Here is a 56,308-nt window from a genome sequence, read left to right as displayed (position 1 = left end):
GATTGGAGTGGGGCCTTCATCGCCTGGGCCAGCATCTGCGCGCGCGTCAGCGGGTCGTAGTCGTCGCCGAGCGACTGGGGCAGGCCCGCCGTGTGGGTGAGGAGCTGGTGCAGGGTGATGCTCTTCTTGTCCTCGGGTACGAGCCCGAGATGCATGCCGATCGGGTCGCTGACCTGGAGCTTGCCGTTCATCTCCAGCTTCAGGATCGCCGCGGCGGTGAACTGCTTCGTGATCGACATGACGTCGTACACGGTGTCGCAGGACGCGGGGGTCTTCGCGGCATGATCGGACAGTCCGCGCCCCGCACAGTGCGTGAGCTCGTCCCCTCGGGCGGTGGCCACGGTGATGCCGGGCCCCTTGGGAAGCGCCTCATCGAGGAAGCGTTCGACGGCCGGGTCGATCGGATCCCGCGCCGAGGCCGCTGCCTCTTTCCCGCCGCCGGCCCCTGTTCCGGCCACGGTGTGGACATCCGAGCACCCGACGAGGGCGAGCACGAGCAACAGCACGAGGGAACCGGGACGAGCCACGCATGCCTCCAAGACAACGACGACGACAGATGTGAGGCCGAGGCTGACCGCCGCTCCCGCGCCCCTTCAACACAAGGGCTGTGCGAGCTTGTGCGAGTTCCTGTACGCGCAGGTCAGTGTCGCCCACCCAATCGGAGGGACACCCTTATGACGCCCCCGCCCGTGCCGACCCCCACCGCCGGAGAGGCCGCGTTCATGGCCGAGTTGCGCCGACTCAAGGCCTGGTCGGGCCTCAGCTACCGGGAGTTGGAGCGCGCGGCGGACGCGGAGGGCGAGGTACTCCCGTACTCGACGGCGGCGACCATGCTCCGTCGGGATCGCCTCCCCCGTGAGGCCGTTCTCGTCGCCTTCCTCATCGCCTGCGGCCTCGACGCCGAAGACACCCGGCAATGGGTGGCCGCCCGCCGCGAACTCGTAATGGGCGCACGGCCTTTCCCCACACCGGCCCCGCAACCGCCCGTACGGCGACGCCGCCCGCGCTTGCTGCTCGCGGTCGCCGCAACGGCCGTCGCGTTCCTGGCCGGTGTGAGCGCGGCGGCGAGCGGCACGGTGACTGTGCAGGAGGAGCAGACGGTGGAGCACATAAGGCAGCCCTGAAGACCACTTGCGATGCGTGCCTTATGTGGCATCGAACGGGACTAGCCGTCAGCGATGGCCTTCCTTCCTCTGACTCAGCTCACGAACACCCTCTCCGCGAAAACGCCGGGTCAGCGCGGCATGCAAGGTACCGATCGAAAATCTCCTGACTGTCAGGAGTGAAGGTCCACCGCTGCAGAGTCCGCCGCAGCTCGGACTCGGTCAGCCACCCGTGCCAGGCCACCTCTCCCGGGTCGGGGGCGCCGATCTCCGGAAGCACGGCATCGCACACCCCGAGCCAGTGAGGGCTGAGCCCGCCCCGGTTGAGGAACTTGAACCGAGGGCACACTGTCGCCCGCGCCCCCAGCTCCTCACTGAGCTCGCGGGCAGCCGCCTGCTCATAGGACTCGCCGACTCCCGCGGCGCCCCCGACACCGAGTTCGTAGTGCCCTGGGAAACGGGACAGGTGCTCGGCACGCCGATGGACGAGAAAGCGACCTTGCCCATCGCGGCACACCACCACGCCGACCCGGTGCAGCCAGCCCTCCCGGACAGCCTCCCTCCGGCTGACCACTCCCAGCACTCGGTCCTGAGCATCGACGCGTTCCACGAGTTCATCCACGACGCACACCGTCCCAGACACCACTGACACCCGACCGAAATGCCCGGAGGGCCAGGTCATGCTCCTGTCGGGTGGCCTTCCGGCCAACTTCAGCCGGCCTACTGCCGTACGGCCTGTGGCTGATGGACAGGTGACGGTCTTCTGTGCGCAAACTTCCGCCCGCAGGATCTGCATGTCCATGGCACTCTCGACGGTAAGGAAGCGCCCGTGAGAACGACGCACCGCACCGCACGAAGAGCGGCGGCCATCGCCGCGCTGGCCACCCTCCTCGCAGCGTCCCCCGTAACTGCGGCGGACCTGCCGACGGTGACCGCCACGAGCGAGACCGCCGCACTCTACGACGACGAGGCCGGCGGCAACTCCGATGCCGACGACCCCGCGATCTGGCGCAACCCCACACACCCCGGACGCAGCCTCGTCGTGGCCACCGCCAAGGAAGGCGGCCTGCGGGTCTACGACCTGGACGCCCGCCTCGTGCAGTCGCTGCCCGCCCCCAAGCCGCCCACCGAGGACGACGCCCCGGGCCGCTTCAACAACGTCGACCTCGTCTCCGGCCTGCGCACCTCGACCGGGCGGGCCGACGTGGCGGTCGTGAGTGATCGCGGCAACGACCGCCTGCGGATCTACCGCATCGACCCCTCCCGCGCCGGCGGCCCCCTGACCGACATCACCGACCCGGCCGCCGCGCCCGTCTTCTCCGCCGACCAGGCCGAGATCAACGACCAGCGCACCGCGTACGGCCTGGCCACCTGGAAGGACGCGACCACGGGACGGTCGTACGCCCTGGCCAGCCGGCGCGAACGCACCCGCCTGGCGCTGCTCGAACTCGTCCCGGCCCCAGGCGGCACCGTCGGCTACCGCAAGGTCCGCACCCTCGATCTCCCGTCCTCCTTCCGTCTCCCGAACGGCACCTCCTGGACCCCCTGCCTTGAGCCCGGCGAACTCCCGCAGATCGAGGGCATGGTCGTCGACCCGGCCACCGGCACGCTCTACGCCGGCCAGGAGGACGTGGGCATCTGGCGGCTGCGCGCGGACCTCACCGGCAGGCCGGTCCTGGTGGACAAGGTCAAGGAGTACGGCGTGCCGGGGACGTACGACGAGGAGAGCGAGGAGTGCACGCCGGGCGCCGACCCCGGATACGGCGGCACACGCCTTTCGGCCGACGTCGAGGGATTGACGCTCTATCAAGAATCCGACGGAGACGGCTACTTGCTTGCCTCCGGTCAAGGCGACAACACCTTCGCCCTGTACGACCGCGAGGTGAGCGAAGCCAACGAGTACGAGGGCGGCTTCCGGATCGCCGCGGCCTCGCCGACCCTCGACAGCGTGGAGGAGTGCGACGGAGCGGCCGTCCTGAACGCCCCACTGGGCGACCGCTATCCGCACGGCCTCCTCGTCGTCCAAGACGGTCAGGAGACACCCGAGGTGCCGGACGGCGAGGGCGGCACGCGTACGGCGACCGGCTTCAAGTTCGTCGACCTCGGTGCGGTCGTGGACGCCACCGACATGTGATCCCCTACGGCCGCCGGGCGCGGTCCCGGCGGCCGTGGCCACTGCTTGGGCCGGGTCCGGCATCAAGAGCGCGTAAAGACTGCCGAATCACGGCAATGAAGCGAGCCGTCAGCCCGTGTGAGGATCTCGTCAAGCCGGAGATCAGCGACGGGTGAGAGGGGGACGGCACACATGGCCTGGTTTCTCGGACTCGGCATCACGGGGGTAGTGCTGCTCGCCCTGTCGCTGGTCTTCGACGGCGTACTGGACAGCCCGGGAACGACCTCGTCGGTACATCGGGCAATGTGGTCACAGCCATCCCGGTGGACGGTTACGGCGAGGTCCTGCTCCAACTCGCCGGTCAGCCCATCAAGTTCGCCGCCCGCAGCGCGGGCCCGGTGACGCGGGGCGTCGAGGTGTGGGTGGAGGGGCCGCTGTCCGCCACGTCGGTCGCGGTCCGTCCGGTGGACCGCTGATTCTTCCATCAAGGCGAATCTGGACGGCGTCGCGATCGTCAAGGTCGGTGGCACCGAGGACTCCATCCGGGCCGCCGCACAGCGCTTCTTGATGCAGCAGGACGGCATCGTCGGCTTCACTCAGGAAGTGCTGTCGGGTGCGCTGCGCGCCATCGTGGGGCGGATGTCGGTGGAGGACGTCATCCGTGACCGGGCGGCCTTCGCCGGACAGGTCGCGGAAGAGGCGGAGGCGAGCCTGTCCGGGCAGGGCCTGGTGCTGGACGCCTTCCAGATACAGGACATCACCACCGAGGGCTCCTACCTGGAGGACCTCGGTCGGCCGGAGGCCGCCCGTGCCAAGCAGGAGGCGGACATCGCCGAGGCCGTGGCCCGGCGGGCCGCCGAGCAGGCCCGGCTGAAGGCCGAGGAGGAGATCGCGGTTGCCCAGCGCACCTTCTACCTCAAGCAGGCCGAGATCAAGGCCGAGACCGACGAGGCCGCGGGGCCGCTGGCCGAGGCGGCCCGGGAGCAGGAGATCCTCGCCGAGCAGGAGAAGGTCGCCGTGACACCGGCGAGCTGCTGGAGCTGGGCCTTGCGGAACAGGCGCTGCTCCAGCAGGTGTTCCCGCAGGGCAGCCAGGTCATCGATCGGCAGAATCGTCGCGCGGTCGCCGGTGATCTGTTGGTTCACCACTTCACCCCTTGGGTCGGGCGGGAGAGCGGGCTGGATGGGCGGTGGTCAGACGGCCTCGCTTTGGCAGGGGACGCACTACCGCGTGTAGGGCAGGATTTCCAGGCGCTCGACCGCTATGGCCGTGGAGCAGCCCCGGCAGATGCCGTAACTGCCGTCCTGGACACGGGTGAAGGCGGCCTCGACCTCCTTGAGTACCCGCGTGATGGTGTCCTTCTGCGCCGACAGCAACGGTTCCGTCGCGGCCTGGCCGGCCTCGTCGATGGCCTGCAGCTGTGTCAGCCGGGTGCTCCGCTCGTTCTCGAGGCGTTGGCGTGCCTCGTGCGCTGTCAGACGCTCAAGCCAGGGTTCGGTCCGGCGAGTGTCGAGCGACATGCCAGGTCCTTCCTTCGGCGAGAGGGGTGGCCTATGGAACTGGGCCTGCCGGGGGGGCAGGCCCAGCCCTGAGTGGCCCGGCGGACACGGGGTTGGGCCACACCTTCACCGTGGCCGATGCGCCGCCCGAAACCCATCGGGCGCGACACCCATCTGCGGTCACCCGGGGCCTCACGACGGCGTGGTCGGAGCGCAAGGCGGAAATGGGTATCGGAGCCCATCGACGAAACGGCCGAGCCTGGGCAAGCTGGCGACAAGACGGTCCAGAGCAATGGCTGCAACGCATGCCGAGTACGCGGCGACCGATACGAGAGACCAAGCCGTGTCACGGAGAGGAAGGCGTCATCGCGGTGTCGCTGTTCTGGCGGATCTTCGCTTTCAATGCCGTGGTGCTGGGGGCCGCGACCGCATTGCTGCTGTGGGCTCCGGTGACCGTTTCCGTTCCGGTCCTGCTGACCGAAGCGGTGATCCTGGTGGCCGGCCTGGTGGTCATGCTGATCGCCGAAGCGGCCCTGCTGCGGATCGGACTTGCCCCCTGGACCGGCTCACCCGGCTGATGACCACCGTCGACCTACTGCACCCGGGGTAACGGCTGCCGGAACACGGCCGCGGTGGGATCGCCGAGTTGATCCGTACCTTCAACGCCATGCTGGAGAGGCTGGAACTCGAACGGGCTGCCTCCAGCGCCCGCGCGCTGCTCGCGCAGGAGGCCGAGCGACGCCGTATCGCCCAGGAGCTCCACGACGAGGTCGGTCAGAGCATGACGGCGATCCTGCTGGGGCTGAAGCGGGCCGCGGACGAGGCGGAGGGGCCCTTGCCACCCGCGAGCTGCTCGCGCTCAAGCCGGACCTGCGCGTGCTGATGCTGACCATGCACGACAACGAGCAGTACTTCTTCCAGGCCCTGAAGGCCGGCGCCAGCGGATACGTACTGAAGTCGGTGGCCGACCGCGACCTGGTCGCCGCCTGCCGGGCCGCCATGCACGACGAGCCCTTCCTCTACCCGGGCGGGGTCAGCGCCCTCATCCGCACCTACCTCGACCGCGTCCGCCACGGCGACAAACCACCCGAGCAGAACCTCACCCCCCGGGAAGAGGAGGTGCTCAAGGTCGTCGCCGAGGGCTACTCCTCCAAGGAGATCGCTGAGATGCTTGTCATCAGCATCGAGACCGTCCACCGTCACCGGGCGAACCTGCTGCACGAACTCGGCATGCGCGACCTGATCGACCCCTGACCCCGGGCAGCCCCGTTCACGACCAGCCACCACCGACACGACGAAAGGGGACGGCGCATGGCACGCACCTTGCGCACCGTCCCCCGCACGGGCGGCCTGGGACCGGCATCGGTCATCATCGCTGTCCTGCTCGTCGTTCTCACCGCCTGGCTCCACCCGCTGTCGTACGGCAGCCCGCACCTGCACGCGCCGAACAGCGCCGCGCCGGTCTCCGGAGCTGTGCAGGTGGACGGCCCGAAGGCGGATGACGGCCACTCCGCCGTCTGCACCACCCCGGTCCGCAGCGCTCGCGATATCCCTGCCGACCGGCTGGCGGCGCCCCTCAGCGCGGTCCTGGCCGACCACAGTCGGCCCTGCGGCCCGCCATGGTCCGCCTGTGGCGACGCGCGGGCGGTGCGCCTGCCCTGCCACCCGCACCTGCTGGACCGGCATCAGGACCGGGCACCACCCCCACTCCCAGGCATCTGAACCCCTCTCTTCCTTTCCGATGACCGCAGCCGGTCTCCCTGGCCGCGGTATGCCTGCCGGAGGCCCCTGTTGACCCGCGCCCTGCGCATACGAGGGCTGCTCGCCCTCGCCGCTGTCGCCCTGTCGCTGTTCGTCGCTCTCACCGTGCCCGTCCACCTCGGACTTGATCTACGCGGAGGTACGCAGATCGTCCTGGAAACCCGCCCGACCGCCGCCGCTGACGCCGACAGCGAGGCCACCGACCGCACTCTGGAGGTACTGCGCGGGCGTATCGACGCGCTCGGCGTCGCGGAACCCACACTCGCGCGTTCCGGCGACAACCGGATCATCGTCGAACTGCCCGGCGTACAGGACCCGGCCACGGCCGCGGACGTACTCGGCCGCACCGCTCAGCTCACCTTCCACCAAGTCCTCGGCGCGGCCGCCGACGCCGACGACAAGGACAAGCCGCTGTCCAAGCGGCACCGCCAGCAGGTTCTGCCCGACGAGTCAGGCCGCCTCCTGCGCCTTGAGGCTGCTGCCATGACCGGCAAGGACGTCGAAGAAGCCGCTGCCCGCTTCGATCCGCAGAGCGGCGCCGGATGGCAGGTCACCGTCGACTTCCAGCGGGCCGGCGATGACGGATGGGCCCGCCTGACCGGCCAGGCCGCCTGCCACCCCGCGGGGGACCCGTCCCGAAGGCTCGCCATCGTCCTGGACGACAAGATCATTTCTTCGCCGCAGGTGGAACCCTCGGTGGGCTGCGGCTCGGGCATCCGCGGCGGCTCCACCCAGATCACCGGATCCTTCGGCGCCGACGAGGCCAAGGAACTGGCCCTGCTCATCAACGGCGGCGCTCTGCCCGTACCCGTCGAGACGGTCGAGCAGCGCACCGTCGGCCCCACCCTGGGCGCGCAGGCCATCACCGCCAGCGCCTGGGCCGCCGCCGTCGGCACCACGCTGACCGCCCTGTTCATCACCGCCGTCTACCGGCTCATGGGGGCCCTGGCCACCGTGGCGCTGGCCTGCTACGGCCTGATCTCCTACGCCGTCCTGGCAGCCCTGGGAGCCACCCTCACCCTCCCGGGTCTTGCGGGGTTCGTCCTGGCCATCGGCATGGCCGTCGATGCCAACGTCCTCGTCTTCGAACGCGCCCGCGAAGAGTACGCCTCCCGCAGCCGGCCCAGCCCGCGCTCCTCGCTGGCCGCCGGTTTCCGGGGCGCCTTCAGCGCGATCGCCGACTCCAACATCACCACCTTGATCGCTGCGGGCCTGCTGTTCTTCCTTGCTTCCGGACCCGTACGCGGCTTCGGCGTCACCCTGGGCATCGGCGTCCTCGTCTCCATGTTCAGCGCCTTGGTGATCACTCGTGCCCTCGCTGACCACGCCGCCTCCCGGCCCTGGCTCCGCCGCCGCCCTCATCTGACGGGCATCGCCCACGCCGGAACAGTCCGTGACCGCCTCACGCGCACCGACCCCCAGCTGATGCGCCGCCCCCGTCGATGGTTGGCCGCCTCCGCCGCAGTCCTGGTCCTGGCCGGTTCCGGGATCGCCGTGCGGGGACTGGACTTCGGAGTCGAATTCACCGGAGGCCGCCTCATCGAGTACACCACCGCCACCCCTGTCGACCCGGACCGGGCCCGCAGCGCACTCGCCGACGCCGGGTTCCCCCGCGCCGTCGTCCAGAGCTCGGGCGACCACCAACTCACCGTCCGCACCGACCAGTTGTCGAACGCCCAAGCGGCCGCCGTCACCGAGACCATCGGCACACTGACCGACGACGCCGACACACTCCGCGACGAGGCCATCGGCCCCAGCCTCGGCAAGGAACTGCGCCAAGGCGCACTCATCGCTCTCGCCGTCGCCCTCGGCGCCCAACTCCTGTACCTCGCGGCTCGTTTCCGCTGGCTGTTCGGCGCCTCCGCGGTCACCGCCCTCGCCCACGACGTCATCATCCTCACCGGCGTCTTCGCCTGGCTCGGAAAGCCCATCGACGGTGTCTTCCTCGCCGCGCTGCTCACCGTGATCGGATACTCGGTCAACGACTCGGTCGTCGTCTTCGACCGCATCAGGGATTTGAGTCGGCGTGACCGCGAAGCGCCCTTCGCGGCGGTCGCCAATCGAGCCCTTGTGCAGACCCTGCCCCGCACGATCAACACCGGGATGGGCGCCGCCTTCATCCTGACCGCCCTGGCCGTCCTCGGCGGCGACTCCCTCACCGACTTCGCTCTCGCCCTGCTCATCGGCGTCGCCGTGGGCACCTACTCCTCCATGTTCACCGCCACACCCCTCGCCATCGAGCTCCACAAACGCACATAGTGGTCCGGAGCCAGGATCACTGGCCTGACATCGACCTGAGGAGGCGGGCGAATTGGCCGCCGTGGTGCTCGTTCACGGCCTGTACCACCGTCCCGAGCACTTCGCGGTGGTGGCAGAACGCCTGCGGAGCACAGGAACGGACGTTGTCGTTCCCGAGCTCCACCGGGGCTCGTTGCGCGACGACACAGCAGCGGTCCAGGCAGTGATCGACTCGCTGCACGAGCCTCCGATCGTGCTCGGTCACTCCTACGGCGGATCAGTGATCACCGGGGTACGCGGAGCGGGACACTTGATCTATCTGGCGGCCTTCGTGCTGGACGTCGGCGAGAGTGCGGCCGGTCTGGGTGGGGCGTCCCCGCAACTACAGGACGCGATCCACCTTGAGCCCGACGGCTCGACGAGCCTGCGCCCCGACCGGGCTGTCGACACCCTCTACGGCGACTGTCCCGAACCTCTCGCCGCCTGGGCGGTAGGCCTCCTGCGTGCGCAAGCCCCCGGCTGCGGGCGAGGAGTCCCCGAGCGCCACAGCTGGAAGCGCACGCCCTCCACCTATGTCGTCTGCGCGCAGGACCGGGCCATCGACCCGGTCCTGCAGCGCAAGATGGCCACTCGCTGCACCGAGGTGCACGAGTGGCAGACGGGCCACTCCCCGTTCGTAGGACAGCCCGACCTCATCGTGGAGCTCCTGGAGTCGCGCACGCACCGCGGGGCACGAGGGTGACCTCGGCCCTCTGCCCTATTCGCCCGGTAGAACGCGAACGAAGCCCTCGGTCCAACAGTCCTCATCGAGCTCGTAGGGGTCGAAGTAGAAGCACTCCGGTTCATCACGGAAACCCGGCAGCAGCCGAGCCTGACGTACACGCTCTTCAACCCGTTCAAGGGTTGAGTAGAAACCGAGCAGCTTGACGTCGTCGCCGTCCGACTCGTCACAGAACACGCCGTTCTCATCGACGTGCACTGTCGAGCCGTCGGCGCCGGCTTCGTTCTGGTGGCCTACATGCCACAGCGGATACACGATCACGGGCGTGAAGCTATCAGCACTCGAGTTCGACGAGCGTGCTTCCCGTCTCCGGCGTGATTCCTGCCAGTGCCCCGGGTGCATGATCGCTCGCCCGCTGGGCACGATGTCCTTCACCAGCGCGTCGGCGAGGGTGAAGGCAGCCGGTGCGGGGCCAGATTCCGCAGCGGACGCGCAGCACGCGGAGGTGTCATGAATCGTCAGGCCCGGGTTCGCGTCCATGTCAGCCGTCGGCCCAGCGCGCCGCGGAACCTCGAGATCGACCGCCGGACGCCCTCGGGGCGCGTCCTTCCCTACTGAGCACAACCGATCGCGGCACAGCCGCCGTTGGCCTTAAGGCTTGGCGGTGTGGCGTCGGCTTGTGGCTGTAGGCGGGGCCGGTCCTCAGCCCCGCCGGTCAGCCGTGGTCAGTCGCAGGCGCTTCCGTTCAGGGCGAAGGCCGCAGGAGAGGGGTTGCTCCCGCTGAGGGACCCCTGGACGCCGAAGCTCGCTGTCGCGCCGGGTGCGATCGCCCGGTTCCAGTCGGTGTTCTGGGCCACGACCGCGGTCCCGCTCTGGGTGACTGCCGCGTTCCAGGCGCTGGTGACACGCTGGCTGCCCGGGTAACTCCAGGTCAACTTCCATCCGTCGATGGCGGATTGGCCCGTGTTCTTTACGGTCACGGTCGCCGTGAAGCCGTCGCTCCAGGCGTTGTCCACCTTGTACGTCACCGCGCAGGCGCCGGCAGGCTGCTCACCGCCGGTTGACGTCCGTTCGGCGGCGTAGGCGGCGAGCCAGGCCAGCGGGGCGTTCCAGTTGACGGCCACTTCGTTGGTGGAGTACGAGCCGATGTCGTCGATATAGCATGCGGCCGACGCGCAACCGGCCAGCTTCTCCAGCGCCACCGGGTCCTGCAGGTCGTCGTTGGGGCCGCCCGCGAGTGAACCCGCCGGAGGGTTGGGCAGCGAGGCGTCCGCCTGGTGCGCCCAGAAGCGGTGGTGCTGGTTGCGGGAGTCCTTCTCGCCGTAACCGGTGACGTAGGACTGGCCGATGGCGTTACGGCCGAGCAGGTAGTCCATCGTCTCCAACACGCCGGTGCGGTAGCGCCCGTTGCCGGTCAGCTCCCCGGCGACGGCCATGACGATCGCATTGTCGGCGACCTCGCTGTTGGAGCCCCAGAAGTACCCGTCCGCCGGGATGGGTACGGCGTAGCCTTGCGCGGCCATCCTGGACAGATGGCCGTCGGCGGCCGACGTCACCGAAGTGCGGATGCGCGCCAGGTCGGAGGCGGGCAGTCCGTTGGGGACGGTGGCCAGGGTGAGCCGCCCCAGGGCGGCCGTCTCGGCCCAGCCGAAGCCGTAGGAGGTGAAGGCGTCGGCGGAGGTGTGCCAGGACGAGGACGTCACGGCGTCCCGGTAGGCGCTCTCGCCGGTCGTCGCGTACAGCTCGGCGGCGGCCCAGTAGAACTCGTCCGTGACCCGGGCGTCGCCGTAGGCCCCGCCGCCGGTGCTGTCGGAATCCGGCGCGTACATCGCGGGGTTGGCCTGGGCAGCGGTCCAGGCCCGGCGGGCGGCCGCCAGACAGCGGTCGGCGTAGGCCGCGTCGTACGGGCGGAAGACCCGGGCGCACTGGGCGGCGCTCGCCGCGAGGTTGAGGGTCGCCGCGGTGGACGGGCGGTGCAGCTCGCGCTGTTGGGCGTCCTGCTCCGGGCGCGTAGGGATGGCGGTCCAGTTCGCGTCGTGGATCTTGTGGAAAGCCATGCCCGCGTACGGCTTGCCTGCGGGTACCTGCATCCGCATCAGGAAGTCCAGTTCCCAGCGTGCCTCGTCCAGGACGTCCGGGGTGCCGTTGCCGCGCTCGGGCACGCGCAGCGTCGAGTCGCCCAGGTCGGCGTCCTTGCCCGCACGCTTGGCCCGCTCGAAGGAGTTGACGACCAGCCAGGCGGAAATGCCGCCGTTGACCACGTACTTGCCCTGGTCGCCGGCGTCGTACCAGCCGCCTCTGACGTCCTGGGTGTAGTCGCAGACCCCGGACTGGCAGGGGACGGAGGTGTCGCCCTTGTTCGGCGCGACGCCGAGGTGCCCGGCCGGATGGGCATAGGCGGAGCCCACCAGAGAGGCGTCGATGGCGATACCGCTCCGCTGGTGGTAGAAGAACGCCATCGCGTCCGAGCGCAGCCCGTCGTAGAGGTTCGCGCGGATGTCGAACGGGTCGCTGTTGCTGCCGTCCACCGTCAGGACGTAGCCCGAGCCCGTGGCCTGGTACGAGGAGAAGTCGGCCACCTGGACGGACTGGCCGGAGGGCGTGTCCGCGCCGCGCGGGGTCGTGGAGCCGGACGAGACCACGGTGCCGGAGGCGTTGCGCAGCTGCCAGGTGAGCGACTGCGTCGACGTGGTGACGACGGTGGCGCGCTTGGGGCCGTCGGGCAGGTAGCCGACCTGGTTGACGCGCACGGCGCTGGTCGCCGCGGCGGCGGTGGGGGCGGTCAGCAGGCCGCCGAGGACGAGTGAGCTCGTCAGCAGGGCGACTGCGAGGGGCCTGCCGTGGTGCCGTAACGAGGTGAAGGCATGCATGAGCGGCTCCTGATGGGGTGTTTGCGGGGGTTGGGAGCGCTCCCATCACGAGACTGTCATGCGCACGATGACCCGTCAATTGGTGTGCACGGGGGGAAACATGGGACGTCCCGCCCCGCGCTCGGCGGGGCGGGTGTCGGTCACTGGCCTGGCGTGAGGATGTAGGTGTTGAGGGTGTTGACCGCGCTGAGCGGGGTGGGGGAGCCCAGCTCGTAGCGGTCCACGGCCAGGTAGGTGGGCTTCTTGCGGGCGGCGGGTGTGCAGAAGTTCTGGGCCCGGTTGAGGAGTTTGCCGTTGTCCGTCGTGGCGGTGGCGGTGATGGTGTAGTCGCGGAAGTGGTTCATGACAAACAGGGGATGGAAGGCGGACGAGTCGGTAGTCAGCGGTCTGCCGGTGCCCCAGCGGCTGTAACAGGACCAGTCGGAGTCGCCGATCCCGCCGCCCATGGACCAGTAGTTCTCCACGGTCCACTCGCGCTGATACATCACTCCGAAGGTGTCCCGGATGGTCCAGCCGTTCGCGCTGTCGCTCGTGCGGGTGCGGTCGCTGAAGATCAGCAGCTGCTTGCCGTGGGCGGCCAGGTCGGCCATGGTGGGCCAGCCGTTGGTGGCCACGCCCTCCTGGTCGGGCCGGTACAGCACGTCGTACAGCCCGTTGACCGAGGCGAGCGAGGACTTCAGGACGTCGGAGGAGGCGTAGTCCTCCAGGAATACGGTGACGAACTGGCCCGGGTTCGCCTTGAGGAAGTCGACCATGCGCTGGAGGTCGGTGGCGAGTGGCACGGGGCTGCCGACGCCGTCGCAACTGTTGTGGCACAGCACGGCCCGGCCCGAGACGGTGTAGGCGTCCAGCATGAAGCCGCGTACACCGTCGCTCAGTTGTCGGCTGATGCCGTGGTTCTGGTTGGGGAACAGGTTGACCGGGAACGAGGCGAAGTTGCCGTCGGCCCCGTTGGCGAAGGCGTTGTGCGAGGTCAGGAAGGTGACCTGGTCCAGGGTGCGGGTGTCCGCCGACGCGGGCGTGGTGGCGTAGGCGGTCGGAGTCAGGTACCAGCGGGCCAGGTCGCCCGACGATCCGAGCTGTACGGCGGCGGAGTCCGAGGACGAGGTGGTGAGGTACTGCGAGGTGCCGGGGACGGAGACGGTGTACGTACTGCCCGCGGCCGCGGTGATCGTCCAGGTGGTGCCGTCCGCGCCGCAGGCCGTAGTCACCGCGGAGGTGCCGTTGCGGCCGAGACAGGTACCGGACTCGTCGGCGTTCTGCAGCCGGTAGCCGCCGCTGACCGCGACCGGGGTCCACTGCTGGTGGTCCTCGGTCCCCTTGGGATTGTGCGCGACGACCGTACCGCCGCTGTCGGCCGCGTTCAGGCCGGTCGCGTAGTTCTGGAGGTAGACCGAGCTGGTGGGGACGGCTGCCGCGGCCTGACCAGGGGACAGGACGGGCAGGGTGAGGGCGAGCGCGGCGGTGCCGCACAGGGCGCGCAGGGGGCGCATGTGCACGGTGGTTCCTTTCACTCCGGCACTGCGGGTGTTGTGGCAGAGACATGACATATCCGAAGGGGTGGGTGCGGTGCCAGGCCTGACGCGTGAACTGTTGCGGCTCGCCAGGCCTGTGACGAGCCATCAGGGAGCGGACCGTGGCCGGTCAGCTCTCCTCGTCGTCGGTGAGCAGGAAGGTGGGTCGGGTGTGCTCCCAACCCGGCACCTTCAGCGCGTTGAGCGCCGAGACGATCCGTTTTTCCTCATAGGTGAAGTGCGTCTCGATGAGCGCGGCGAGGCTGTCCAACTCGCGCCGGAATTCGGTGGGGTCCGACTTCCGGTCCAGTGCGCCGACGAGCCTCTCGAGCCGTTGTACGGAGTCGTCCACCAGCCGGTGGTCGCGCCGCAACTCCTCCAGCACAGGGCTCAGTTCGGGGAACTGTTCGGCGATCTCGATGAACGCGAAGTCGTTCTCGCCGTTGTGGTGCCGGTCCAGTGCCGAGCAGAAGGTCAGGCAGTGGGTCCGCAGGTCGCGGACTCGGGTGCCGTCGGAGAGATAGGAGTCGACGTCCTGACGCAGTGCTGAGAGCTCCTCGCGGAGCCAGAGGTGTACTTCGATCAACTGGTTGCCGAAGGCTGTCAGGCGCCCGTGTGATGTGGTCAAGGCAGTTCCGTGGCTTCGACGCCTCCATGCCCTCGACGGTCTCTTCGCCGGGCGCACGCGACGTTGATCCAAGGTCCTACCAACGGTGCAGATGATCTGTCAATCGCGGCAATGCGAGACGGGCGCCCGGCCTGGGGTCTCAGAGGGCGATGCGGTCTCTGGCCGCCGGGAACCCAAGCGTCTTCGGCTGCACCTTGCCCGTGTCCAAGGTGAGGCTGAAAACCGGCGCCGTCTGTGCTGATTTGCCTGATCGTCATGGTCAATTCCAGCCGTTGCTTTGGCATTCGCATGACAAAACTGTGCACGCAGTGCCACCCTTCTGCGGAAGTTCACCGTTCCTTGACGGAATCACCACGCGGAGCAACCGCCAACCACCACCCCCCGCCTCCTTCCACCCGCCTGCCGTGCAGCGCTCCGGACCGGCGTACCCCGCCGCTCCGTCTCGTCCGCGGCCCCCATCACGGGCTGGCCGTCGTTTCGAAGGAGAACTCGTTGCCCCTGCGACACCGCGCTCTTGTACGGCGCAGACGCGCCACCGCCCTCGCCCTCACGGCCGTAGGGTCCCTGCTCGCCCTGGCCGCCCCCGACTTCGCCGCCGCGGCCCCGGCGGACCCGGGCCTCACGAAGATCACCGCCACCCCCCGGGCCGGCGCCGCCCAGCCTTCCCTGACGCCCGCCCGCCGCACCGCCCTGATCGAGAGCGCCCGGTCCGCAGCGGCCGGCACGGCGCAGCGGATCGGCCTCGGCGGCAAGGAGAAGCTCGTCGTCAAGGACGTCATCAAGGACGCCGACGGCACCACGCACACCCGCTACGAGCGCACCTACTCCGGGCTGACCGTCCTAGGCGGTGACCTGGTCGTCCACGACAAGAGCGGTCGTACAACTGTCACCAAGGCGAACGCGGCCCGCCTCCAGGTGCCTTCGCTCAGCCCGAAGATCACGGCCGCGGGTGCCGCCGCCAAGGCCCTCACCGCCTCGAAGAACGCCGAGGTCAAGGGTTCCGAGACGGAGCAGGCGCCTCGCCTGGTGGTCTGGGCCGGCAGTGGCAAGCCCGTGCTGGCCTGGGAAACCGTCGTCGAAGGCGTCCAGGAGGACGGCACCCCCAGCGAACTCCAGATCGTCACCGACGCCGCCAGCGGCAAGCAGCTCCAGGCCGCCGAGCAGGTCCACACCGGCTCCGGCACAGGCCAGTACGCCGGCGAAGTCCCGCTGGGCAGCACCCTGTCCGGGTCGACGTACCAGCTCGTCGACCCCGACCGCGCAGGGCAGAAGACGTACGACCTCAACCAGGGCACCTCGGGCACCGGCACCCTGTTCACGGACGACAACGATGTCTGGGGTGACGGCCAGCCGTCCAACCGTCAGACCGCCGGTGTCGACGTGGCCTTCGGCGCCGCGGCCACCTGGGACTACTACAAGGAGAACTTCGGCCGCAACGGCATCCGCAATGACGGTGTCGCCGCCTACAGCCGCGCCCACTACGGCAACAACTACGTCAACGCCTTCTGGCAGGACTCCTGCTTCTGCATGACGTACGGCGACGGCTCGGCCAACACCCACCCGCTGACCGCGCTCGACGTGGCCGCCCACGAGATGAGCCACGGCGTCACCGCCGCCACCGCGGGCCTGGTCTACTCGGGCGAGTCCGGCGGCCTCAACGAGGCGACCTCCGACATCTTCGCCGCCGCCGTCGAGTTCTCCGAGAGCCTCCCGGCCGACCCCGGCGACTACCTCGTCGGCGAGAAGATCGACATCAACGGTGACGGCACCCCGCTGCGCTACATGGACAAGCCCTCGAAGGACGGCGACTCCCGCGACAACTGGAGCTCCACCCTGGGCGGCATCGACGTCCACTACTCATCCGGCCCCGCCAACCACTTCTTCTACCTGCTCTCCGAGGGCAGCGGCGCCAAGACCGTCAATGGAGTGGACTACGACAGCCCGACGTACGACGGCCGGGCCGTCACCGGCATCGGCATCCAGAACGCCGCCGCCATCTGGTACCGCGCGCTGACGACGTACATGACCTCGACGACCAACTACGCCGGCGCCCGCACCGCCACCCTGTCGGCCACCGCCGACCTGTTCGGCGCCTACAGCCCCACCTACCTCGCCGTCGCCGACGCCTGGGCCGCGACAAACGTCGGCAACCGCATCGCCCTCGGCGTCAACCTCGCCCCGACCGCCGACCAGATCAGCGGCGTCAACCAGACCGTCAGCCTCCAACTGGACGCCTACACCACCAACACCGGCGCCGCCCTGACCTACGAGGCCTCCGGCCTGCCCGACGGCCTCAGCATCAGCCCGAGCGGTCTGATCAGCGGCACACCCACCGCCCTCGGTACCAGCGACGTCACGATCACCGTGACCGACGGCACCGGGGCGACCGCGGCGGACACCTTCACCTGGCAGATCGCCTACGTCTACGCCAACGCCACCCGCGTGGACATCCCCGACAACGGCGCCGCCGTCGAGTCACCGGTGACCATCACCGCCCGCGACGGGAACGCGTCCGCGACCACCACGGTCTACGTCAACATCGTCCACACCTACCGCGGTGACCTCACCGTCGACCTCGTCGGCCCGAACGGCACCGTCTACTCCCTGCTCAACCGCACGGGCGGTTCAGCCGACAACGTCGACCAGACCTTCACGGTCGACGCCTCCGCGCAACCGCTCAACGGCACCTGGAAACTGCGCGTGCAGGACCGGGCGTCCATCGACGTCGGGTACATCGCGCGCTGGCAGCTGACACCCTGACACGCACCGGCAGCACACCGCCGCCCAGATCCTCGGGATCTGGGCGGCGGTCCGGTCCGTTTTCGATCAGCAGGTGCGGCCCGTGTACCACGCGCCGGCGACATCGGAACTGGAACCGATCCAGGTCACGCCCGGTCCCACACACTGCTCGCTGTTCGGCCCCCAGTCATCGATCTCGATGATGATGCGCGAGCCGTCCGAGGTGCAGTGGTTGTAGTAGGCGTCGGAGGCGGTTTCGTAGAAGCCACAGGGATCCGCTGCGGCCGGACCGGCGCTCGCGGTGACCGCGCCGAATGAGGCGAGGAGGAGGCCGGCGGAACCAAGAAGGCCGGTCATGACACGACGAGTACGCATAGAGAGCTCCAGAACATAGAGGGATCGGGCCGAGGCGCCAGGTGCCTGCCGATCCGTTGTCGATGCGCCCAGGCTCGCAGCTCAGAGCAGCCGTTTTGATCAACGGTGGCACCGTTCACCCGGCGAATCGATTCACTGCTGCGCCGATCAGTTGATCTTCGGCTTTTGGGGAACGGAGAGGCCAGGACGGGGATTTGGCGAGGCAGTTGCAGGAGTTTCAAGGCTCGGCGATTCGGCCAACTTGAGCCAGTCATCGAGGGCTTCATCGCGGCACTCAGACGTGCGATGCCGTGCGCCCCAAGGGCTCCACGGCGACTGGAATCGAGCGCGTTCGAATCCTGGTCGGCGTCGTTATGCCGTGCACTGCCGAATCACCCGGACGCGGCACCCACCTCTACGGAGGGATCAGGTGACAGTGACTGACGCCTCGACCGCAACCCCCGACACACCGCCCCCTCCAGCACCGGCGACTCTCAGTTACGGGGGAAAGTTCGGCAAGAACCCGCTGGAAGGCGCCAGTTTCTGGGCGATGTGCCGACGACTGCCCTCCGTGCTGGCCCACACCACCCGCAAGGCGTGGGCCGTCGACAGGAGAGGCTCCGCACTGCTCCTCGTGTGCCAGGCGCTCACAGGTATCGCCGCCGCGGTCGTCCTGGCCTCCACCGCCCGCGCGATGACACACATCCTCGGTACCGGCACCGTGGCCGAACGCCTGCACGGCGCCGTACCAGCCCTGGTCATGGTGACGTTGGCCGCCGGAGTGGGCCGAGTGTGCAGTCTGCTGTCCTCGTACGCGGACGGGCGCATCACTCCGCTGCTGACCACCGAGGCCGATGTTGCGCTCGTCGCCGCCGTGCTGCGGGTGGAGTCATCCGCGTACGGCCTGGACGGGTTCGCCGACCAGCAGGAAGCCGCGGAGATCGGCGTCACCCGCACCCGCCTGATGGTGCAGGACGCGCAGCGGTTCATGTCCGCGCTGATCCGGATGATCGCCGCGGCCGGGGTCATCACCGCGCTGCACCCGCTGATGCTGCCGGTGCTCGTCCTGGCCGTGCTGCCCGCCGGTGTCGGAGCCGTGCTCTCGGCCCGTGTGGACTACCGGACGCACTTTCTCAACCTGGGCGATCGCAACGTGCGCGCGATGATGCGGTCGTGGGCCACCCACGCCCGCTACGGCGACGAGATCCGCGCCAACGGCATGACCGGCTACCAGATCTACTGGTACCGGGCCCTGTCCGACCGCATCGACCAGCGCACCCTCCAAGCAGCCCCGCACATGCTGCGCATCCAGCTGTCCACCAGCGCCCTGGGTGGCTTCTTCCTGCTGTGCACCTGGGCCACCCTCGCGGGACTGGCCATCACCGGCCGCATCGCCCTGCCCGTCGCCGCCACCGCCGTGGTCGCCGTCCAGTCCACTGTGGCCGCGCTCTCCCAGGTCGTCATCAACGGCGCCGCCCTCTTCCACACCTCGCTCTACCTCGCCGACATGCAGGCCTTCCTCGACCTGGCCCACCAACGCGCCCCGAAGCGTGGCAAGTCGACCATCCCGGAGCGCGTCGACGAGATCCGGATCGAGGAGGCCGTCTACCGCTACCCCGGCCGGGAGGAACCGGCCGTCGACGGGGTCTCGCTCACCCTCCGCCGTGGCGAGATCCTCGCCGTCGTGGGCGCGAACGGCTCCGGCAAGTCGACCCTGACCAGGCTCATCACCGGGATCGTGCTCGCCGACAAGGGACGCGTGCGTTGGGACGACATCGACCTGGCCGACGCCGATCCCAACGCCGTGTGGAGCCGTACCTCCCTGGTGCCACAGAACTTCGCGTGCTGGCCACTGCGGGCCCGCGAGAACATCACCCTGGGCCAGCCCCGAACCCACGACGACCGACCGGTGTGGGACGCCATTGACGCCGTCGGCATGCGCGAGGAGATCGAGAAGCTGCCTCACCAACTCGACACCCTGCTCTCCCGCGAACTGTGGGGAGGCGCCGAACTGTCGGGAGGCCAGTGGCAGCGACTCGTGTGCGGCCGCGCGCTGTACCGGCAGACGCCGCTGATGATCCTGGACGAGCCCACCTCGCAGATGGACGCCCGCGGCGAGCACGCGATGTTCACCCGGATCAGGCGCCTGGCCCCGCACCACATGACGATTGTGGTCACCCACCAGTTGGAGAACACCCGCCTCGCCGACCACATTCTTGTCATGGACAAGGGACGAGTCGTCGAAGAGGGTACGTACGAGGACCTCGTCCAGGCCGGCGGCCTCTTCGCCGAACTCCGCCGTCTCGCCAGGGACCGGTAGCGCCCTCAACACCAACCGCTGTTCAGGAGGATTTCGTGCAGTTGCGCAATGTCACCCCGGACGACGTCGACGCCTATGTCCGGATGCGGTGCGACCCGGTCATGATGGGCGATCTCGGGGGCCCGTTGCCCAGGGAAGGCATACCCGACAAGGTGCGTCGAGATGCTGCTGAGGCCGCGACCGACCTCTGCTGGATCAAGATGATCATTCCTGATCCGGGCACTCCCGACATGGTGGCCGGGTCGGTGACCATCTGGTCCCACGACACCGACGACGGGCCCATGTCGGAGATCGGGTGGATGGTTCTGCCGCATTTCCAGGGCCGTGGCCTGGGCAAGCGCGCGGCACGAACTCTGCTTGAACAGGCTCGGGATGAGGAGCGTTGGGGCGTGGTGCATGCGTTTCCGGGAACGGGCAACGCGGCCTCGAACGGAATCTGCCGGTCCCTCGGTTTCCGCTTCGTCACCGAACGGGACGTCACGTTCGCGGACCGAGTGCTGCGAAGCAACCACTGGGCCATCGACCCACGCACCGAGCTGAAGCCGTCCTGAAAACCACCCACCACCCATCACGACGAAGGTTGGTGAGCACTCCTAGAGGTGTCCTGGCTCGCCGCTGGCGAGGAACCGTGTCAGGGATTGTTCCAGCAGTTGCAGAAAGTGCCGCAGGTCATCGGCGACTCTGTCGAGTTCCGGTGCGTCCAGCGATGCCGTTCGCGTTCGATGGACCGCCCCGTCGGGGTCGGTGACATAGGACTGGCCCCCACCGTTGGAGCCGATGACCAGGCCGCAGGCGTCCTGCCCCGTGCCGAGCGGCACGGCGCCGTACTCCTCGAGGCACAGAAGGACGTCGGGTACTGGATGGATGAAGTACCCGTTGCCGACGTCTCCCCAGGTGACGTCGGCGATGCTGTCGTAGAAGGTCACCAAGTCGGCCGGGGCGTGGTCCAGTTGGGCCAGCGCGTGAGCCGCGGCCTGATCGCCGCGGTCGGCTCGCCGGACCTGATTGGTGCCCGGGGGAAAGCCGTGCCGGTGCTCGAACTCGTCTGCCATGACGGCCAAGGCGCCCGAGACCCTGCTCACCCACAACTCCAGCCAAGCGGGCGGCAGCGAATGTCCATCCATGGAGCCGGATGATGGCATGCCGCGCAGACACCGGGGCAGGCCTTGCGACCTTCGTGCTGTCGGCCGGCACCCGCTCGTCCGGCTTCTCCTTGTCGGGTCGTCTGGTCTGGCGTGCGCACACTATGAACAGAATCGAGCGACTCGTAGTGCACCAGCGCATGCGTTTCTAACATCGCACCGCTCGGCGCGATGGTGCGCCACTGAGTTCCGGGAGCCTTGCTGTGAATCGCTCGGGTCGGACCACGTTTCCCCCTCCCCGCCTCTGGTCCCGCGCACGACGCGGAGTGACGCTGACCGCATGTATCGCAGGCATGGTCGCCGGGTCACTCAGTGCCATCAGCCCGGTCCAGGCGGCCAGTGAGCCGCCGCCCGCACCGATCTCATGCCCGGTGAGCCTGGAGGAGAAGGCCACCTGTTACACCGGCCAGGACGCCAACGGAGCGTTCTACGCGATCGCTGTGCCCAAGCGGTGGAACGGCTCGCTCGTCGTTCACGCTCATGGCGGTCCCGACCTGGGTGAAGGGTCGGACCCCGAGCGAAGCCTCGGCGACCTGGGACGCTGGTCGGTGATGGTGGACCAGGGGTATGCCTGGGCGGGCTCGTCCTATCGACGCGGGGGCTACGGAACCCGTATGGCTGCCGCCGACACGGAGAATGTGCGTCGGCTCTTCGTGGACGAGTTCGGCAAGCCCCAGCGCACCTTCGTACACGGTCAGTCCTGGGGCGGGAACGTCGCTGCCAAGGTCGTGGAGGTGTACGGCAAGCAGGGCTCCTATGACGGTGCTCTGCTCACCAACGGAGTGCTGGGTGGCGGCTCACGCGGTTATGACTACCGCGTCGACCTGCGGGTGGTCTATCAGTACTACTGCCAGAACCTTCCCCGCCCCAGTGAGCCCCAGTACCCGTTGTGGCAGGGACTGCGTCCCACATCGACCCTGACCACGGCAGGGCTGCGGGCCCGCCTCCAGGAATGCACGGGATACGCGTCGACGCCGCAGGAGCGCACCCCCGTGCAGCAACGCAACCTCGATGACATCCTCGCGGTCACCCGCATCCCGGAGCGGACGCTGGAATCACACCTGCGCTTCTCCGTGTTCACCTTCCGCGACATCGTGCACAACCGGCTCGGCGATCGAAATCCGTTCAGTAACGACGGGGTGCGGTACACCGGTTCACACGACGACAAGGCACTGAACGAAGGTGTCGAACGCTTCTCCGCCGATCCCGCGGCCCGGCGCGCCCTGTCCTACGACAGCGATCTCACCGGTCGGGTCTCGATTCCCGTACTCACTCTGCACGCCATCGACGACCCCACCGCCTTCGTCGAGCATGAGGCCGCGTACCGGGCGAGCCTCGATGGCGCCCACCGGGAGAAGAACCTCGTGCAGACCTTCACCACAGAGCACGAGCACAGTGAACTGAGCAACGCCGAGTACGCCAACTCCATTGCCGCGCTGGCCGCCTGGGTGCGCACAGGAAAGAGGCCCACCGCGCAGTCCGTTGCATCCTCGTGTGCCTCCTACGACCGCACCTACGGCACGGGATGCTTCTACGACACCGACTTCCACCCTCTGCCGTACGCCTCCCGTGTTCAGCCCCGGCCGGCAGGACTGTCGTGGCCGGCCATGACAGCTCAGCAGGAGAAGAACTGGAGCCGGATCGACGGCGTCGGCATCGCTCCGTAGCGGTGCAGGACCCGGGGCCGGAGGATGCCTGGGAGCTGCGTACGCGAATCAGATGTGGAGACCTCCCGCAGGGTGTCGGCGCGTGCGCCCCCTCGGGCGCACGCCGCCGGCGTCCGGGCTGGCTATGAGGCGGTGTCGGTCTGCGCGTCCGTCGACGCCTGTTCCTCGGCGGGCTGTGCCGCGTCGGAGGCGGTGTAGTAGACGGAACTACCCTGCTTGACGCGCTGAACCAGGCCCTTGGCCACGAGTCCTTCAAGAGTGGTCCGCACCACGGTGGCCTTGATGCCGCGGTCAGGGTGGGTTTGGCCCATCGTGTCGGCGATCTCGGCCGTGGAGCGGGGTTCGCTCTGTGCGGCGAGGTGGTCGCGGATCAAGCTGACCAGTGTGGGCTCCGCCGACTTGGTTTCGGCCTTCGTGGTGGCTGAGGCGGAGGCTTTGGCGGTGGTGCCCTTCTTGGGCTGGGGAGCCCGGCGGGACTTGGCCTTTTTGGCAGGAGCTGCTGGTGCAGGGGCGGGTGCGGCTTCGACGGTGGGCACAGTGAGGCCGAGCGCTTGGTGCATGCTCACGAGTACCGCGTGGTCATGCTGCAAGGTGGTCAACTGCTCCTGCAGGGCAGCGATTTCCTGGTGGATGCGTTCCTGCTCTTTGAGGTTGTGCTCAAGGTCGGTGGTTACCTGGGCGGTGTACTGAGACGTTAGTTCCGTGGAGGTGCTGGTGTGCTCGGACATGTGTTGACCTCTCCTTGAACTCCCTGCCCAAGTACCTGCGGCAAGCGAGTTCCTGGGCGGATGGCGTACATGGCACGCGGACTGGGACCATGTAGCTGCACAGCTGCTTGGTGTTGAGATAGTACGTTCGGACGGAGATAGTTGTTCCGCACGGTAGCTCACTGGACGGCTCCGGGGAGAGGTGGGAGGCGCTGGACCGCCCCGGAGCGATTCAGCTGCCGCGGTGCCATCCTGCTGGTGTTCACCACGCCGGACCACTCGATGGGACACGAGGGAGCCGGCCCTCTCCGGGCGAATACGCAGTGAGGGCCGGGTCGTAGAGCTGTTTACCCGGCGAGGTCGCTCTTGTAGAAGACGGGCGCCTGGAACTCGTCAGGGTCGACGGCGATCTTGCTGGAGAAGCCGAACGTGAGCCGCGGGCCGCTGGAAGTCCGCCAGATCGCCATTCCCTGAGGTTCGCGCCCGGGCAGTGAGTTACCCGCGTTCGTTGGGAACTTCTGGTTGTACTGCCCGCCGGTCTGGTTCATGTCGAGGAGATCGATCGACAGTCTTGGGCAGTCCAGGAAATCGGATAGGCCGACCTTGAATTCCGTGATGCCGGCACTGGTGTGGTAGTCGAGCACTCCGCCGTCCTGGTACTTGATGCGGCAGATCGTGTGGCTGTTGGGGTCCGTGCCGGGGGTCAGGCTCCGGTAGTCGCAGGCGAGCCAGATGTAGGGGGACCCGGACGTATCCGGCTGGACCCCGATCGAAGAGCCATGGTCGAACGAGTGCAGAGCCATGGAGCCCAGCAAGGACTGCATCGCCCAGTAGGGCTGGTGGAGCGAGCGTTTTCCGCAGGACGGGATCGTCGCCGTCGCCCTCGAATACGAAGTGCTGCGAAGGGTCGACGACCGCGTGCGCCGTTTGTGCCGTCAACAAGGAAGAGCCGCCGCTTGCGGCGGCGGCGATTCCTGAGCCGGTCCGAAGGAGCGTGCGACGGCTTATGCGGCTCCCTATGTCGCTTTGACCAATTTCACTCAATTGCATCACTATATCTGCTAGTTCGACCGTTCTCGCTGAGCGCGATCAACCTGGCAACCGGCCCCCTGGACGTCGACATGCCGAACTGCAGGCGAGATGCGCCCACTTCACCTGTCAGAAGCCATGTCTCGTACCGGGCACCGGGACCCAGACGTGGCGGCCCTCAGGGGGCCGCCACCCGGTCAGACGCGGTCGGCGGCGATCAGCACATACTGGAAGGAGCCGTCCCGGTACGACTCGATGAACGCCTCCTCGATGCCGGTGACCAGTGAGGATGTGGCCCGCAACTCCCAGTACGGCAGCGTGTCGGGGGTCAGGTCGATCACGGTCTGCGGCACGAGCCGGTTGTCGGCCATGGCCCGCAGATATTCACGACGGGAGTGGATGTTGCACTCGAAGTGGGCGTTGATCTGGGAGACCCACTTGGAGGGCTGGCCGTAGCGGGGATTCCAGCAGCCGGTGATGGTCACGTACCGACCGCCCACCTTGAGGAAGCGGGAGTGCTCGGCGAACAGGTCGTGCAGGTCGACGTACATGGTCGACTCGTTGTTCCACGAGGCGGTGACACTGCCCTTGTCGAAGGGGGTGTCGAGCATGTTGCACACCCGGGAGCGCACATGCTCCTGGATACGAAGCTCCTGTGCTCGCCCGTTGCCGAATTCGGCCTGCGCGGAGGACAGGGTGACGCCCTCGACTTTGCAGCCGAAGCGCTGATGGGCCATGACCATGGATCCGCCACGCCCGCAGCCGGCATCGACGAGAGTGTCCTCGGGCGTGATGGGGCCGAGGTGGCCCAGGAGGAACTCGGCCTGTGCGGACTCGAGCCGGTGCAGCTCGGCGATCAGCTTCTTCTCGTATGCGCTGTGCTCCGGGTCGCCGAGCGCGGAGTGGTCAACGGCGCCGATGCCGTAGTGGTGGTGGTAGAGCCCGTCCACGTCACCGAGGCGCAGGTTCACCGGCCGCGCCTCGTTGTTCCAGTACCGGGCGATGTCCCCTTGGTAGGGGGTCGCCGGGGCCGGGATCGTCGCGGAGACGGTGGGGGTGATTTCTGTGGTCACAGAGGTGTCCGTTCCTTACCAGAAGGCGGGCAGGCTGTATCGGTAGGTGTTGCTGCGGTGCCAGTCGTGGTTGCCGTCGACCCACGCGGCCACGCCCTTGAGGAAGCGCACCACGGTGGGCAGGGGGCAGGCCGCGGCGAGGTCGGTCGCTGCCGCCTCGAAGGCGTGCATGAGTTCGTTGTGGACCTCGACCGCCTTGAGATAGCCGTCGCGGTCCGAGAGCTGTTCGCGTTCGGAGATCACCACCGGCAGGTTCAGGTGGCGGCCGGGGCCGGCGAGTTCCTTGGTGTAGGAGTACAGGTCGTTGACGATGGTGGTCGCGTTCCCGGCCAGAGCGATGACCCGCTGCATCTCGGGCCGCGCGTGCAGGTCCGCTGGGAGCTCATAGCCTCCGATGGTGTCGGTGATGGTGGGGCAGGGGCGGAAGTTGTTGAACTGGCGCATCGCCAGGTACTCCCACACCTCAGGGACGTGATCGGTCTCGGCCCAGGCGGCCTCGGCCAGGTAGCCCAGATGCAGCCGGGCCATGTCGTGGCGGTAGCGGTCGATCTGGGAGGGCGTGGCCATGCGGATGAAGTAGTCCATCGCGCTGCGGTAGGCGCGCCGCGGAGGGTCCGAGCCGAGCGACTCCTCCCACGCCGGCGCGTACTCCGGGGTGGTGTGGAGCGGATCGAGGGCGGTGTGAGCCAGGAGAAGGCGTCCGCCGAGGCCGACGGGCGAGCCGCCGTGGTCCTCGCAGTAGCAGTCGTCGACGGCATTCTCCGCGACCATCAGCCGAGTGGCGATCATCAGGTGATCGACCGTGGGAGCGTCGGGGTGGCAGCCGACCATGTACCGCCCGACCGAGAAGCCGTCGAACTGGCCTTCCCACTCCTCGGGGTAGAGCTGGACTTCGTCCTCGGCCCAGCGCTTGATCCGGGAACTCACCTCCTCGACACGTACCGGGTCGGGCTCCGGGACCGGGTGGTGGTACAGGCCGGGAACGGCCTGGCCCTCGGCGGGTGGCGTGGCCACCGGGAGCACCGGGACGGGTTCAGGCAGCAGCCGCTGCGGAGCCTGGGCCAGGGACAGCGAGGCCGTGCCCAGGCCGGTCGGCCCGCCCAGGACCCGCTGAAGAACCGGATCGGCTACGGGAGGTGCGGCCGCTTCGGCGGACGCGACCGGCGGATGCTGAGGAGGTGGCGACGGTGTGCTCGTCGGCTGCGAAGTGCCCGCCAGGGACAGCGAGGTCGTACCCAGACCCGTCGGTCCGCCCAGGACCCGCTGAAGGGACGGCTCTGTGGCGGGGACGGACGGCGTGGCAGGCAGCGCGCCGGTGGCGGGCGGGGGAGGGGGCGGCGGAGCGATCGGCGGACGCGGTAGTGCCGCGAGGCCAAAGGCTGCCGCCGCGATCGGAAGATCGGGGACCGCCGGCGTGGGGACGTCCGGCTCGGTGGTGGTCGCCTTCGACCGCTGCCCAGGGATGGACGGCCCAAGGGGCCCGGAATCGGGCATCTGCTACTCACTCCTTACTGCGGTGGCGTGGGCGCACGTACGGCGTGGACGGGGACGTCAGCCCGTTCCGCGTGGCATGCCCTCAGCTGCGTCCGCGGGCGATCTGTACGTTCTCCATCACGCCGAGCGCGTCGGGTAGGAGCACCGCGGCGGAGTAGTACGTGCTGACGAGATAGGAGATGACCGCCTGCTCGTTGATGCCCATGAACCGCGCTGAGAGCCCCGGCTCGACCTCGTCCGGCAGCTCTGTCTGCCACAGGCCGATGACCCCTTGGTTCTTCTCTCCCGTGCGCATGGCGATGATGGAGCTGGTCTGCTCCTTGCTGATCGGGATCTTGTTGCACGGCAGGATCGGGACCCCACGCCAGGCCGGGACCGACTGCCCGCCGAGATCGACGTGGTCCGGGTAGAGCCCGCAGGCGTTGAAGCCGCGCCCGATCGCGGCGATCGTCCTCGGGTGGGCGAGGAAGAACTTGGTGCCGCGGCGGCGGCACAGCAGATCGTCCATGTCGTCCGGGGTCGGCGGGCCGGAATGCGTCTGGATGCGCTGCTTGAAGTCGGCGTTGTGCAGCAGCCCGAACTCACGGTTGTTGATGAGCTCGTGCTCCTGGCGCTCGCGCAACGCCTCGATGGTCAGGCGGAGTTGCTCCTCGGTCTGGTTCATCGGGCCGTTGTAGAGGTCGCAGACCCGAGTGTGGATCCTCAAAATGGTCTGTGCGACGGAGAGTTCGTACTCACGTGGCTTGAGCTCGTAATCGACGAAGGCGCTCGGCAGATCGGCCTCGCCCACATGGCCGGCCGACATGGCGATCTCGGCCTCACCGTGCTTGTTCTGCCGTCGTCGCGTGGCGGAACTGAACTCGGTGATGTGGGCTCGGAGAAGGGGCGCGGAGTCCTGCACGGCGGCGAAGTCGCTACGGGAGAGGGTGAGGAGGGTGCCGGAGGTCTCGGCGGTGGCCGTGTAGTCATAGCGGGCGTCGGAGTCGAGCAGGGCGTTCTCACCGAAGTGGTCGCCGTCCGCGAGCACCGCGATGGCGATCTCTCCGCCGTACTTGCCCTCGCCGCGCTGGCTGATGCGTCCGTGGGCGATCAGATGGATCCGGTCCGCCGGGCTGCTGCGCTCGACGATGACCTCGCCGACAGCGAAGTCGCGCTGTGTGCAGCGCTCGGCGAGGGCGGTGAGGGCGTCCAGGTCCTCGAAGTCCCGCAGCAGGGCCAGTTCACCGAGTTCGCGGGGGATCACACGGACCGTGGAGCCTTCCTGCACGAACTCGATGCGCCCGTCGCCGACGGTATGACGCAACCGTCGGTTGACCCGGTAGGCACCGCCGTTGGTCTCGACCCAGGGGAGCATCCGCAGCAACCAGCGGGAGGTGATCTCCTGCATCTGCGGGGCGGACTTCGTGGTGGTGGTGAGGTTGCGTGCGGCGGCGGTACTCAGGGACTGCTGCGGCACGGGCGCGGCTGGTGCGGCCTGGGTTTCCGGGCTGCTGTCCACGGTCATCGGGGTGGGCTACTCCTTGCGTGGTCGGGCGGCCGGCGCACAGGTGTGCGCCGGTATTGAGACAGGGAGGATCGGCAATGGGGTGGGAGGACTCCGGTGATCCATCCACCTGCAGGACGGTAAGGGTCAGTTGAGCCGCCTCGCCCGAAGATCCCAGCGGCTTCCTTCGAAGCGGTGACAATCAGTCGAATCCGGTTTATCGGACCAATGAGCGACATTGCGCCACGCTGATCGAGCAGCGGCGGGGTGCCGCAGGGCTCACCACGGCACTGCGTCGAGGCAGTGCCGGATGCCGACGGCGAGGCCGGGTTTGTCCGGAGCGTCCGGGAACTGGCGGAGTGTCTGGGGGAGTTCACGCTCGGGCCGACTGTTGATCTCGACGTAGAGCACGTGCAGGAGCGCGGGCCACTTCTACTGGGAAAGGCCATGCGTACTCAACTGGCCAATGGAGGCCCGGCACTGGCCGGGTGATGCTGGCGGGCACTGAGGCGGGGAGTGGGCCCCGAAGGCCGGATGGAGCAGGCTGTTGGGGAGACAGCCGCGTGGCCCGGGCCGGGCAGCATGGCCGGCTGCCGGCACTTCTTCCGCTCAGCACCTGACAGCAACCCGAGCAGGCAGGCGCGAGCGGCCGCCCGGGGGCTCCGCCCGCCCGAACGGGCCCACGATCCGGGTCCCGCCGCGGTCAGACCGTGATGCCGGGTGGTGTCCGGGCGTCACACGCCACGTTGAACGGGGCCGCGGGAACGCCGCGATGACCCGCGAGGCGATCCGATCAGCGGTACGGACCCTGTTCTGCGGATGCGCCGACAGGTGTGGCTCATACGAGTTGCTCAGGTGCCTGGGACCGGCCGGGATGCCGGAGGCGCTGGGCGCCCGCCTTGCCTCGGCTTACGGCGGGGGCGCGGCCGCCTCGACGTCCGGCGATTTCTCTGCCAGGGCACAATCCCTCGCCGCGAGACCGTCACCCCCATGCCGTCGGCAGCGGGCGAAGTGCGATCAGTTCGATCAGAAGGTCATCAGGGAGAATCCGACTCGCTTCACCGCCTCCTCCTGGCTTCCCGCAGCCCGGATAGTCTCGACGGCATGACCGACAACTCCCTGCGCTCCGTCACCGTCGAGCGAACCAGCATCGGCCACTTCACCGCGACGAACGCGCGTGGCAGCACGATCAGCTTCGGTACCGGTTCCGAAGCTGAGGGGGATGCCGTTTTCACGCCGGTGGAGCTGTTGCTCGCCGCGATCGGAGGCTGCACGGCCGTGGACGTCGATGTAGCGACCAGCCGTCACGCGGAGCCGGTCAAGTTCTCTGTCGAGGTGACGGGGAACAAGGTCGGCGACGAGCTCGGTAACCGGATGACCGACCTGGTGGTCACGTTCTCCGTCGACTTCCCGGAGGGTGAAGGCGCGGAGCGGGCGCGGATCGTTCTTCCCCGGGCGGTCAAGGCTTCCCACGACCGGCTCTGCACGGTGAGCCGCACTGTCGAGATCGGCACACCCGTCAAGGCGGTGATCGAGGGCACCTGACCTCTCACCGGCGTACGGGTCACCGGATGCGCTGCACATCGGGTCAGTTGTGGGAGTTCGGACCGGCGCGTCGACTGCGAGCGCGGTGGGGTACTCATGGCTGCTTTGCCGCCGAGCAGCAGCGGGCCGCCGAAGGCGAGCGGTAGTGGTCGTGCTGTCGGCAGACAAGGCAAAGCTCCAAAGGGAAGAGGCGAAGGGGCGCGGGAAAATGCTTTACCAGGACCAGGGATATCCCTGGAATGTCAAATCCATTTCCGGGAACGCCGGATTGGGATGCCCAGAGAGGACGGCACTTTGTCAAGCGCCGCGTCCGTTGGATATCCTGCCCTCGGGACGGAATGGAACTTAGCCCCCGCTTGTCGCTGGCAGGGGCCTTGTCGAAAGATCGCTTCGCGAGTGTTAGTGGTGAAGAAACTCACGCTCACGCGTTGATTTGCCTGCTCTGATTTCACTGAACACATACCGCAATCCGGGAGGCTGTGAACTCGTCTTCCAGACCACGAGGAACGGCTGCATTGAAAGGTGGTGCTGGGTCCACCCCTGTGGTGGTGCTGGACCGCTGGCGGGTCGAGCGGGCCGTTCATAGCGTCGTGCTCATGATGGATGAGACGAACGAAGAGCGAACAGGTGCCACGAGGCGGACGGCATTGCGTGGGCTGGGACTCGCGGTGGGGGGTATGGCACTGGCCACCGGGCTCGGAACCTCGCCGGCCGCAGCGAACCCGCGTCGCGGGCTCACCACCTACGTGCTGGTGCACGGTACCCACAGCGCCGGCGCGTTCTGGATACCGATCGCACGGGAGCTGACGCTGCGCGGTCACCGCGTCGTCATGGTGGACCAGCCACGGCATGGCGCGGAGGCTTTCGTGCCGGAGTCGTATCAGCGGCAGGACCTCAAAGCGATGGCGGCCGAGCCTTCCCCGCTGAAGGGCCTCGGGCTGGAGGACTACGAGGCGCGCGTCACGAGCACCGTGCGGCGGGCGGCACGGAACGGCCCGGTGGTGCTGGTCGGGCACAGCCTGGGCGGCGTATCGGTCAGCCGTGTTGGCAATGCCGTCCCGCATCTGCTTCACCACATTTGCTACATGGCGGCCTTCTGTCCCAGCCGCGTCCTGCCCACTGCGGACGCCTGCACGGCGGCACCCGAGAACGCGAACGCCGTCAGCCCGGTCGAGCTGACGGTGGGTGACCCGGACCGGCTCGGTGTACTACGACTGAACTTCCGGACAGGTGACAGCCGTGAGTTGGCCCTTCTGAAGGAGATGATCTGCGCGGACTATCCCGACGCCGAATTCCGCCGGTTACTGGCCGGCATGCAGACCGACGAGCCCATCGCCGCCTATGCGGGCCGAGTGGTCGGCCGGGCTGGTAGCTGGGGACGCATTCCCCGCACCTACCTGCGTTTCGGCAGGGACCGGACGATCGCCACCGCACTCCAGGACAGAATGATCGCGGAAGCCGACGCGTTCACGCCCGGCAACAGCTTCCGCGTGCACGATTTTCCCGGGGCGTCACACGTCGGCCCTCTGGATCCCATCCCGGTCGCAGAAATCCTGGACACGCTCGCAGGGTAGGGGGATAGGGCATTCGAAGTTGCCGAGATAGGCCTGCGGGTCGTCTTCGCGTCAGACGGTGTCAGTGGGCTGATGCTCGAGGTTCTCAACGGCCCAGTGCTACCGGGTGTGATGTGAGATTTCGGCCGCGGTCAGGCGGGCGCGGCTGGAGACCTCGAGGGTGACGTAGGGCCGGTCAGGAGGTCACCATCATGATCGGACCGGCCCGGCCCACAGAGTTCTACGACGTCGGAGCGCGGAGGCTACTCACGGAGCCACGTGGCCAATCGCCCCTCGTGCCGGGCCAGTTCGCGGGACGGGGCGCCGGTGTTTGAGAAGGTCAGGCGTTCCAGACTTCCTCCCGGGCAGCGGCCTTGACGTAGTCGGAGAAGTCCCGGGGTGCGCGGCCCAACGAACGCTGGACGCCGTCGCCGAGGGAGGCAAGGCTGCCGGAGCGGACGTGCTCGTACAGGCCGATCGACAGCTGCACCCATTCCTCGGGCACGCCCTGCGCGCGCTGCTCGTCCGCGTACGCCTCCGGGCTCAGAGCCACATAGCGGATGTCACGGCCGATGCCCCGGGCGATCTCCCCGACCGCGTCCCCGAAGGTCATCAACCGTGGTCCGCTGAGCTCGTAGTGCCACCCCGCGTGCCCGTCGGGTGAGGGCGGCGACCGCCACCTCGGCGATGTCCATACGCGTTCGTCTACGCTGACCAGCATGGATCCCTCGGGACTGACCGGCATCGATCCGCTGACCGATCTCCTGAACGGGGTCCGCAGCAGTGGCGCGCTCTTCAACCAGTCCTCCGTGACCGGTCCCTGAGCGGCGCGCTTCGAGGACGGCTCACCGCTGGCCCTCGCGGTTCTTGTGCACGGCTCCGTCTGGATCACTCCCGAGGGCGGCGCCCCGGTCCGGCTCGGCCCAGGTGATGTGGCGGTGCTGTGTGGGGGTGCGCCGTATGTGATCGGGGACGATCCGGCCACGGAACCGGACGTGGTGGTCCGGACCGGAGGTCGCTGCACGACCTCACAGGGCGAAGAGCTGCTTCCCGCTCGGCTCCCGGACGAGGGCGCCTGGAACGCCGCAGAGCCGGACCGCACCCTTCTGATCAACGGCCTTTACACCATGGACAGCGCCATGCCTGGAAGGCTGCTCGCGGCCCTGCCACCGCTGGCCGTCATCGAGGCGTCCGTGGGGAGCTGTCCGGTCAGTCGCTCGACCTTCGAAGAGATCACCCGCGAGGAACCCGGGCAGCGGATCCTGCTGGACCGGACGATGGACCTGCTGCTGATCACAGCCCTGCGTGCCTGGTTCACCCGTCCCGGCGCCCAACTCCCCACCTGGTACCGGGCCCACAGCGACCCCGTCGTCGGCCCCGCACTGCGCCTGTTGCACGCCGACCCTGCTCACCCGTGGACTCTGCCCGCACTCGCGGCGAAAGCCGGCGTGTCACGAGCCCACCTCGCCCGGCGCTTCAACGCCCTGGCCGGACAACCGCCTATGACCTATTTGCGGCAACATCGCCTGGCGCTCGCCGCCGACCTGCTGCGTGAGCCCGACACGACGCTCGCTGTGGTGGCCGACCGCGTCGGCTTCGCCAACGCCTTCGCCTTCAGCAACGCGTTCAAGAAGGAACACGGCATCAGCCCGAGCGAATACCGCACGCGCGAGACACGGACGGAGATCTGACGTCTGACGCCCTTCGGACGTCAGCTGAACGAGCCGACCAGGTTGCGGGACGGTTCCATTCCGTTGTCGCCCGCCTTGGCCGGCTGGGCCGATCCCGCGTCAGGTCTGTACCAGAAACCTGTGCGCGACCTCTTTCGCGGGCATGGGGCGCGTGGCATGCTCACCGCTCGACACGGACTTGAACCTCGTTCACATCCATGAAAACGCATGGAAGGGCGGACGGACATGGGGAATGCGAGAACGGGCACCGAAGACCCTCGAAATGTCATGCGCCTGACAAGGCGAACCCTGCTGGGCGGCGCCGTCGCGGTGGCGGCAGGAGCCGGGACCGTGACGGCCGGCGCCCACGCCGCGGCAGCGACCGGCACCGGAGCCGGCACGACGACCCAAGTACCGCGTCTGTGGGGCGAGTTCACCCACACACCCTTCACCCATCCGCAGATCCCCTTCGTCGGGCGGGCAGGCTGTCGCGGCGGGGTGAGCCGCCTCCCGCGCCACCGGGTCGTCGCCGACGTCCGCGACTTCGGCGCCGTGGCGGACGGCACGACCGACTGCGCACCCGCGATCAACCGTGCCATCGCCGCTGCCGGTCGGGCCGGCGGTGGCACGGTCACCGTCCCACCGGGCACATTCCGCATCGACGACGTGATCCGTCTCGGCCACTGCGACGTGGTCCTCCGCGGCGCCGGCAGCGGCCGCACCACACTCCGCGCGACCAAGAGCCTCACCGAACTCATCGGGGTGTACGGCTCCCGCTACGGCGGCGACAAGTCCTCCTGGTCCTGGGCGGGCGGCCTGATCTGGCTGGCCCCCGAAGCCCGCTGGACCTCCCTCGTCGCCGCCATCCGGGCCCGCGCGTGGCCCTTCGAGGGCTGGACGGGCAACCGCCGCGACGAATGGCGCCCGCTCACCGCGCTGGACCCGGCCCGCCAAGGCTCCTGGACGGTGACGGCCGCCGACACATCGTCGCTGCGCCCCGGCGCCCTGGTCCTGCTGCGGCTGTCCGACGACGCCGACCACACCCTGCTGGAGCACATGTGCGGCGGCGGCCCCGGACCCCAGGGCTACGTCTGGGACGACAAGACGAAACTGACGTCGTACGTCCCCTACGAATGGCCCGTACGCATCACCCGCGTCCGCGGCCGCAGGGTCACCCTCGAACGGCCGCTCCCGCTGGACCTGCGCCCGGAGTGGAACCCGCAACTGACCACCCACGCAGAGGCGTTGACGGGCGCGGGGGTGGAGGGTCTGACCCTGGAGGCCGTGCAGACCCCGCAGCAGCCGCATCTGCTCGACACCGGCTACAACGGCGTCGTCCTGCAGTGCGCCTACGACTGCTGGGTGGACGACGTCACGGTCCGCCACGTCGACAACGGCTTCGGACTGGTGGCCGCCTCCGCGTGCACCCTGCGCCGCACGAGGGTCACGGGCCGCGGCTCCCATCACCCCTACTTCTGCCGCGAGGGCTCGCACGACAACCTCGTCGAGGACTTCACCATCGAGGAGCGCACCACCCCGGCCCCAGCCAACACGCAACTGCACGGCATCAACGTCGAGGGGCTGTCGTCGTACAACGTCTGGTCGCGCGGCGAGACGAGGATGGGCACCTTCGACAGCCACCGCGGCCTGCCCTTCGCCAACGTCCGCACCGACATCACCGTCAACAACACCGGCCGGCACGGCGGGGACGCGAGCGCAGGGCCGCTGTTCGGCGCCCGCTTCGCCCACTGGAACATCCGCGTCACCAACCGCCGCGCGGGCCTGGTGCGGATCGACGGACTGGCCCCCTACTCCGCGACCGTCGGCATCGACGAGGTCGAGGAGTTCGACCAGACCGACGTACCCGACTTCACGGGCGACCTGCACACGCGCCTGGAGCTGTACGGCAGCCCGCACGCCGTCCGGCCGCCGAACCTGTACGAGGCCCAACGCCGACTCGCGCCCACCGACCGGGACGAGAGCCGACGATGAGCATGCGCTCCCGCCTCTGCCTCCTCGTCGCGGTCCTCGCCGCCTGCACCACCGGCCTCTCGGCGCCGGTGGCCGCTCACAGCACGCCGCGCGTCCCGCACACGGTGGTCCTGGACGGCGCCCGGATCCAGCAGACCAAGCTGCGCCTGGACCACGGGGACCGGCAACTCCGGCGCGCCGTGGTCGCGTTGACGGCCCGCGCCGACCGATGGCTGGACCAGGGCCCCTGGACGGTCGTCGACAAGCCCCGCCCCGCGCCCGGCGGCGACGTCCACGACTACCTCAGCCAGGCCCCCTACTGGTGGCCCAGCCAAGCCCCCACCACCGACAACCCCTGGGGCTGCCCGTACGTCCAACGCGACGGCGAGCGCAACCCCGAGGTCGACTCCGGCACCGACCGCCAAGACGTCGAGAAGACCTTCGACTCCGCCTACGACCTCTCCCTCGCCTGGTACTACACCGGCGACCGGCGCTACGCCGAGAAGGCCGGGCAGGTGCTGCGCACCTGGTTCCTGGACCCGGCTACCCGGATGAACCCGAACCTGGACCACGCGCAGTTCATCCCCTGCAAACACGACGGCCGGGCCATCGGCATCATCGACTTCTCCCAGTCCTACACCGCCGTCCTCGACGCCATCGCCCTGCTGGAAACCGGCGCACCGGGCTGGAGCCGAACGGACCGCACCGCCATGACGCGATGGAACACCGACTTCCTCGACTGGCTCGCGCACAGCGACTTCGGCGTCCAGGAGGCCGCGGCCACCAACAACCACGGCACCTTCTACGACCTGCTGCTCGCCGGCCTCGCCCACGCGACCGGCGACAAGGGCCTCGCCCGCCGAACCGTGCTGGACGCCCGCGCCCGGCGCCTCGCACCGCAGATCGCCGCCGACGGCAGCCAGCCCCAGGAACTGGCCCGGACCAGGAGCTGGCACTACTCCACCTTCGACCTGGTGGCCTACACCCGGCTCGCCGACATCGGACGGCACGTCGGAGTGGATCTGTGGGCCTACCGGGGCCCCGACGGACAGATCCTGTTCAAAGCGGTGGACTACCTGCTGCCCGCGGCGACGGCCACGGCCCCCTGGCCACATCCGGAGCTGGACTTCCACCGGTACGCGGCCACCGACGTGGTGCACGCGGCCGCCGACGCCGGAGACAGCAGGGCCCGGCGCGCGGTCCCCCTGCTCCAGGAACCGCCGGGCGGCGACCTGTGGGCCCTGCGCCCGGCGGCGGAGCAGCTGGACTCGATCGCGGGCTGACCGGTCATGACGCCAGCCGGACCACGGACCGGGGACCGGGCCGATCACCCCGTCCATGTGCACTGGCCACGGCACCCGCAGGATGCCCTCCAGGAGGCAGGAGTCGGCGTACCAAGGGAGTACGACCTTCTCCTTGAGCAGATCCGCGTTGCTCAGCCGCCCGCTGCGGTCGCCGTGAGCGGGCGTACTGCCGGTTCGAGCAGCGACAGACTCCTCTGCTGCGCGTCGAGAGCGACGCGGATGCCGACGGGCATCGGCAGATTCGGGCCGGCGTGTCCGAACTCGACGTTGCCCAGGACCGGGATGTCACGGTCGCCGAGGACGTCGAGGACGATCTCGCGCAGGGTCGGTGACGCGTCGGGCGAGTCGAGTCCGTCGATCGCGTGCGGAATGCCCACGACCATGCCGGAGATCCGATCGAGGATGCCGGCGTGGCGCAGTACCTGGAGATAGCTCCACACATAGGCGGCCTGGCCGCCCGTCTCCTCCCAGAACAGCACCGCGCCGTCGAACCGTTCGAGCGGCAGCGCGTAAGGCGTCGCCTGCGCCAGCACGATGCGATTGATCACCCCGCCGATCAGGCGGCCTTCGGCGCGACCGGCACGCCAGCACTCCCACGTCGGGGTGGCCGGCAGCGCACCGATCGGCTCCGTATCGGTAAGCAGCGTCGAGTAGAGCTTCTCCAGTTCCGCCGTGCGTGCAGCGGGAACGCGGCGCCAGTGCCCGCCGAGTCCAGGGGTGGCCAGGTCGGTGTGGAAGCCGACCAGACCCGTGCGCGCGTAGAGCACCAGATGCAACAGGGAGATGTCGCTGTAGCCGAGGATCGGCTTGGGGTCGGCCACGATCGCCTCGACGTCGATCAGGTCGAGATACCCGAGCACGGTCTGGCCACCGTCATGCGCGATGATCGCGCGCACCTCAGGATCACGCAGCAGCCCATTGAACTCCTCGGCAATCTCCGCCGGCCGAGCCGCGCTCCACCAACGATGCCGCCCCGCTTCGAGCAGCGGTGCCCGACGCACGCGAAATCCCATCCGCTCGAGCACGACCACCGCCTGCTCGAGGTCGGGCTCGTACACGGCATGGAGCGGCCCGGACAGTGACGCGATAACGACGAGATCTCCGGGCCTCAGAGCACGAGGACGAAGCGGTTGAGGCAGTGCAGCAAAGGTCACCGAGGAAGTATCCCGACACCCTCAACACCATGCGACACAATTGACCGAGGGCTGCGCGTCCCGGGACCGGACCACCCCGGCACCCTCAACTCCCTTATCCAGCCCGCCTACTGGCGGGAGCAGGCCCGGAGCACCGCAATCAGCAGGATCAAGTGGCAGCTGTGCGGACGGGGTGGATTCGAACTGCTCCGCAAGTTGATCCTGCTGCAATAGCCTCCGAGATCATTAGGCAGCATGAGCCTGCATGGCCAGGAACACGGCGTGCAGGGCGGTCCGGTGAGCGCCACCGAGGCGAACGAGGGAGTCAAGGCATGAGGTCAGACGCGGACACGGATTCACTCCGCTGGGCGGTGGCCTGGATGTGCGTCACCTTTATCCGCGACCTGAGCCCCGAGGAGGTCTTCACCCGGTACGGGGCCGACCCGGACCAGGCACGCCTGCTCGACTGGGACACGGCCTCGGACCTGGTCTCGGACGACTCCGGTGACGGGATGGTCTCGCTGCTGCGGTCCGGGAGGATCGGTGAATGGGCGTTCTGCGTCGAGGAGGAAGGTGGCATCGGCTTTGGGAGAGAGGCGCTCGCGGAGTTGTCCCGTGGCACCGAGACATACAGCCTGGCGACGACCGACGGGATCGACGTCTTCCAGTACTGGCGTGACGGCGAGTGTGTCGAGTACTTCGAGCCCGGCATGGAGCACACCCGGTCCGAACCGCTCGGCCCCTGGTGGGATCGGGTGGAAACGGCGCTCGCCGCGCACGAACGCGAGGATGCCGGGATGGCACCTGCGGTGGCCCTCGTACTGAACCACCTCGGCATCACCCTGGACGACGCCACCCTCGCCGGGCCCTGGCCCAGCCTGACGCTCGCCGAGGACGACGCGCCGTCGGCGCCACTGGGCGACACCTACGCGGGCGAGGGACCGGTTCCGCCCGGGGCTGTCGAGATCTTGTAGAACCCCGCAACGGCCCGACCACGACGCTGGGTTTGACGCTTTGCTATAGCTCGATCCGGCTCACCCCCAGCTGATCATGGGGTTGGAGGCGTATCGCAATGCCGCTCAACAGGTCGAGCGTTGGGACCAGGAGCGGGGAGTCGTGGCGGTTCACTCCGGCCAACACACGCCCAATCGATATGCCATAGCCGTCGGGCATGCCCGGTGCGTTTCAAGGCTTGATCGCCCCGGTGTACGGGCGACCACTGCGTCGGTGAAGTTGCTGGTCCGGATGGGCCCGGACTCCTACCTGCTTCAGGTCATGGCCGTCTCGTACCACGGGCGACCGGTGGTGCGGTAGGTCTGGATCGTCAGCCCGTTCGGGGTGGACTGCAGGTCGACCAGCTCGAGTCCTGTGTCCGGGCCGGTGGCGGGGAAGAGCCGCGTGCCCTGGCCGACGACCACGGGGTAGGTGAGCAGCACGATCTCGTCGACCAGCCGGTGGTCGAGCAGCCAGCGGATCAAGCTGCCGCTGCCCCACACCTGCAGCTCACCGCCCGGCTCGGCTCGCAACTCGCCGACGGCGCCCGCGACGTCACCGGACAGGACGGTCGTGCCCGCCCATTGCGGGTCGGTGAGCGTGTTCGAGGCGACGTACTTGGGCCGTGCGTTCAACGCGTCTCCGACGGGGTTTCCCTGATCCATGCCTGCTCCCCAGGAGCCGGCGAAGATCTCGTAGGTCCGTCGGCCGAACAGAAACGCGTCGGCGCGCTGGAAGGCCCCGCTGATGAACGTCGAGGCCTCGTCGTCGAGCAGCGGTGGGGCCCATCCGAAGCGCTCGAATCCGCCACTGCCGTCCTCGTCCGGCGCGTCGGCTTCGCTCCGGGTCCCTGCATCAATCCGTCGATGTCCCTGCGTCACTCCGTCGACGGAGACGTTCGTGACGGTCGTCAGTTTCATGGGCGCAGTCCCTTCGCGCGGGGGTCGTAGTTCGGTACGACCGGACCAAGGTGCTGATTTCATCGGTCGTGCACGAGTCTGCCTCGATCCACGTGTCGACAGCCGCAGGCCACGGCCGCGGGTCCGTGCGAGGGCGCCAGGCGGAACGCGACCAGCGGGGCGGGGTACACGGTTGTCCTATGACAGTGAAGTTGGTCGGTGGCAGAGTCATGACCTGCAGCCACTAGCTTCCCTGGCAAAGAACATCTTCGACTGGGCCGCTCACGATCCCACCTCGGGATGGCGGACTGCTCCCGACCTCCACGTGCTGCGGGATCATGAGGCATGCATCCGGATGGCTGGCACCTCACCGAAGACCTTGACGGCTTTCTTGCCCGAGCCGGAGACTTTCTGCGCTCGCGCCCTGCCCTGCACACCGTCCCGCTGACAGTGACCGAGGCACTGCATACGAGCGGGGCGGTCGCGTACGGCGCCGACGCCCCCGTCTTCGGCCTGCTGGAGCGGGCGGGCGAGGTCCGTGCGGCCCTTTTCCGCACCCCGCCCCGCCGCCTGTACCTCACCTCGCTGACCCTCGAGGAGGCCGACATCCTCGCCGCCCACCTGGTCCGCCTCGGCCACCGCCTCCCCGGCGTCATCGCGGACCACGACACCGCCACCGGAAGCGCGGCATCAAACCGATGATCGCCTGACGCGGCGTCGCCCACGGCTTCCGCTAAGAACGATGAGCCGACCCCCACCAGGGCCTACTCGAACTGGCCTGCAGCCTGCTCTGCCTTCGCCGCCTACGGGTCTCATGCTGAGCCATGGGTGCAGCCGTTCGCGGGAGGCATGTCCTCGGGGCGTACGACGTGGTACTCATCCGGGTCCCAGGCCAGGAGCTGGTCGAAAATACGCCGGTCGCCGTCGGCCTTCAGGGAGTCCACCGGAATGCGGCCGTACAGGGCCAGCACCAGCTCACCGGCCGTGCCTCGGAGGGATGCGTCGGCCGGGGTGGCGGGAGTTGTGCCGGGTTCGGGAAGGCGGGCGGTCCGTGCGCCGTCAGCTGAGAGCGTCAGGCGCCAGGAGCGGCCCTCGGTGGCGTGGTAGTCAACGGCAGCAGGCTCGTGCGGCCAGGCGCTCGTCGTTGCACAACAGGTGGACAGGAACTCCTCGACACCGTCGAGTGCCACCTCGTCCGGCAGCGGCTGCGGGGCACCCACGGTGATCTGGGCGTCATAGGTGTGCAGCGCGATCTCCTGGAGCTGGTGCCGAGCTGCGCCACGGGCGGTCTGCGGCGACTGCGACGTATCCCACCACGTCCAGCAGCCGCGATCCGGGCCGGACTCCCGCAGCGCCTCCAGCAGTTGCTGCGCCGACGCGGCCCACCAGTCCAGCAAGGCCCCGCGCTCCCGAGGCACAGCCGGAGCGCCCCATACGGACTTGGCCGGGGGAGCGTCGGCAGGCCCTGCCGCGACGATGGCGGCCCACTTGCGGCGCCCCTCGCCCAGATGCTGCACCAGATCGAACAGCGTCCACTCGGGGCAGGTCGGCACCTGCACGTCGAGGCTGGGCGCGGAGGCGACCGCGGCGCGGAAGGCGGTCGACCGTTCGTCGATCAGCCGTAGCAGATCGGGCAACTCCAGAGTCTTTTCCACTCCGGGTGTCTATCACCGTGCTCCGGCAACAGAACAGCGATTCTCGCAGCCCACGCAGCATGCGCGCGGCACGGGCCGTGCGCCCTCGAGGCGGCCAGCGCGCATGACCGGCTGGCCGCGCATGAGCCTGGTCCCACTCATCAGGCCCTTGGCATCGATCTTCTGGGGAACCGGCAGGCGCTCTACCGGCGGATCGCCGAGATCAGTCCGCCGGGTCGCTCCTCGTGCTGCGGCGGGGTGCTGATCGGGCGGCCGTAGGCGGCAGCCCGCTCGCGCAGGGTGTGGCTGTCAGCCTCCCAGCCGTGCCCGGCCAGCCAGACCACAGGGTCGTCGGGCATCTCCGAGACCCACATGGAAGCCGCCGATCCCGGCTCGGCGTCCGCGCCGAAGCGCTCGATCACGCCACGCGAGCCCAACGTCAGCCCCATCCGACTGCCTGGCGCCGACCGCGCGCTGATCCGGGCCAGCAGCAACTCCACCGCGTCCTCGGGCAGATAGATCAGCAGTCCTTCGGCGATCCACACGGTCGGCACCGTCGGGTCGTGCCCCGCGGCGGCCAGCGCGCCTGGCCAGTCCTCACGCAGATCCACCGCGACGGTGATCCGCTCGCAGCGTGCGACGGCCCGCTCCTGGCGCAGCACCGAACCCTTGAAGTCCAGTGGCGCAGCGGTGTCCACCTCGAAGAGCCGGGTGCCCTCGGGCCAGTCCATGCGGAAGGCCCGGCTGTCCATGCCGGCGCCGAGCAGCACGACCTGCCGGACCCCGGACGCGGAGGCCTGCTGCAACAGGTCGTCGAGGAACTTCGTCCTGATGACGATGGAGAACGACACAGCCAGCCGGCGGCGTCGCGCGGCCTCGTCACCGGTCGGCGGCGAGGAGGGCCACAGGCCGCCGGCGGCGGCGAAGGCCCGTGCAAGTGGGTCGCGGAACAGCGCGTTCTCCCGCTCGCTCTCCAGCGCCCGCACCCTGGCCACCCTCACCGCCGTGGCCCACACTCCCGACGGCTCCACCCGCTCCTGCTCATCAGTCACCGCGCCAGCCTAGAAGATCGCCAACGAGAACGATCGGTGGAACGTGTGGCAGCACCTGCACATTGACTTCCTCCTCCTCGTGAACGAGGAGGAGGTCCATGGTCACCGTCGAGGAGCGCACCCGCCTCACGCTGGTCCGCTGCAACGGCACCGAGGGACGAGCCCACGGCTACGGCACGGCCATGTTCGGCCTCCACCGGGTCCTCGAAAAGTACAACGCGCCCCTGCGCGGCCTGTGACGCACCGATCGCCGCCCATGGCACCCTCGCTCTCAGACAGGACCGGCATCTCCCTCTCATCCCCGCACCCGCCGCGCCGTTGCGTACTGCGCACCGGTCTCGGCCTGACCGCAGCGGAGGGTCCCGGGACCCTCGCGGCCTCCTCCCCGGCATCCGCGTCCGCGCGGGCGCCGAAGACGCGCCGCGTATACACCCCACCAGCACCAGCACCAGCACCAGCGGCTGCCGATGGAACCGCAGTTCGACGCCTCGGGAACCATCTGGACCCGTCAGGTACCGGGCGGTTCGGTTTCCGTGGCCCGGCGCCTTGGTGAGGCGGCCACCGTGCTTGTCCATGTCATCCGCCACCACTACGAGATCGACACGCTCATCGCGGGAGAGGCGATCGGTTGCCGCCCCGCGAACGGCAAGCTGAAGGGTTGCGCGACCAACCACGCTTCGGGGACCGCGATCGCGATCCGCCCGCTTCCGCCGCCCGACCGAGTCCCACTTCCAGATCGACGTGCCCCGTTGCACGCGCCCCCGAGCCGGCTCGCGGCCAGGATCCGCGGCTGGGAGGACATCCCCGGCCGGGGGGCGGGGACGCTCGGTAGCCGTCACCGCGTTCTCTGGACAGACGGCAAGTGGCCATCCGGCCCCGGCGGAAGACGCGACGTGGGCCGCTGTCCGCAATCTCTGGGGAGGACTACGCTGTCGGTACAGGCCCTGGCCCCCGGCGGTGATGTTCTGTTCCGCTCCGGGGAGGCCCGCCGTGTTCGTTCTGCTTCTCGTTCTCGTCGTGGTCCTGTTCGGCCTGGGCTTTCTCAACCCTCTGTGGTGGGTGGCCGCGGCCGTGCTGGTCTTCAGTGGCACTCGGCACGGCCGCGATCGCGGGGGAGGCTGGATCCGCGGCGACGGTTCCGATCTCGGGGACTACCGGGACTATGAGAACCGCCGGGACCGTCAGGACCGCTGGGCCCGCCGTTACAGCCGGCAGAACCGGGCGCGTTGGCGGCGCGAGGACCGTCGGGACCGCGAACGACGCGGGTGAGCAGTGAAGTTGCCCGACGCTCGGAGGCTTCGGGGCGGCTTTCGCCGCACCGGACGCGTGAAGATCGTGGAGAGGTGGATGCCATGCATCGCACAACCTTGCTCCCGGAGAACTGGTGGGATGAGGCGGCTGAGGAGTGGGCGGAGAACGCAAGGGGCCGGGATGCCGCGAAGCTGCGTGCCGAGATCGATCAGCTGCGGCGGGCACTGGCCGGCCGTATGGTCATCGATCAGGCGTGCGGCATGGTGATGATCCTGGCCCCCTGCCGCCGTGGGCCGGCCAGAAACCTGCTGGTGGACATCTCGCGACAGTGCAACGCCAGCCTCCCGGACGTGTCCGCGGCCGTGGTCGCCGCCTGGGAGGGTGAGCCGCTCTCGCGGCTGATGCGGCATGCGCTGCGGCATGCGCTGCGGCATGCGCTGCGCCGGCTCTACGCGGAGGACCGAGCGTGCGACTCGGCACCGGCGGCCGAGCCGTCCGGAAGGGGCAGGCCGTGATTCGCGCTGCCGGCGCATGGACTGCTCTACCGGCCCGGTACGGCCGGCGAAAGGTAACTGGCGCACCGATGACCGTCTACGGACGACACAGGCACCTGCGGGGCCACTGCTCTTGGTCGCTGTAGCCGGGGTGACTCTTCTCGGCGTTTCTTCCTGCGCCCCAACCCGTCGACGCCGCCCGCGAAACGGTGTCCTAAGCCGGAGCGGAGAGGTTTCAACTCCACTGGCAGGGCAAGTCGTTGGACATGTCCAGGCGCTACGGCGGAAGCCCCGCGGGGACGGTCATCTCCATCATCGCGGACATCGCGGCACTGATTCTGATCCTGTGGATCGCCCTTTACCTGTTCGACGCCAACACCACCAACAGCACGGTCTCCTGGGTCCACGACGCGGCGAACTGGCTGTCGGGCTGGTCGCGGGATCTGTTCACCATTCACTCGGACAACTGGCGCACCGTGGTCGACTACGGCCTGCCGGCTGTGGTCTACCTACTGATCGGTCACGCGGTGGCCGGTCGGGTCAACAGGACCTGACCTCGTCCTGCTGAGCCGGCCGAGTTCGCACGCTGTCCCGGCTCAGGGCGCCGACGGCCTCGTCCCGCAGACACATCGGCGTCGTGTCCCAGCGCGAGCCGGGCAGGTCCGGCCCTCACACTGTGGCCTGCGAGGTTTCGCCCGGATTTCCATGCTGTCCGCCGTCGCGCCGATGGTCACGGCGCCGACGGCTGTCGGGCTGCGAAACTATCAAGGGACATCGATGGGGAATCTCAGGCAAGCGCGGGCGCCCAGGCGCAAGGTCCTCGACCTGACTCTGGTGCAGGTAGTCGCGAGCGCGCTCGCGACCGTGGCGGGCGCCGTGCTGGCATCGCTGCTGGGGGTGACCGGGACGATCATCGGCGCCGCTGTGGTCAGTGCCAGCGCGACCACCGGCGCGGCGGTCTTCTCGCATGCTTTCCGGCGGACAGGCGAGGGGATCCGCAGCCGGGTACCGCCCGTGGGAGTGCCGCGGACGCCGGGCGAGGAGCGGGCGGCACACCGCGCAGACGCCCGGGAGGCCTTCGGGACACTAGCCGACGCCGAGGCTGGCGACGTCCGGCCGCCCTTGGGATCCGGTGGCCCGGATGGCGAGCGCGGCGGGACGACAGGAGCCTCCGCGAATCCCGGAGGCGAGTCGGTCACCACCTACCGTGGTGGCTCCGTCCGCAGATCCATCGGATGGAGGAAGTACACCCTGGCTACGGGCTTGGTGTTTGCCCTGGCGATGGTCACGGTGACTGCGCTGGAACTGATCGTGGGCAAGCCGGTGGCGGCCGTGGTCAAGAATGAGCCGGGCAGGGGGGTCTCGGTGGGCGGCGGCTCGGCCGGTACCCCCGGTCCCGCCGACAGCCAGGTACCCACCCCGGGTGCGTCCAGTGGTACGGCGCCACAGACGGCAGGCTCTGCCTCTGCCGCGCCGGCGAGCACGGCGTCGGACACCAGCTCCGGTCCCAGCGCCAGCGCCGGCCTCAGTTCCAGTTCCAGTGGTTCGGCGTCGTCCGTGCCGTCCAGCGGCGCGGCTGTGAGCAGCTCCGACGCCACGCCTGATTGAGCGGCGACGCGCAGGCCCGGGACCCCGGCGGGAGGTCTCGTCGGAGAGCGGAGCGTGTACGAACCGTTCGAGACGCGCCAGCCAGGTCAGCCGTTCCGGGCCGCGCCGCGCGCTCGAGCGCCCACCCGGGATCCGGCCGCGCACGGCGCCCATGGTACGAGGGAAGCCGCCCGCTGCGTTGACTCCGGGGCCTTCCCCGGCGGCAATCCAGGCGCACTTCTCCCCCCGTTCGCGGTGGCCGTCCGGCTGTAGGTCTCGGGCGACTCCCCACGTCCGGGCCGTGCAGCCTGCGGAGCTGAACTGTTCGGCTCCGTCACGCGAAGCCGCCTCCTCAGATGGTGCACTGACCGTCGTACTCGGCGTGCTTCGGCACGACGAGCGTGTGCACGAAGCACCTGGACGTGCCGTACGCCTCAGTAGGCTCAGCAACTTCTTTAGGTATCCCTAGTGTTGTGCATGTATCGTCGTGTGTATGGAGTTGCTGCGCATGTCCAAGGCTGCGAAGCGTCTCGGGATCCACCCAATGACGCTTCGTCAGTGGGCGTTGGACGGGGGCCGTCGATCAGGCCGCCGCGGTCGGGGCCACGGTCATCTATGTGGAGGACCTTGGGTCGATGGAAGCCGGGGGCATGGGCCGCACCCAGAACACGCGCATGTCCCAGACCGTGCGCGGGCAGATCGGCAACCGTATGCGGCACCTGGCAGCCGAGGCCGGCATTGCGGTCGTGACGGTGCCGCCGAGGAATACCTCGAAGCACTGCCCGCACTGCCTCACGCCACTCAGGCACCGCAAGGCACCCGACCGGCCCACCGTGTCGGGCTGGAAGTGGGGCATCTGCCGCAGCCGTGAGTGTGGTTGGCAGGGCGACCGCGACCAGGGCGCCTGGCGGCGGATCGCCGCACGCGGCCTCGCCCACCAGACCAAGACCGTCGTGGACCGCGCCAGCGCCACCATGATGATCCGCACGGTGGCGGACACTTTGGAGGCCAAGGCCGTCATCACGGCCGCCTTGAAGACCAGCCGGACGGACCGGTCGAAGACCGGTCCCACCCGGCCGCGAACCAACCACCTCATGCCCAGGCGACGTGAGGTTCCCTCCCCGGTACGGCCTTCGGGGCGCGCCGGCCAGCGTCCGGAGGGACACGCACCAACGGACCGGCGGCGGCTGCCTCGGGCAGCCCACCGGTACCAGGGCGTGACCACGATCAGCACACCCGCCACCGGCCACCGGCCACGCGGAGCAGCACTCGGCGCAGGATTCCACCTCCACGCTCATGCTGCCCCACCACGGTGGGCAGAACCCGTGCCAGACCTTACGGTTCACATAGGTTCGCTTAGCTGATCAGAGACGCTTGTGCATCGAGTAAAGGAGCGCCGCGTGAGCTTTCGCCTGAAGGCGATCACCCGTGAGGATCATCTGGCCTACGTCCGGGCCCGGCCTGCGGTCAGTCACATGCAGGTTCCCTCGTGGGGTGATGTGAAGCCGGACTGGCGGGCGGAGAGCCTGGGCTGGTTCGACGAGAGTAACCGTCTCGTCGGTGCGGGACTGGTACTGCTGAGGCCGTTGCCGAAGCTGAAGCGGTACCTCGCCTACCTGCCCGAGGGGCCGGTCATCGACTGGGCTGCGCCGGATCTGGAGCGGTGGCTCGAGCCGATGCTCGCGTACCTGAAGGAGCAGGGTGCGTTCTCGGTGAAGATGGGGCCGCCCGTGGTGGCCCGCCGCTGGAGTGCCGAGGCGGTCAAGGCGGCGATCGCCGACCCGCAGGCGGGGCGACTGCGGGACGTGGAAGCGACCGTGCACGAGCCGCGCGCCTTCGACCTCGCCGACCGGCTGCGCCGGATGGGCTGGCAGCAGACCGAGCCCGGAGGCGAGGACGGCTTCGCCGCGGGCCAGCCGCGCTACGTCTTCCAAGTACCTTTCGCAGGGAGGTCGTTGGAGGAGGTCCATCAGGGGCTGAACCAGCAGTGGCGCCGCAATATCAAGAAGGCGGAGAAGGCCGGCGTCAAGGTCGTCAAGGGCGAATACGAGGACCTGCCCGCCTTCTACGAGATCTATGTGGAGACCGCCGAGCGGGACCGGTTCATTCCCCGCCCGTTGGCCTACTTCCAGCGCATGTGGACCGCGTTGACAGCTGAGGACCCTGACCGCATGCGCCTCTACCTCGCCCAGCACGAGGGCGAGGTGCTCGCGGCGGCCACGATGCTGACCGTGGGCGAGCACGTCTGGTACTCCTACGGCGCCTCCACCAGCCACAAGCGCGAGGTCCAGCCGAACAACGCCATCCAGTGGCGGATGATGAGCGACGCCCATGCGCTCGGCGCCGGCGTCTACGACTTCCGCGGCATCACCGACACCCTGGAGGAGGGCAACCACCTGCTGGGGCTGTTGCGGTTCAAGGTCGGCACCGGCGGCGAGGCCGTCGAGTACCTCGGCGAGTGGGACTTCCCGCTCAGCAAGGTGCTGCACAAGGCCCTCGACCTCTACATGTCCCGCCGCTGACGCTGCGGTTGCGGCGGGATGGGGGAGCTCGGTGAGGTAGGTCCATGGACGGTGCCACGGAGCTGGACCGACGGGCGAGGCCAGGTCGGAACCGGAAGGCTGCGACGCAACCAGCTCCATGGCACGGGCCGGCTGTGCTCGGGGGCCTGATGCTGGCCGCGTTCACCTTCAATACGGCGGAGAACCTGCCCGTCGGCCTCCTGGAGCTCATCTCCGAAAGCCTGGGGGTGTCTTTGCCGGCGGTCGGCTTCCTGGTCACTGGATACGGCGTGACGGTGGCCGTGGCATCCGTGCCGCTCGCCCACGCCGTACGAGCCGTCCCGCGACGTCATGTGCTCACAGGGGTCCTGGCCGCGCTGGTCGTGTCCAGTCTGGTGGCCGCGCTGGCGACCCAGGGAGTGGGCATGCTCGGCCTGTACGCAGCCGGCGCCCACCAGGTCGCGGTGGTGGTCTTTCTGGTGCTGATGGGCGGTGCGCTCGGGCCGGTGTTCATGGCCACCCAGAACGCGATGCTGCATTGCGCACCGGGCCGTACCGACATCGCACTCGCGGCGAACTCCGGCGCCTACAACGCCGGCATCGCGGCGGGCGCCGCGCTCGGCGGACTGATCCTGTCGTTCGACGAGGCGCGTACCGCCTTCCTCGCGGGCGGGCTGCTGACTGTTACGGCCTGGACGGTGCTGCTCGTTGGGGCCCGCTGCGTTGCCGACCCCAGGCAGTGACGTGCGGCGGCGCGCCGGCCTGGCAGACTCGACCGCATGTCCGAGCAGCTTCCCGGCGCAGTGCCGAACGATCCCATGGACGAGTACGCGACGCTCTATCCCGAGGTCGTCCAGGCGGGGAGCCTGCAGAGTGCCCTGCAGGCAGTGGCTGATCACGCGGGCCACGGGCTTGCGGTCGAGCTGACGTCCTCACCGGGCTGGCGCTATGTGGCCGCGCGGGCGGAGGCCGAGGGTCGCTCGGTGAATGTCCTGATGGTCAGCAGGACGCGCAGCTTCTCCGTCGACTGTTGGGCCGGTGAGATCCAGATGGCCTCCGGCAGCACCCAGACCCTGTCCGAGGTCGTCGGGGCGATGCACTCCTGGCTGCAGGGGCCTCGGGTGCGTGAACTCGTCACGCAGTGGCCCTTCCTGCGGACCTGGGAGCTGGCCGAGGCTCATGAGCGCGGCGAGGCGATACCGGTGCGGTGGCGCCGACTGCGCGAGGCCGCCGCGCGTACTCAGGACGCAGCGCTGCACGAACTCGTCGAGGCCGCCTTCGCACAGCCGCGGCTTCGGGCCCTGTCGCCAGGGCGCAGCATGTACTGGCTCACCTTCAGCCGCCGGGCCGCGCCGCCCATCTGCCATGACTTGCCGCGGGCCATGCCGATCGGGAACGGCCGCTACCGCGTGCAGTTCGCCGACGGACAGGTGCACGAAGCGGACGGGGCGGCGGATGCCATCGCGGTGATCCTGCGCGGCCTACCCGGCGAGGGCGACCCAGGCCTTTGAGTCGGTAGGACGATTCCATTGCTGGTCGCGGGGCGCCTGTGACCGGAGGGACGCTTAGTCCTGAGGTAGCTGCCGGACGGCGGTGTACGCGTCGTCGGCCTGCCCGTCGCCGCCGATCGGTTTCCCGGGCGGCTTGCTGACGTGCAGTGATTCGGAGGGCAAGGCGAAGCCAGAGCACTGCCTGAGCGAACGAACCGTCGAATGCGCCGATTGGCGGTCAGATAGGAAGGTTCCAGCATGAACGGAACTGGCCCACCGGCCGTATTCTTACGCGATCGGGGTGCGTATCCAGCCAAATTCCTCGGTCTTCATGGGGTTTGTGCACACGGGTCGCACGCGTACCGCGGCCCACGGGGGAGTGAGGGGCAACCATGGTGGCGGAGAGTCATACGGTGCGAACAGGCACTGTGCTTCCGGTGGACGCGGCACGCTGGGCGATGTGGACATTCGTCATCGCCAACGTGGTGATCGTCGAAGCGCTGTTCATCAGCGCCGGCTCGGGCAAGAACGAGGTGCTCACGGTCGCCAAGTTCTTCGGACTGCACGCGGCTCTGCTGATGCTGCTGCAACTGCTTCTCGTGGCCCGGCTGCCGTGGCTGGACCGCCGTATCGGGATGGACCGGCTCACGGTGTGGCATCGCTGGGTCGGCTTCACCCTGCTGTGGACCGTCCTGACCCACGCGACGCTCGTGGTCCTCGGCTTCGCGACACTCGACGACACCTCCATGGCGAAGACGTTTGTCGCGCTGAGCGGGGTGCCCGCCTCCCTGTTGGGCATGCTCGCCGCGACCGTCATCGTCGTGATCGGCGTGTTCTCCACCCGGTCCCTGCGCAGGCGGCTGCGGTACGAGGTCTGGCACGGTCTGCACCTGCTGCTCTACGTGGCCTTGGGTCTGGCGTTCGTGCACCAGTTGCAGGAGACGACGACGTTCACGTCCTCAGCGTTCGCCACGGCCTACTGGTGGATCCTGTGGCTGTTCGCCTTCGGCGCGCTGCTGACCGGGCGCCTTGTCGTGCCGCTGTGGCGCAACGCCTACCACCGGTTCAGCGTGACGGCCGTGGTGCCGGAATCGCACGACGTGGTCTCCGTGTACGTCACCGGTCGACACCTCGACAAACTCCCGGCCCGGGCGGGGCAGTTCTGCATCTGGCGCTTCCCCGGCCACAACCACTGGTGGCTCGCCAACCCCTTCTCGCTCTCGGCGGCGCCCGACGGGCGCGGCCTGCGCCTCACGGCGAAGGCCGTAGGCAGCGCCAGCGCCGGCCTGCGCAACCTCCCCGTCGGCAGCCGCGCCTACGTCGAGGGGCCCTACGGCGCGTTCACCTCGTTGCACCGGACCCGGCCGGGCGCCCTGCTGATCGCCGGCGGCGTGGGGATCACGCCGGTGCGGGCCATGCTCGAGGAGCAGGCGAGCGGCGACGTCGTCGTGCTGTACCGGGTGCGCAGTGAGGCCGACGCCGTCCTGCTGAACGAGGTGCGCCGCCTGTTGGCCCTGCGGGGCGGGCGCCTGCACCTGCTCACTGGCCGGACCGGCGACGGCGGCGTCCCTCCGTTCGGCGCGGGCAGCCTGCACCAGCTGGTCCCCGACATCACCATGCGCGACGTCTACGTCTGCGGGCCGCCGGCCATGACCGCGGCCGTCCTGGCCGGCCTGCGAGACCTGCGCGTCCCCGCGCGACAGGTGCACGCCGAGAGGTTCGGGTTGGCCTGACCGGAAGGGGGACACGCTTGCCGGCGCTGGGGTGACGCCGACGTACTACTCGCCGCCCAGCGCAGGCAACGGACCCACATTCGTAGTGAGAGAGGTATCCGATAGGGCGGACGCCCCTTGGCTCCGCAGCCTGACACCGCCTGGCGGCCAGTGACTCAGAACCCGCGGAGAACTCCGTCGTTGTCGACGGCACGGGCGAAGTCCTCGAAGTCCATGTTGGCGCCGGAGAGGTTGTTCTCGATGCTCCACAGCTCGGCTGCCACCACACGGACGCAACGCGGACGCTCACCCCACAGATAGATCACGAGGAGCGGCAGCTCGCTCGAGGCGACAGCGGTGGAGTCGGCCAGGACAAGAAGGGGATGTTGGTAGTCCGGAGGGATCAGGTCGAGGACCTGGTGGCTCGTCAAGCCCTCGTACCGTCGGTCGTTGACGAGCGCGACGTTGGGCAGGAAGCCCTCCTTGGTGGGTGAATGCAGTGCCGCCCGCAGCGCGTCCCAGGCACCGTCCGCGGAAAAGTCAGTGCGTACGACCAGGGCTTCCAAGGTGCAGGGGAGCTGGTTCATACGCGGACGGTACTGCCAGGCCGCTCACCTCCTGGGGGCTTCAGGTCGAGCTGGGCGAGCGCGTCTTCGATCAGTGGGGTCATATGGCCGGCCGCGACGAGGACCGCGTGGACAGGCTCGTCCGCTACCTCGGCGACGGCCAGGACGTACCCGACCCGGAGGGAGGTGAGAAAACCGGGTTCACCGCGGGTCAGTACGAGCACGTCACCAACATCGCGTTCGCTGCCTGAACCGGTCGCTCACCTCTGGCCCACAGGGGGGAGGAGGCTTGCGTCGTGGTACGGCTTCAGCAGCTCCAGCCGGGTGTCGTAGTCCGGATGCGGGGCGAGGACCCGAGCGAGTCGACGCGGGGCGGGGCTCCTGGTGGAAGCGCCCTGTTCTTGCTCTTCTTGACGGTGTAGCCGCTGGAGGACGTTGGTCAGGACGGGGCCGAAGCCGAGCGAGGCGGCGAACAGGTCGGCGTTCAGCTCGGCGCGACGCCCGACAGCCGCGAGCGCGTACGGCACGGCGAGCATCAGGACTGGCAGCCCGTAGAGAACCAGGAGCGCGCACCAGGCGAGGCCACCGAAGAGCAGCAGGACGGCGGCGGTGCCGAGGACGCCGAACACGCGGGCCACCGCGAACAGGACGGCCGCAACCGTGCGCAGGATGTACCACACGAAGTGTCCGGGCAGGGCGTACCAGTAGCCGAGCAGTGACGACCAGGCATGCCCGCCGGCATGGTGGCCCAGTTCGTGGGCGAGGACGGCGGCCAGCTCGGTGTCGTCGAGCCGGTGGAGGGCGGCGCGGGTGACGCCGAGGATGTGGCCGCCTGCGGAGACCGCATTGAGCTGGTCGCTGTCCTCCACCCACAGCGTGTAGGCCTCGTACTTCAGGCCGGCTCGGGCGGCTACTTCCCTCCATACCGGATCCAGCCGGGCCAGTTCTTGCGGGGTCGGGCGACGCAGCCGCAGCAGATACCGGGCGATGAGGTCTTCGGTGGCGCGGTGGAACATCAGCGCGCCGCTGGCCAGCCACAGTACAAGCACCACGAAGGAGAACTGGCCCAGGAGGGAGGCAGGCAGGAGGATCACGAGGAAGCTGCACAGGAAGTTCGGCACACGGAGCAGCAGGAGCCCCATCGTCGTGAAGTCCGGGCGCTGTTGGCCTGCGGCGTCGGGACGGATCCGGTAGAGCGAAAAGCTCATGGCCATGGTGCTCGCGGCCCCGGCGACCGCCAGCCACGGCACGAGCCCACCCCAGTGCAGCAACTCTCCCGGATCGGGTAGCTGCTGCCTCTGCCGGGACGCGGCGCTGATGAACCGGAGCCCCGCCGTGGCTCCCAGGCACAGCAGCACGGCTGCCACCGCTGCGGTCGTCACCAGCGTGGCCCTGAGTACCTGTACGGCCCGCGCGATATGGACGGCGACAGTCCCCGGGCGCCTGCCCATGACCTCGGCGACCTCGGCCTGCGTGAACGCCAGTGCCTTCGCCGCATAGACCGCCGTACGCTGCTGCAGGGGCAGCCCGGCCAGGGCACGTTGCACATCACAGATCTCCACGACCACCTCGTCGACGCCCGCCACCGCAGGCGGCGCGTCCAACTGAGCTGCCCGTTCAGCACGTTGGGTCCGCTCCTCGTGCTCCTTCAGTTGGTTCTTGATCACCTGGTAGAGATAGGCACGCGGCTGGCTGATGCGTTCCGGATTCCGGCAGGCCTTCGCGAACGCTCCCTGGACGATGTCCTCGGCTTCCTCGTAGAACCCCGGCACCCCGGCCTCACGCAACCACCTGCGGGCATAGCTCACCATCTCGCCGTAGTAGCGCTCGAACACTTGCTCTAGGTCAACGGCCTTCTCCCGCTCAGACATCGGCCCCACATCCCGTCCCCGCACCACTCGAACCACCCCGACCGAGCTTGGCCCGCACCACTTCGGCCTCCCCGGAAGCACGGATGCGCTGGGCCGCCGCACGGTTGCGGTCAGCCACACTCCGCACTAGATCCACCAAGCTCGGCAGCAACACGCCCAGCACCATCAGCACCATCGACATGAGATCCATCCCGCCCGTCCCCTCTGCGTCACGGCCCTCGCGCTCCCACCCCGGAAGCGGCCGTCACACCCGAAGAGGGACAAGCCCCGCGTTCTCTTTACTCGACTTGTGAACCAGATGTGCGGATACGGCGTGAGCGAGCGCGCTGTGCACTGGCGCTGGTACATCTCCTCGTACGGCACCCGGCCGTCCTCGTCCGTGGCCAAGATTCTGGGTCAAGGCGCATCTACGGACGCGGACCTGCGTACGAGTTCCGGGGCCAGTTGGCCCTCGTCCGTCCAGAGATGACCGGGCGTCTTGGCGGTATCTCCGTGCTGTGTCCGCGTCGCGTGAAGAATTCGCTGTGTCCTGGTCAGGCTTGTCCGTAGGGTTCCTGTGTGGTGGATGAGAGTGAGCAGGCCGTGCAAGCAGCCGTCGACGGGGAGTTGCGGCTTCTCGACCCTGAGGTACGTGCTTCTCCGGCCCATGTCCTGGAGCTTCTGGATCCGGAGTTCACCGAGATCGGCGCTTCTGGGCGCCGATGGGACGTGGAGTCGATCGTCACGGTCACGAGTGCCGGCTCGGTGTCTGCGGAGTCTCCTGTCGAGGTCAGTGAAATGTCCGGTGCCGTGCTTGCTCCGGGCGTCGTCCATCTCACGTACTTCGCGGACAACCAGGGCCGCCGGGCATGGCGGAGTTCGTTGTGGCGCCTGACGGAGACGGGCTGGCGGATGTACTTCCACCAGGGAACGTTGACCAGCTGAGCGCGTGTAACCTCCGCCCGTGAGTGCGGAGGTCGCCGAGCCGACCGTGCAGCCGGCCTGACGGCGACACGAAGGGGCTACGCAGTTGGCCGTGGTGGCCTGCTCTAGCGTCGGTGCGCGGCGTAGGTCAGGTGCGTCACCCGTGACGACGGCTCCGAGCGGACCGGTTCCAGCGCGATGTTGGACCCGTCCAACATCGACGAACAAGAACAAGTGGGTGCGGCGTCACGACGAAGACCGAGGTGTGGAAGGGCGCCTCCTCAGGCCATGTCGGCCCGCCGAGGTCGAGCATGCGCTTGCCCATGACGCTCGCGCCGGTACGCGCGACCGTCTCCCGCGCGATGTCGTCGTCGCGGCCCTCATCGCTCGTATGCGGGTACACCAGAGCGACCAGGGCACGTTGGTGCGGCGGGAGCTTGCAGAGGCAGTCACCTTCGCTGGTGACGATGAACATAGCGAGCCACTCGATGAGCGCATGGGGCAGGTCAAGTGCGGCAGGGTGAGGGACCAACAAGGGTCCAGCGCCGATGGGTTGAGACTTCGAACATCTCCCTCAACGGCACGGGAGCCTTGTGCGTTCTGGACATGGTGCCTTTCACGCGCCGCCAGATCCCCTGATTCCTGCTCCTTGCCCGGCAGCGGACGCCGTTCCTGCCACTGTCCACATCGCCATGCCCCACAGAGAGAGCCCAGAAGTAAGGCCCACGACAAGGCGAACGGTTTCGTCGGGGACGTCCGTAAGCCAGACGATCAAGCCCGCCGTGCCGGAAGCGATCAACAAGGCGGCCGGTATGCGCAGTCGAGGCTGCTCGAACACCGCTGCCAGCGGCAGGAAGTGAAGCCCGACCACGACCGCGACCAGTGGGGGAACGAGCACCGGCACGCCGATCTGGCGGCAGACTGCGACGACCACGATGATCAACAGCCACTGGAGTCCGTTGATCTGGTTGAACCGCCGACGTCGGTCGATGGGGAATGGTCCCCCTGCCGACGAGGGAAGGAAGCGGCGCGCGGAAAGCATCAGCGCCACCATGACGGCACAGCCGACTGCGATCAGAACCTGCCGCGTCAACCCGTCGAATGCGCTCGAGCCCAGCAGCCACCAGCCGAGCCCGAACAACGCAAGGAACCCCACCCCTGATCTGAACATGATCGAGATCCTAGGCCGAAGAACATCCCGCCGGGCCAAGGATTCTCCTGCAACGCTGAGGCGTTCGACGCAGGGGCGCTCTCCCTTCGCTACGGCGGTTGGTGCTGCCCCTCAGCCGGCCGGGGTCTCGGTTCAGGGGGCCCGGCCGGGTACCACCGCTCGCGTCGGACGGTCGTCAGCTCGCACCCTGGGTCCGGCGGCGGCGCACGATGAGGAGCGTGGCCGTACCCGTGACCACTGCCGCTGCAGCCGCGCCCGTGATCGGCAGCGTCGAGGAGCCGGTCTCTGCCAGGTAGCCACCGTTCGGCGTCGTCCCGTTGCCGCCGGTCGACGACGATCCGCCAGTCGAGCTGTTCGAACCAGGGGCTGAGCTGTCCGTCGGGGAGGCCGACTCCCCGCCCGTGACGTCCAGCGTGATGTCGGCCTTGTCGTTGTCCTTGTCGGGGTCGAACGGCCGCGCTTCCGTGCTCAGCGCCACCGAGCCCTTGGCGCCCGCCACCCGCTTGTCGATCTTCAGCTCGAAGGTGTAGGTCTCTCCGCTGCCCTCATAGAG

52 protein-coding genes and 7 pseudogenes (2 of these 59 running past the window's edge) are annotated in these 56,308 nt (G+C 68.7%); 33 read left to right on the top strand and 26 right to left on the bottom strand.

From position 1 onward, the window contains the following. Positions 1-527 carry the beginning of a serine hydrolase domain-containing protein gene (locus tag OHU89_RS03905; RefSeq protein WP_405639816.1) on the bottom strand. Its footprint begins 622 nt before the window's first position, so only the first 527 of its 1,149 coding nucleotides appear in the window; the start codon lies at positions 525-527; its stop codon lies off the left edge, out of view. Between the two features lie 147 nt (positions 528-674). On the opposite strand from OHU89_RS03905, the gene OHU89_RS03900 reads away from it, so the two are divergent. Next, complete coding sequence (locus OHU89_RS03900) at positions 675-1,124, top strand: hypothetical protein (protein ID WP_405639814.1); 450 nt, start codon at positions 675-677, stop codon at positions 1,122-1,124. 79 nt (positions 1,125-1,203) lie between these two features. On the opposite strand, the gene OHU89_RS03895 is transcribed toward OHU89_RS03900, so the two are convergent. Further along, the gene (locus OHU89_RS03895; RefSeq protein ID WP_405654296.1) at positions 1,204-1,785 is read right to left on the bottom strand and encodes an NUDIX domain-containing protein; all 582 of its coding nucleotides are present in this window, start codon (positions 1,783-1,785) and stop codon (positions 1,204-1,206) included. A 147-nt stretch (positions 1,786-1,932) separates the two neighbouring features. Between OHU89_RS03895 and OHU89_RS03890 the strand changes: the two genes are divergently transcribed. The 3 genes and pseudogenes from OHU89_RS03890 to OHU89_RS03880 all read left to right on the top strand — a co-directional run. Next, positions 1,933-3,237 carry a phytase gene (locus OHU89_RS03890; protein WP_405639812.1) on the top strand — a complete coding sequence of 435 codons (1,305 nt, stop codon included), beginning with the start codon at positions 1,933-1,935 and terminating at the stop codon, positions 3,235-3,237. Positions 3,238-3,491: 254 nt separating this feature from the next. Next, positions 3,492-3,692: pseudogene (locus OHU89_RS03885) on the top strand (hypothetical protein); the annotation flags it as partial. A 7-nt stretch (positions 3,693-3,699) separates the two neighbouring features. Continuing rightward, positions 3,700-4,240, top strand: a pseudogene (locus OHU89_RS03880) (flotillin family protein); the annotation flags it as partial. 199 nt (positions 4,241-4,439) lie between these two features. Here OHU89_RS03880 and OHU89_RS03875 read toward each other — a convergent pair. Beyond that, positions 4,440-4,736 carry a TraR/DksA family transcriptional regulator gene (locus tag OHU89_RS03875; RefSeq protein WP_405639810.1) on the bottom strand — a complete coding sequence of 99 codons (297 nt, stop codon included), beginning with the start codon at positions 4,734-4,736 and terminating at the stop codon, positions 4,440-4,442. Between the two features lie 350 nt (positions 4,737-5,086). On the opposite strand from OHU89_RS03875, the pseudogene OHU89_RS03870 reads away from it, so the two are divergent. From OHU89_RS03870 to OHU89_RS03850, 5 genes and pseudogenes are all read left to right on the top strand, one after another. Beyond that, positions 5,087-5,553 (top strand): annotated as a pseudogene (locus tag OHU89_RS03870) (histidine kinase); the annotation flags it as partial. Then, positions 5,544-5,969: pseudogene (locus OHU89_RS03865) on the top strand (LuxR C-terminal-related transcriptional regulator); the annotation flags it as partial. The pseudogenes OHU89_RS03870 and OHU89_RS03865, both read left to right, overlap by 10 nt. Before the next feature lie 57 nt (positions 5,970-6,026). Continuing rightward, positions 6,027-6,437 (top strand): hypothetical protein, encoded by a 411-nt coding sequence (locus OHU89_RS03860; protein ID WP_405639808.1) that lies wholly within the window; start codon positions 6,027-6,029, stop codon positions 6,435-6,437. Between the two features lie 69 nt (positions 6,438-6,506). Further along, on the top strand, positions 6,507-8,735 hold the full coding sequence (gene secD / locus OHU89_RS03855) for a protein translocase subunit SecD (RefSeq protein WP_405639806.1): 2,229 nt from the start codon (positions 6,507-6,509) through the stop codon (positions 8,733-8,735). A 52-nt stretch (positions 8,736-8,787) separates the two neighbouring features. Continuing rightward, the gene (locus OHU89_RS03850) at positions 8,788-9,456 is read left to right on the top strand and encodes an alpha/beta hydrolase (protein WP_405639804.1); all 669 of its coding nucleotides are present in this window, start codon (positions 8,788-8,790) and stop codon (positions 9,454-9,456) included. A gap of 15 nt (positions 9,457-9,471) precedes the next feature. Here the strand turns inward: OHU89_RS03850 and OHU89_RS03845 are convergent, their stop codons facing one another. The 4 genes from OHU89_RS03845 to OHU89_RS03830 form a co-directional block, all read right to left on the bottom strand. After that, entirely contained in the window at positions 9,472-9,975 is a 504-nt protein-coding gene (locus tag OHU89_RS03845) for a hypothetical protein (protein ID WP_405639802.1), read from the bottom strand. A 185-nt stretch (positions 9,976-10,160) separates the two neighbouring features. Then, a complete protein-coding gene (locus tag OHU89_RS03840) occupies positions 10,161-12,305 on the bottom strand; it encodes a glycoside hydrolase family 9 protein (protein WP_405639800.1) in 2,145 nt (714 codons plus the stop codon). Positions 12,306-12,445: 140 nt separating this feature from the next. Then, on the bottom strand, positions 12,446-13,798 hold the full coding sequence (locus tag OHU89_RS03835; RefSeq protein ID WP_405654294.1) for an RICIN domain-containing protein: 1,353 nt from the start codon (positions 13,796-13,798) through the stop codon (positions 12,446-12,448). 151 nt (positions 13,799-13,949) lie between these two features. Beyond that, on the bottom strand, positions 13,950-14,447 hold the full coding sequence (locus tag OHU89_RS03830) for a hemerythrin domain-containing protein (RefSeq protein WP_405639798.1): 498 nt from the start codon (positions 14,445-14,447) through the stop codon (positions 13,950-13,952). A 492-nt stretch (positions 14,448-14,939) separates the two neighbouring features. On the opposite strand from OHU89_RS03830, the gene OHU89_RS03825 reads away from it, so the two are divergent. After that, positions 14,940-17,207: a M4 family metallopeptidase gene (locus tag OHU89_RS03825; RefSeq protein ID WP_405639796.1), complete on the top strand. Its 2,268-nt coding sequence runs from the start codon at positions 14,940-14,942 to the stop codon at positions 17,205-17,207. Between the two features lie 66 nt (positions 17,208-17,273). Here OHU89_RS03825 and OHU89_RS03820 read toward each other — a convergent pair whose 3' ends face one another. Next, a complete protein-coding gene (locus OHU89_RS03820) occupies positions 17,274-17,561 on the bottom strand; it encodes a DUF6355 family natural product biosynthesis protein (RefSeq protein WP_405639795.1) in 288 nt (95 codons plus the stop codon). Between the two features lie 415 nt (positions 17,562-17,976). On the opposite strand from OHU89_RS03820, the gene OHU89_RS03815 reads away from it, so the two are divergent. Together OHU89_RS03815 and OHU89_RS03810 are read left to right on the top strand one after the other, a co-directional pair. Next, entirely contained in the window at positions 17,977-19,860 is a 1,884-nt protein-coding gene (locus OHU89_RS03815) for an ABC transporter ATP-binding protein (RefSeq protein WP_405654292.1), read from the top strand. 35 nt (positions 19,861-19,895) lie between these two features. Next, positions 19,896-20,411, top strand: coding sequence for a GNAT family N-acetyltransferase; N-acetyltransferase (locus tag OHU89_RS03810; RefSeq protein ID WP_405639793.1), 516 nt, complete (start codon positions 19,896-19,898; stop codon positions 20,409-20,411). A gap of 42 nt (positions 20,412-20,453) precedes the next feature. Here the strand turns inward: OHU89_RS03810 and OHU89_RS03805 are convergent, their stop codons facing one another. After that, on the bottom strand, positions 20,454-20,984 hold the full coding sequence (locus tag OHU89_RS03805) for an SMI1/KNR4 family protein (protein ID WP_405639791.1): 531 nt from the start codon (positions 20,982-20,984) through the stop codon (positions 20,454-20,456). 221 nt (positions 20,985-21,205) lie between these two features. Between OHU89_RS03805 and OHU89_RS03800 the strand changes: the two genes are divergently transcribed. Beyond that, the gene (locus OHU89_RS03800; protein WP_405639789.1) at positions 21,206-22,669 is read left to right on the top strand and encodes a hypothetical protein; all 1,464 of its coding nucleotides are present in this window, start codon (positions 21,206-21,208) and stop codon (positions 22,667-22,669) included. A 122-nt stretch (positions 22,670-22,791) separates the two neighbouring features. Here OHU89_RS03800 and OHU89_RS03795 read toward each other — a convergent pair whose 3' ends face one another. From OHU89_RS03795 to OHU89_RS03770, 6 genes are all read right to left on the bottom strand, one after another. Continuing rightward, complete coding sequence (locus OHU89_RS03795) at positions 22,792-23,397, bottom strand: BlaI/MecI/CopY family transcriptional regulator (RefSeq protein ID WP_405639787.1); 606 nt, start codon at positions 23,395-23,397, stop codon at positions 22,792-22,794. Between the two features lie 326 nt (positions 23,398-23,723). Next, a complete protein-coding gene (locus tag OHU89_RS03790; protein WP_405639785.1) occupies positions 23,724-24,179 on the bottom strand; it encodes a hypothetical protein in 456 nt (151 codons plus the stop codon). A 423-nt stretch (positions 24,180-24,602) separates the two neighbouring features. Continuing rightward, positions 24,603-25,478, bottom strand: coding sequence for a geranyl diphosphate 2-C-methyltransferase (locus OHU89_RS03785; RefSeq protein WP_405639783.1), 876 nt, complete (start codon positions 25,476-25,478; stop codon positions 24,603-24,605). A 15-nt stretch (positions 25,479-25,493) separates the two neighbouring features. Then, complete coding sequence (locus tag OHU89_RS03780) at positions 25,494-26,972, bottom strand: family 2 encapsulin nanocompartment cargo protein terpene cyclase (protein WP_405639782.1); 1,479 nt, start codon at positions 26,970-26,972, stop codon at positions 25,494-25,496. Between the two features lie 82 nt (positions 26,973-27,054). After that, positions 27,055-28,476, bottom strand: coding sequence for a family 2B encapsulin nanocompartment shell protein (locus OHU89_RS03775; protein WP_405639780.1), 1,422 nt, complete (start codon positions 28,474-28,476; stop codon positions 27,055-27,057). Positions 28,477-28,734: 258 nt separating this feature from the next. Beyond that, a complete protein-coding gene (locus OHU89_RS03770) occupies positions 28,735-28,866 on the bottom strand; it encodes a hypothetical protein (RefSeq protein WP_405639778.1) in 132 nt (43 codons plus the stop codon). Positions 28,867-29,559: 693 nt separating this feature from the next. On the opposite strand from OHU89_RS03770, the gene OHU89_RS03765 reads away from it, so the two are divergent. Together OHU89_RS03765 and OHU89_RS03760 are read left to right on the top strand one after the other, a co-directional pair. Further along, entirely contained in the window at positions 29,560-30,000 is a 441-nt protein-coding gene (locus OHU89_RS03765; protein ID WP_405654290.1) for an OsmC family protein, read from the top strand. Positions 30,001-30,677: 677 nt separating this feature from the next. After that, complete coding sequence (locus OHU89_RS03760; RefSeq protein ID WP_405639776.1) at positions 30,678-31,574, top strand: alpha/beta hydrolase; 897 nt, start codon at positions 30,678-30,680, stop codon at positions 31,572-31,574. Positions 31,575-31,893: 319 nt separating this feature from the next. Here the strand turns inward: OHU89_RS03760 and OHU89_RS03755 are convergent, their stop codons facing one another. Then, positions 31,894-32,274 (bottom strand): hypothetical protein, encoded by a 381-nt coding sequence (locus OHU89_RS03755; RefSeq protein WP_405639774.1) that lies wholly within the window; start codon positions 32,272-32,274, stop codon positions 31,894-31,896. 118 nt (positions 32,275-32,392) lie between these two features. Here OHU89_RS03755 and OHU89_RS03750 point away from each other — a divergent pair. The 4 genes and pseudogenes from OHU89_RS03750 to OHU89_RS03735 form a co-directional block, all read left to right on the top strand. Further along, positions 32,393-32,857: pseudogene (locus OHU89_RS03750) on the top strand (cupin domain-containing protein); the annotation flags it as partial. Then, entirely contained in the window at positions 32,831-33,244 is a 414-nt protein-coding gene (locus OHU89_RS03745; protein ID WP_405654288.1) for a helix-turn-helix transcriptional regulator, read from the top strand. The pseudogene OHU89_RS03750 and the gene OHU89_RS03745, both read left to right, overlap by 27 nt. A gap of 267 nt (positions 33,245-33,511) precedes the next feature. Next, on the top strand, positions 33,512-35,215 hold the full coding sequence (locus OHU89_RS03740) for a glycosyl hydrolase family 28-related protein (protein WP_405639772.1): 1,704 nt from the start codon (positions 33,512-33,514) through the stop codon (positions 35,213-35,215). Beyond that, the gene (locus OHU89_RS03735; protein ID WP_405639771.1) at positions 35,212-36,477 is read left to right on the top strand and encodes an alginate lyase family protein; all 1,266 of its coding nucleotides are present in this window, start codon (positions 35,212-35,214) and stop codon (positions 36,475-36,477) included. The genes OHU89_RS03740 and OHU89_RS03735 overlap by 4 nt, the downstream gene beginning before the upstream one ends. 152 nt (positions 36,478-36,629) lie before the next feature. Here the strand turns inward: OHU89_RS03735 and OHU89_RS03730 are convergent, their stop codons facing one another. After that, the gene (locus OHU89_RS03730) at positions 36,630-37,556 is read right to left on the bottom strand and encodes an LD-carboxypeptidase (protein WP_405639769.1); all 927 of its coding nucleotides are present in this window, start codon (positions 37,554-37,556) and stop codon (positions 36,630-36,632) included. A 407-nt stretch (positions 37,557-37,963) separates the two neighbouring features. On the opposite strand from OHU89_RS03730, the gene OHU89_RS03725 reads away from it, so the two are divergent. After that, positions 37,964-38,605, top strand: a complete 642-nt coding sequence (locus OHU89_RS03725) for a DUF6461 domain-containing protein (protein ID WP_405639767.1) — start codon at positions 37,964-37,966, stop codon at positions 38,603-38,605. Between the two features lie 97 nt (positions 38,606-38,702). Here OHU89_RS03725 and OHU89_RS03720 read toward each other — a convergent pair. Continuing rightward, positions 38,703-38,847, bottom strand: a pseudogene (locus OHU89_RS03720) (IS5/IS1182 family transposase); the annotation flags it as partial. 52 nt (positions 38,848-38,899) lie between these two features. After that, positions 38,900-39,544 carry a dihydrofolate reductase family protein gene (locus OHU89_RS03715; RefSeq protein WP_405639765.1) on the bottom strand — a complete coding sequence of 215 codons (645 nt, stop codon included), beginning with the start codon at positions 39,542-39,544 and terminating at the stop codon, positions 38,900-38,902. A 429-nt stretch (positions 39,545-39,973) separates the two neighbouring features. Here OHU89_RS03715 and OHU89_RS03710 point away from each other — a divergent pair, with 429 nt between their 5' ends. Then, positions 39,974-40,225, top strand: a complete 252-nt coding sequence (locus OHU89_RS03710; RefSeq protein WP_405639763.1) for a hypothetical protein — start codon at positions 39,974-39,976, stop codon at positions 40,223-40,225. A gap of 110 nt (positions 40,226-40,335) precedes the next feature. Here OHU89_RS03710 and OHU89_RS03705 read toward each other — a convergent pair whose 3' ends face one another. Both OHU89_RS03705 and OHU89_RS03700 read right to left on the bottom strand, forming a co-directional pair. Further along, positions 40,336-41,178: a maleylpyruvate isomerase family mycothiol-dependent enzyme gene (locus OHU89_RS03705; protein ID WP_405639761.1), complete on the bottom strand. Its 843-nt coding sequence runs from the start codon at positions 41,176-41,178 to the stop codon at positions 40,336-40,338. A gap of 182 nt (positions 41,179-41,360) precedes the next feature. Further along, on the bottom strand, positions 41,361-42,173 hold the full coding sequence (locus OHU89_RS03700) for a class I SAM-dependent methyltransferase (protein WP_405654286.1): 813 nt from the start codon (positions 42,171-42,173) through the stop codon (positions 41,361-41,363). A gap of 134 nt (positions 42,174-42,307) precedes the next feature. Between OHU89_RS03700 and OHU89_RS03695 the strand changes: the two genes are divergently transcribed. The 10 genes from OHU89_RS03695 to OHU89_RS03650 all read left to right on the top strand — a co-directional run bounded on the left by OHU89_RS03695 (position 42,308) and on the right by OHU89_RS03650 (position 51,265). Next, complete coding sequence (locus OHU89_RS03695) at positions 42,308-42,448, top strand: hypothetical protein (protein ID WP_405639759.1); 141 nt, start codon at positions 42,308-42,310, stop codon at positions 42,446-42,448. Between the two features lie 751 nt (positions 42,449-43,199). Further along, positions 43,200-43,478, top strand: a complete 279-nt coding sequence (locus OHU89_RS03690) for a hypothetical protein (RefSeq protein ID WP_405639757.1) — start codon at positions 43,200-43,202, stop codon at positions 43,476-43,478. Positions 43,479-43,561: 83 nt separating this feature from the next. Further along, positions 43,562-43,975: an ANTAR domain-containing protein gene (locus OHU89_RS03685; protein WP_405639756.1), complete on the top strand. Its 414-nt coding sequence runs from the start codon at positions 43,562-43,564 to the stop codon at positions 43,973-43,975. Positions 43,976-44,220: 245 nt separating this feature from the next. Next, entirely contained in the window at positions 44,221-44,508 is a 288-nt protein-coding gene (locus OHU89_RS03680; RefSeq protein ID WP_405639754.1) for a hypothetical protein, read from the top strand. Positions 44,509-44,659: 151 nt separating this feature from the next. Continuing rightward, the gene (locus OHU89_RS03675; protein WP_405639752.1) at positions 44,660-45,562 is read left to right on the top strand and encodes a hypothetical protein; all 903 of its coding nucleotides are present in this window, start codon (positions 44,660-44,662) and stop codon (positions 45,560-45,562) included. A 614-nt stretch (positions 45,563-46,176) separates the two neighbouring features. Then, positions 46,177-46,905, top strand: a complete 729-nt coding sequence (locus OHU89_RS03670; RefSeq protein WP_405639750.1) for a zinc ribbon domain-containing protein — start codon at positions 46,177-46,179, stop codon at positions 46,903-46,905. Between the two features lie 36 nt (positions 46,906-46,941). Further along, a complete protein-coding gene (locus tag OHU89_RS03665) occupies positions 46,942-48,063 on the top strand; it encodes a lipid II:glycine glycyltransferase FemX (protein WP_405639748.1) in 1,122 nt (373 codons plus the stop codon). A 149-nt stretch (positions 48,064-48,212) separates the two neighbouring features. Next, positions 48,213-48,785, top strand: a complete 573-nt coding sequence (locus OHU89_RS03660) for an MFS transporter (protein WP_405654284.1) — start codon at positions 48,213-48,215, stop codon at positions 48,783-48,785. A gap of 36 nt (positions 48,786-48,821) precedes the next feature. After that, entirely contained in the window at positions 48,822-49,553 is a 732-nt protein-coding gene (locus OHU89_RS03655; RefSeq protein ID WP_405639746.1) for a DUF6193 family natural product biosynthesis protein, read from the top strand. A gap of 371 nt (positions 49,554-49,924) precedes the next feature. Then, positions 49,925-51,265, top strand: a complete 1,341-nt coding sequence (locus OHU89_RS03650) for a ferric reductase-like transmembrane domain-containing protein (RefSeq protein WP_405639745.1) — start codon at positions 49,925-49,927, stop codon at positions 51,263-51,265. A 155-nt stretch (positions 51,266-51,420) separates the two neighbouring features. Here the strand turns inward: OHU89_RS03650 and OHU89_RS03645 are convergent, their stop codons facing one another. Next, complete coding sequence (locus tag OHU89_RS03645) at positions 51,421-51,831, bottom strand: DUF6924 domain-containing protein (protein ID WP_405639743.1); 411 nt, start codon at positions 51,829-51,831, stop codon at positions 51,421-51,423. Between the two features lie 107 nt (positions 51,832-51,938). Between OHU89_RS03645 and OHU89_RS03640 the strand changes: the two genes are divergently transcribed. Next, positions 51,939-52,061 carry a hypothetical protein gene (locus tag OHU89_RS03640; protein WP_405639741.1) on the top strand — a complete coding sequence of 41 codons (123 nt, stop codon included), beginning with the start codon at positions 51,939-51,941 and terminating at the stop codon, positions 52,059-52,061. Between the two features lie 9 nt (positions 52,062-52,070). Here the strand turns inward: OHU89_RS03640 and OHU89_RS03635 are convergent, their stop codons facing one another. After that, positions 52,071-53,645 carry a sigma-70 family RNA polymerase sigma factor gene (locus tag OHU89_RS03635; RefSeq protein ID WP_405639739.1) on the bottom strand — a complete coding sequence of 525 codons (1,575 nt, stop codon included), beginning with the start codon at positions 53,643-53,645 and terminating at the stop codon, positions 52,071-52,073. A 618-nt stretch (positions 53,646-54,263) separates the two neighbouring features. On the opposite strand from OHU89_RS03635, the gene OHU89_RS03630 reads away from it, so the two are divergent. Further along, a complete protein-coding gene (locus OHU89_RS03630) occupies positions 54,264-54,605 on the top strand; it encodes a DUF4440 domain-containing protein (protein WP_405654282.1) in 342 nt (113 codons plus the stop codon). Positions 54,606-54,966: 361 nt separating this feature from the next. On the opposite strand, the pseudogene OHU89_RS03625 reads toward OHU89_RS03630, so the two are convergent. The 3 genes and pseudogenes from OHU89_RS03625 to OHU89_RS03615 form a co-directional block, all read right to left on the bottom strand. Beyond that, a pseudogene (locus OHU89_RS03625) lies at positions 54,967-55,116 on the bottom strand (IS5/IS1182 family transposase); the annotation flags it as partial. 84 nt (positions 55,117-55,200) lie between these two features. After that, the gene (locus OHU89_RS03620) at positions 55,201-55,755 is read right to left on the bottom strand and encodes a hypothetical protein (protein WP_405639737.1); all 555 of its coding nucleotides are present in this window, start codon (positions 55,753-55,755) and stop codon (positions 55,201-55,203) included. A gap of 175 nt (positions 55,756-55,930) precedes the next feature. Beyond that, a protein-coding gene (locus OHU89_RS03615; RefSeq protein WP_405639735.1) for a hypothetical protein crosses the window boundary here: on the bottom strand, positions 55,931-56,308 show its end. Its footprint extends 804 nt past the window's final position; 378 of the gene's 1,182 nt are visible here — the last part of the coding sequence; the start codon falls outside the window, past its right edge; the stop codon is at positions 55,931-55,933.

Origin of the sequence: Streptomyces sp. NBC_00019, assembly GCF_045041015.1 — a bacterium.
Lineage (GTDB): Bacteria > Actinomycetota > Actinomycetes > Streptomycetales > Streptomycetaceae > Streptomyces.
The sequence above is the reverse complement of the archived record's forward strand: the minus strand, read 5'-3'. Positions and strand labels throughout refer to the sequence as shown.

Excerpts from the sequence above, each read along its gene's own strand:
- OHU89_RS03780 (WP_405639782.1), bottom strand. The coding sequence starts at position 26,972 with ATGCCCGATTCCGGGCCCCTTGGGCCGTCCATCCCTGGGCAGCGGTCG.
- OHU89_RS03760 (WP_405639776.1), top strand. The coding sequence starts at position 30,678 with ATGGCACTGGCCACCGGGCTCGGAACCTCGCCGGCCGCAGCGAACCCG.
- OHU89_RS03795 (WP_405639787.1), bottom strand. The coding sequence starts at position 23,397 with ATGTCCGAGCACACCAGCACCTCCACGGAACTAACGTCTCAGTACACC.
- OHU89_RS03725 (WP_405639767.1), top strand. The coding sequence starts at position 37,964 with ATGAGGTCAGACGCGGACACGGATTCACTCCGCTGGGCGGTGGCCTGG.
- OHU89_RS03735 (WP_405639771.1), top strand. The coding sequence starts at position 35,212 with ATGAGCATGCGCTCCCGCCTCTGCCTCCTCGTCGCGGTCCTCGCCGCC.
- OHU89_RS03645 (WP_405639743.1), bottom strand. The coding sequence starts at position 51,831 with ATGAACCAGCTCCCCTGCACCTTGGAAGCCCTGGTCGTACGCACTGAC.
- OHU89_RS03900 (WP_405639814.1), top strand. The coding sequence starts at position 675 with ATGACGCCCCCGCCCGTGCCGACCCCCACCGCCGGAGAGGCCGCGTTC.
- OHU89_RS03875 (WP_405639810.1), bottom strand. The coding sequence starts at position 4,736 with ATGTCGCTCGACACTCGCCGGACCGAACCCTGGCTTGAGCGTCTGACA.
- OHU89_RS03675 (WP_405639752.1), top strand. The coding sequence starts at position 44,660 with ATGCTGTCCGCCGTCGCGCCGATGGTCACGGCGCCGACGGCTGTCGGG.
- OHU89_RS03840 (WP_405639800.1), bottom strand. The coding sequence starts at position 12,305 with ATGCATGCCTTCACCTCGTTACGGCACCACGGCAGGCCCCTCGCAGTC.
- OHU89_RS03670 (WP_405639750.1), top strand. The coding sequence starts at position 46,177 with ATGGAAGCCGGGGGCATGGGCCGCACCCAGAACACGCGCATGTCCCAG.
- OHU89_RS03620 (WP_405639737.1), bottom strand. The coding sequence starts at position 55,755 with ATGTTCAGATCAGGGGTGGGGTTCCTTGCGTTGTTCGGGCTCGGCTGG.
- OHU89_RS03655 (WP_405639746.1), top strand. The coding sequence starts at position 48,822 with ATGTCCGAGCAGCTTCCCGGCGCAGTGCCGAACGATCCCATGGACGAG.
- OHU89_RS03805 (WP_405639791.1), bottom strand. The coding sequence starts at position 20,984 with ATGGATGGACATTCGCTGCCGCCCGCTTGGCTGGAGTTGTGGGTGAGC.
- OHU89_RS03660 (WP_405654284.1), top strand. The coding sequence starts at position 48,213 with ATGCTGGCCGCGTTCACCTTCAATACGGCGGAGAACCTGCCCGTCGGC.
- OHU89_RS03715 (WP_405639765.1), bottom strand. The coding sequence starts at position 39,544 with ATGAAACTGACGACCGTCACGAACGTCTCCGTCGACGGAGTGACGCAG.
- OHU89_RS03680 (WP_405639754.1), top strand. The coding sequence starts at position 44,221 with ATGTCCAGGCGCTACGGCGGAAGCCCCGCGGGGACGGTCATCTCCATC.
- OHU89_RS03835 (WP_405654294.1), bottom strand. The coding sequence starts at position 13,798 with ATGCGCCCCCTGCGCGCCCTGTGCGGCACCGCCGCGCTCGCCCTCACC.
- OHU89_RS03685 (WP_405639756.1), top strand. The coding sequence starts at position 43,562 with ATGCATCGCACAACCTTGCTCCCGGAGAACTGGTGGGATGAGGCGGCT.
- OHU89_RS03650 (WP_405639745.1), top strand. The coding sequence starts at position 49,925 with ATGGTGGCGGAGAGTCATACGGTGCGAACAGGCACTGTGCTTCCGGTG.
- OHU89_RS03820 (WP_405639795.1), bottom strand. The coding sequence starts at position 17,561 with ATGCGTACTCGTCGTGTCATGACCGGCCTTCTTGGTTCCGCCGGCCTC.
- OHU89_RS03895 (WP_405654296.1), bottom strand. The coding sequence starts at position 1,785 with ATGACCTGGCCCTCCGGGCATTTCGGTCGGGTGTCAGTGGTGTCTGGG.
- OHU89_RS03845 (WP_405639802.1), bottom strand. The coding sequence starts at position 9,975 with ATGGACGCGAACCCGGGCCTGACGATTCATGACACCTCCGCGTGCTGC.
- OHU89_RS03745 (WP_405654288.1), top strand. The coding sequence starts at position 32,831 with ATGGACCTGCTGCTGATCACAGCCCTGCGTGCCTGGTTCACCCGTCCC.
- OHU89_RS03755 (WP_405639774.1), bottom strand. The coding sequence starts at position 32,274 with ATGCTGGTCAGCGTAGACGAACGCGTATGGACATCGCCGAGGTGGCGG.
- OHU89_RS03740 (WP_405639772.1), top strand. The coding sequence starts at position 33,512 with ATGCGCCTGACAAGGCGAACCCTGCTGGGCGGCGCCGTCGCGGTGGCG.
- OHU89_RS03775 (WP_405639780.1), bottom strand. The coding sequence starts at position 28,476 with ATGACCGTGGACAGCAGCCCGGAAACCCAGGCCGCACCAGCCGCGCCC.
- OHU89_RS03765 (WP_405654290.1), top strand. The coding sequence starts at position 29,560 with ATGACCGACAACTCCCTGCGCTCCGTCACCGTCGAGCGAACCAGCATC.
- OHU89_RS03790 (WP_405639785.1), bottom strand. The coding sequence starts at position 24,179 with ATGGCTCTGCACTCGTTCGACCATGGCTCTTCGATCGGGGTCCAGCCG.
- OHU89_RS03860 (WP_405639808.1), top strand. The coding sequence starts at position 6,027 with ATGGCACGCACCTTGCGCACCGTCCCCCGCACGGGCGGCCTGGGACCG.
- OHU89_RS03695 (WP_405639759.1), top strand. The coding sequence starts at position 42,308 with ATGGTCACCGTCGAGGAGCGCACCCGCCTCACGCTGGTCCGCTGCAAC.